Raw genomic sequence first — 57,671 nt, 5'->3', positions numbered from 1 at the left:
GTACGACATCGGCGATTTTCGTCGGCTGCATCTTTTGCCCCGTCAATGTCGTACGTACTCGACGATCGGCGGTTTCTTGGATCACTTCTTCCACCATTGAATTCCAGCTGCCGCAATTGGGGCATTTCCCTAAATATTTAGGGGAACTATACCCACAATTTTGACAGACAAATTGACTTTTTGCTTTTTTTGCCATTGATCTCCTCCACTACTTCTATCAAACAGACCCCCAGGCAGGATTTACTGATTCGAGGAGCCAAAGCCGCCGGTTCGGCTGGCAGTGGTTGTATCTTGATCAGCTTTTAAGAACGGCAAGAAAATTCCTTGGCCGATCCGTTCGCCTTTTTTAATGACGACATCTGTGGGGCCGAAATTGGTAAACTGAAACATGATATGCCCTTCATTATCTGGATTGTCATAGTAATCGCTGTCGATGACGCCGACACCATTCGTCAAGACTAAGAAACGTTTCAAAGGATTGCTGGAACGATTTGTCAGCTGCAAATACTCGTCTTCCCCCATATAGGCTTTGATCCCCGTGGGAATCAAGGTTGGCTTCAACTGTTTTGCGGTCTCTTTCGCAAAAAGCGCTTTGACCCCGTCGATCACGCCCGCTTTCCAAATGCTTGGCACCACGATTTCTTCCGCTGCTTCAAAGTCGTAACCAGCCGCATGATGGGTGACACGTTGAGGCAAGGTGATGCTTTTTTCTTTATATGCTGTAATAATTTCAAATCCTCGTAATTTCATGGGTTCCTCCAATAATAAAACATATAGCTATTTTAGCATAGGAAGAACTATTTTCTTCATGGAAAACACAATTATCGAAAAGTCTTTACAATTTCTTCGTTTAAAAATAGACCAAAAAGAAAAAAGGACATGACGAAACGCCCGTTTGCGAGTACAATAGAAAAAATATCAAAAAATAGGCGGTGGCATATGCGCGCAGATCTTTCAAACAAAAACCGAATCGTTGTAAAAATCGGCACCAGCTCGTTGATTTATCCCAATGGTGCCATCAATCTAGCTGGCATCGATGAATTAGCCTTTGTCTTAGCAGCTTTGCAAAACCAAGGCAAAGAAATCATCTTAGTTTCTTCTGGTGCGATCGGTGTTGGCATGAACAAGTTGAATTTGAAAGAACGACCCGTGGAGATCCCGCAGCAGCAAGCCGTGGCCGCCGTTGGCCAATCGGAACTGATGACGATCTACAACCAGCGTTTTCAAAGCTATAGCCAGCAGACTGCACAGATCCTGCTGACCAGAGACATCATCGAATTTCCCCAAAGCCGTCAAAACGTTAGCAACACCTTAGAGCAATTACTTACGATGGGGATCATCCCGATCATTAATGAAAACGACACGGTAGCAGTGGATGAATTGGATCATCTCACCAAATTCGGCGACAATGACCAGCTGTCAGCGATCGTCGCTCAGTTGACGAAAGCCGAGCTTTTGATCATGCTTTCTGATATCGACGGCTTTTATTCCGCCAATCCGCTGAATGATCCTGAGGCCGTCTTGTATTCCGAGATCAATGAAATCACCCCAGAACTTTTAGAACAAGCTACGGGAAAAGGCAGTCCTTATGGAACCGGCGGTATGACCAGTAAACTAAAAGCCGCCCAACGTATCTTAGACTTGAACAGTCACATGCTGCTGGCTAACGGCAAGCAGCCGAAAATTATTTTTGACTTGCTCGCAGGGGAACCTGTCGGCACCCACTTTTATCAACGAACGGAGGATGAGCAATGAGCAACTTGCAAACGATCGGTCAACAAGCTCAAGCAAGCGCCCAGACATTAAGCTTACTGAGTGCCAGTGAAAAAAACCACCTACTGGCAGCGATGGCCGATGCTTTAGAAAAAGCTACCGAGACGATTTTAGCTGCTAATCAACAAGATCTAACCGCCGCAAAAGCCAAAGGAACCAGCCAAACGATGCTAGATCGTCTGTTGCTGACAGAACAACGGATCACCGAGATGGCTAACGGCATCCGAGAAGTCGCCCAATTGCCCGACCCAATCGGTGCCGTGGATAAAATGTGGCGCAATGCTGACGATCTTTTGATTGGTCAACAACGAGTGCCTTTAGGGGTCATCGGCATCATCTACGAAGCCCGCCCTAATGTCACCACTGACGCAGCTAGTCTGTGTTTCAAATCAGGAAATGCCGTGATTTTGCGTGGTGGAAAGGAAGCCTTCCACTCCAATCAAGTCCTCGTGACTATTTTACAAGAGGCTTTAGCTGCCAATGGACACTCCCGCCATGCGATCCAGTTTATCGAAGACACGAGCCACGAAACAGCGGCTGAGCTGATGCGGCTGACAGATTACTTGGATGTTTTGATCCCTCGGGGAGGCGCCGGCTTGATTCGTCGTGTCAAAGAGACCGCCACGGTGCCAGTGATCGAAACCGGCACCGGCAACAATCATATCTACATCGACCAAGCAGCCCAGCTGCCGATGGCACTGGCGATCGTCACGAATGCAAAGACGCAACGCCCTTCTGTCTGCAATGCCATCGAAACGATCCTCGTCCATGAAGCAGTGGCAGCGGAGTTTTTGCCTATGGTAGAAAAGCAGTTTGCCGAGCAAGTCGAATTGCGAGGGGATCAAAAAGCGTTGGCGTTTTTGAACAATGCACAGCTTGCCACTGAAGAGGACTGGGCAACCGAGTTTTTAGACTATATCTTAGCGATCAAAGTGGTGGCTTCGCTAGAAGAAGCCATTGCTCACATCAATCGCTACAATACGAAGCACTCCGAAGCGATCATCACCGATGATTATTTCGCTTCCCAACGCTTCTTGAAAGAAGTTGATGCGGCGGCGGTTTACGTCAATGCCTCGACCCGTTTCACGGATGGCTTTATGTTTGGCTTTGGTGCCGAGATCGGCATCTCGACGCAAAAACTCCATGCCCGTGGGCCAATGGGGTTAGAAGCACTGACTTCTACCAAATACATTATTTATGGCGAAGGCCAGATCCGTAAGTAACGATACGAAAAAACAGCCACTTGCTGTCATGACTTCCAATAGTTAGACTAAAAAGCTAACTTTAAAAGGTCGGTACATGCGCAAGCGGCTTTTTTTCGTCCTCTTATGCTTGTGCAGCCCGCAGAACGAAGGAAATCGGTTCGATGCCAAACAATTCTGTCAGCACTCGATTGGTTGTGGCAAAGACGTCAGCTTCGCAACTCTTTTTCGGACAAGAAATCGTCTGTCCTTTGCTGGAAAACGTATCCTGACGGCTGCCCTCTACGAAAATTACTTCTTGCGTTCCTTTTTGATAGATCAATCCTTCGTCTTCTTCTAATAATAAGCGCGTCTGCCACTGATTGATCTGGGCAATTGGCATCACCAATGCAGCAGCATCCAAGTTTTCTAACGAAAAACTACGACCATCCGGCAGCTGCAGCGTGAAAGTATTGAGTTCATAAGGCAAACAGGCATTGCACCCTCCTTCTGTGATGACTTGGCTCGTGAGAATTTCTGCATTCATTCTTTTTGACTCCTTTCATGATTCATTCATGTTTAGTTTATCACAAACCTATGGCGCACGGCGGAGCAATTATTCCGTCTTAAGTTGGATGTGTTTCTTTTTCTTTCTTGTTATGCTTGGGATAAGAAAAAAAGTCTAGGAGGAGTCACAATGAATACAGAAAGTTTATTAGGAAGAATCGTTACTGTCGTGGCAGTTTTAATCGCAGCATCCCTTGTTTTATCCGTTGTATTAGGCATTGTTGGTGGGTTGATCGGATTGGTCTTCCGTTTCGGGATTCCTTTGCTGCTAGCCGTTTTGATCGTTCGCTGGTTAACATCGATTCGCCAAAAGCCAAGAAAATATTATCGTTAATTACAAGTAAATCAAAAACACCTGACTTTTGGAAAGTCAGGTGTTTTTTTATCGATCAGCCTAATGCTACATCTAAAACCATCATTAAGATAAAGCCTAGCATGACGCCAAAGACCGCAAAATGGCGGCGACTAGACAAGGTTTGCTGCGCTTCTGGAATCAATTCTTCCACCACTACATAGATCATAGCACCCGCTGCAAAAGCCAACGCATACGGCAAGACAGCGGACATACTCGTTACTAGCAAAGCTCCGATCACACCGGCGATCGGTTCTACGATCCCTGACGCTTGCCCGTACATAAAGGCTTTGGTTCGGCTTAACCCTTCTTGGCGCAAGGGGATCGAAACGGCTGCGCCTTCTGGAAAATTTTGGATCCCGATCCCGATCGCTACCGAAAGCGCCGCTAAGATCGCTGCTCGCGGATCATCGGCACTAGCCGCCGCCCCAAACGCTACCCCTACCGCCAAGCCTTCTGGGATATTATGCAGCGTGATGGAAAAGACCAGCAAGATCGTTCGCTTCAAATGACTGGGCAAACCTTCTGTTTCATGATTCGGCCCAAAATGCATATGCGGGAGCGTCTTATCTGCTGCATATAGAAACAAACCACCCAAACCAAACCCGATGCTGACCACAAGCCACGGAATGTCGCCATTTTCTTCGGCTCGTGCGATCGCAGGATCTAATAACGACCAAAAACTAGCAGCGATCATCACGCCAGAGGCAAACCCCAACATTGTATTCAGGACATTTTTATTGATTTCTTTGAAGAAAAAGACTAGCGCTGCCCCAAGCGCCGTCATACCATACGTAAAGATTGTCCCCGCCAACGCTTGCTGCCATGGCGACAATCCAACCAACCAATCCACCATTCGTCTGCTCCTTTGTCTAACTATTCTACCAATACTCTAGCATAGGAAGCCGTCAGGTTCTACTAGGAAGGCAGCAGCAGCCAAAATTTTTCTTTCACCAGCCCTAAGCCTTTCCTGATGAAATCCTCGGCTTTACTTGAAAGTTTCAACATTCATCGCTATAATGCTAGGAGACTCCATGTCAATTTATATAAAGTGAGGAAAAGAATTGATTACAGTAAGTGATGTAAGTTTGCATTTTTCAGACCGCAAACTGTTTGATGATGTTAATATTAAGTTTACGCCTGGTAATTGTTATGGTTTGATTGGTGCAAATGGTGCTGGTAAATCAACTTTTTTAAAAATTTTATCTGGTGAGATCCAACCTTCAACCGGGAATGTGTCTTTAGGTCCTGATGAACGGATGGCTGTCTTGAAGCAGAACCACTATGATTACGAAGAGTTTCCAGTGATCGAAACGGTCATCATGGGCCATAAACGTCTCTACGAAGTGATGAAAGAAAAAGACGCGATCTACATGAAGGAAGACTTTTCTGATGAAGATGGGATTCGTGCCGCCGAACTAGAAGGCGAATTTGCGGAACTTGATGGCTGGGAAGCAGAGCCCGAAGCAGCTGTTCTTTTGCAAGGCTTGAACATTCCCGATGAATTGCATCATGTCTTGATGAAAGATCTAACTGCTGGTCAACGGGTGAAAGTCTTACTCGCACAAGCCCTTTTCGGTAAGCCAGACGTCTTGCTCCTAGATGAGCCTACCAACGGATTGGATATCCAATCTATCAACTGGTTAGAAGAGTTTCTGATCAACTTTGACAACACCGTCATTGTTGTTTCCCATGACCGCCACTTCTTAAATAAAGTTTGTACCCATATGGCCGATCTAGACTTCGGCAAAATCAAATTGTTTGTCGGCAACTATGATTTCTGGTTGGAATCAAGCCAATTAGCTGCGAAATTACAATCCCAATCAAATGCCAAAAAAGAAGAGCAGATCAAAGAACTGCAAGACTTTATCGCACGCTTTAGTGCCAATGCATCAAAATCCAAACAAGCAACATCTCGGAAAAAAATGTTGGATAAAATCACTCTTGATGATATTCAACCTTCGTCTCGCCGCTACCCGTTTGTCGGTTTTAAACCAGAACGTGAAATCGGGAATGACTTGCTGCAAGTCGACAATGTCAGTGTGACGATCGACGGCAAAAAGATTTTAGACAATATCTCTTTCACCTTGAACAAAGACGACAAAGTCGCTTTTGTTGCCAATAGCGATATCACCACCACAACGCTATTCAAAGTCATCATGGGGGAAATCACTCCTGATACAGGTAGTGTTCGTTGGGGCGTGACCACGCAGCATGCCTACTTGCCAAAAGATACGACCAGCGAATTTGATACGGATACCCCGATCGTTGATTGGTTGCGTCAATACGCAAGCAAAGAAGAAGACGACAATACCTTCTTGCGCAGCTTCCTAGGTCGCATGTTGTTCTCTGGGGATGAAGTATTAAAACCCGTCAATGTTCTTTCCGGGGGCGAAAAAGTTCGCTGCATGTTGTCGAAAATGATGCTTTCAAAAGCCAACGTACTGGTATTGGATGATCCAACCAATCACTTGGACTTAGAATCGATCACCGCATTAAACGATGGCTTGATGGCCTTCACCGGCTCATTGTTGTTTGCTTCTCATGACCACCAATTTATTCAAACCCTTGCGAACCGTATCATTGCGGTCTCTAGCAAAGGCGTGGTGGATCGTGCCGAAACGACCTACGATGAATTCTTAGAAAACAAAGATGTCCAAAAACGCGTAGCAGAAATGAATCAATAAGCTGCTTTTGAAAAAAAGAACGCTCCAGTTGCCCGCCACCAAGGCTGCAACTGGAGCGTTTCTTTTATTTTTCCTAGGTGCTTCGGGTATTTTTGGCAGGTTACGCTTGTTCTAAACGGGCTTTGCCGAATGAAAACAGCGCCAAGCAGCCGTAGCCGGTATGACTGGAGATCGTTGGACCTAATGGATAATGATGAATAATAATGTCAGGAATTTTTTCGGTCAAACGTTTGATGACTTTCTCCGCCGCTTCGGCATCGCCAGCATTGGCAAAATAAACCGTATTGGTTTTTGATTCGTGAAGATTGGCGATGGTTTGATCTACGATTTTTTGGATCGCTTTGTTGCGTCCCCGCACTCGATCAACGCTGCGTAATTTTCCCGCAGTATCGACGGTAATAATTGGTTTCACGTTCAGCAATCCGCCGATCGCTGCCGCCGTTTTAGAGATTCTGCCGCCGCGTTCCAATTGTTTTAAATCGTCGACGGTGACCCATGAATCTAAACGCAGTTTGTTTTCTTCTACCCATTGGCTGACTTCTAGCAACGAACGTCCTTGGGCTTTTTGTTGGGCTGCTTCAGCCACTAAGAAGCCTTCGCCTAAACTCGCAGAGCGCGTATCGATCAAGGTGATCGCAACTTCTTTGTATTCTTCTTTTAGTAAGGCTACGGCTTGGACGGCACTTTGGAATGAGCCGCTCATTCCTGAAGAAAAACCTAAATAAAGGACCGGTGTGCCCGCTTCGACATACGGCCGAAAATACTCCATATAACGTCCGACATTGATTTGAGAAGTTGTCGGCTGCGCATGTTCTTTTAGTTTTCCTAAAAACCATTCCGTATCAAATTCTTTGCCCATATCATCGATATATTCTTTGCCGTCTAATTCGATCAGCATCGGAATATACGCAACATCTAGCTCCGCTAATCTTGCTGCTGGTAAATCACAGCAGGAATCTGTCATGATTTGAAACATGGTTTCACCCCTCTCGTTACCCCCTATTATAGCAAAAAAAGAACAAGACAGAAGAAATTCTCATCAAAAGCAGCCAAACTTATCGTTGACTGCTTTTGACACAGGAGTTCTTCGTCTTGTTCTGAAGCTTTTGCGTCAGATTAGATTTGCGCCCAAACACTTTCTAAAATGTTGGTTTGGCTGCGGTCTGGTCCTACCGAGAAGGTCGAAATGCGGACACCGACTAATTCAGAGATGCGGTGAACGTAATTGCGTGCATTTTCTGGCAGATCTGCTAATGTTTTGCAGCCAGTAATGTCTTCAGACCAGCCAGGAAGTTCTTCGTAGACTGGTTTGCAGCGGTTCAACTCTTTCAAGCTTGCTGGGTAATGATAGATCAATTCGCCGTCTAGTTCATAAGCCGTACAGATCTTCACGGTTTCTAAGCCGCTCAAGACATCGATCGAGTTAAGGGATAGGTTCGTGATCCCTGAAACACGTTTTGAATGGCGCATCACGACGGTATCAAACCAGCCCACACGGCGAGGACGTCCTGTCGTTGTTCCGTATTCACGACCGATCTTACGAATTTGTTCACCTGTTTCATCAAACAGTTCCGTTGGGAAAGGACCATCTCCTACCCGAGAGGTGTAAGCTTTGCAGACACCAACGACTTTGTTGATTTTTGAAGGACCCACACCACTACCAATAGTGACTCCCCCAGCAACGGGGTTGGATGATGTCACGAAAGGATAGGTTCCTTGGTCGATATCCAGCATCACGCCTTGTGCCCCTTCAAATAAAACCCGTTTGCCTTCATCTAAGGCATCGTTAAGGATCACCGAAGTATCCGTCACATATTTTTTGATTTGTTGGCCATATTCGTAATACTCTTCAAAAATGTCTTCAAAGGCGATTGGCTTTGCGTCAAACATTTTCACGAATTGACGATTTTTTTCTTCTAAGTTGATACGCAGACGTTCTTCAAAAATTTCTTTGTCTAAAAGATCAGCGATCCGAATGCCGACTCTGGCAGCTTTATCCATATAGGCTGGTCCGATCCCTTTGATCGTGGTACCGATCTTGTTGTCACCTTTAGCATCTTCTTGCAGCTGATCCAATTGGATATGGTAAGGTAAAATAACATGTGCACGATCAGAAATCTTTAAGTTTTCTGTTATTATATTGTTTTCTTTCAAGTATGCTAATTCTTTAACTAATGATTTCGGGTTCACAACGACCCCGTTTCCAATGACACTGATTTTATCTGCATAAAAGATCCCAGAAGGAATCAAATGCAGTTTATAGGTCACACCGTCAAATTTAATCGTATGGCCGGCATTGTCTCCACCTTGATAACGTGCAATGACTTCCGCGTTTTCACTCAAAAAGTCCGTAATCTTTCCTTTACCTTCATCGCCCCATTGTGTACCTACTACTACTACAGATGACATATAATGACCTCTTTCTTTAATTAGTGCATTCCCTAAGTATTGTAACAAGATTCGCAAGCTCTTTCAATCTAAAATCGAATAATCGTTTTAAATTCTCATTTTTCAGGGGTAAAAAACGAACTATTTTCTTCTCAATAATTATTTATACACGTAAAAACGAATAAAGTCGGCACATAAAAAAAGCCCTGCTGCCATCAGCGCAATGCAGACGGCAGCAGGAGCCTTGGTTTCTCACATCGTTGGTGTCTTACCCGAACTCTTCTCGCGGCGAGACCGAGGAGAACTTATTGTATTCTTTGATAAATAGAAGTTCGACGGTCCCTCGGGCACCACTCCGGTTTTTCTCGATAATGACTTCGATCACATTGTTGTTTTGTTGTTCTTCTGGTTCATCGTCATCGTCGCCTTCGCTGCGGTAGTAGTCATCTCGGTACAAGAAAGCAACGATATCGGCATCCTGCTCGATCGATCCTGATTCCCGAATATCACTTAAAACAGGACGCTTGTCTTGTCGTTGTTCCACACCCCGAGAAAGCTGAGACAGTGCGATCACTGGCACTTTTAATTCCTTCGCCAGTTTCTTTAATTGGCGAGAGATCTCAGAGACTTCTTGTTGGCGGTTTTCGCGACCCGTTCCTTCAATCAGCTGCAAATAGTCGATCAAAATCAAGCCGAGATTGCCTTTTTCTTGCGCCAGTTTCCGACAACGCGCCCGAATCTCAGAGATCTTGATCCCAGGGGTATCATCGATATAGATATTGGCGTTAGAAAGACTGCCCATGGCAACGATCAAATTGCGCCACTCTTCTTCTGAGAGCTGCCCCGTCCGCAAGTGACTGGCCTCAATCGAGCCTTCCGCACAAAGCATCCGGTTGACCAATGATTCAGCCCCCATTTCCAGACTAAAGATCGCCACGGAACGATCGGTTTTCGTTCCGACATTTTGTGCGATATTCAAGGCAAACGCGGTTTTCCCTACCGCGGGGCGGGCAGCAAGAATAATCAGCTCTTCTTTTTGCAGCCCCGCCGTCATTTTGTCTAAAGCCGCATAACCCGTAGGTAATCCGGTGATTTCTTCGTTGTTTTGCGCCAACTGATCGATCGTTTCGATCGTCCGATTCAAGACTTCCGCTATCGATTGGAAGCCATTGCTATTGCGCTTTTCGGATACTTCTAAAATACTTTTTTCTGCTTGATCAATGATCGACTGCACATCTTCATCTTGTTCAAAGCCTTTGGTTACGATGCGGCTCGCTGTTTGGATCAGATTGCGTAACGTGGCTTTGTCGTCAACGATCTTCGCATAATAAGCAATACTTGCTGCTGATGGTGAAGCTTGACTCAGTTCAGTCAGATACGTCAGGCCGCCAACATCTTCAAGACTGTTGCTTTTTTCAATTTCTGCTTTCAACGTAATCAAGTCGATCGATTCACTACGGTCGTTCAACTGGATCATTGCTTGAAAAATTATTTGATGGCTGCGGCGATAAAAATCTTCTGGGGCGATTACTTCCATTGCATCGATGATCGCATCGGCATCTAAAAAGACTGCCCCTAGGACCGCTTGTTCCGCTTCAATATCTTGTGGGGGAACTTGATTTTGCCAAACTTCATTCATGCCATTCGCTCCTTCGTCCATTCATTCTACAAGATTCCCATCCAAAGTACAAGATTGCTTGGACGTTTGCCGAAAAAAACCCCAACATGTGACTGTTGGGAGTAATGCTTATTCTTGGATGGTATGAACATTGATCGTTGCTGTTACTTGTGGGTGCAATTTTACAGGTACTTGCGTAAAGCCTAATGCACGGATCGGCTGATCCAATTCGATTTTGCGTTTGTCGATTTTGATTTTGTATTGCTTGTTCAAGGCATCTGCGATTTGTTTTGATGGGATCGAACCGAACAAGCGGCCATCTTCCCCTGCTTTGGCATTGATCTTCACAACGGTTTCTTCTTTTTCAAGAAGTGCTTTTAACTCTTTCGCTTCTGCTAAGACTTCTGCGTCTTGTTTTTCTTTGGCTTTTTGTTTGCCTTTTAATTCTGCCATGCTTTCATTGTTGGCAGGTTTGGCTAAGTTGTTTTTGATCAGAAAGTTTTGTGCGTAGCCATTAGGGACTTCCTTGATATCGCCTTTTTTGCCTTTGCCTTTGACATCTTGTAAGAAAATAACTTTCATCTTGGTCACTCCTTGTTATTGTTCATTTTTCGTTAATTCCGCTCGCAGCTGGTTTTCTACATCACCAATGCTGCTGTTCTTTATTTGCGTGGCTGCGTTGGTAAAATGTCCGCCGCCGCCTAATGCCTCCATCAAGGTTTGTACATTGACTTTACCAGTGCTTCTAGCACTGATACCGATCAAATCTCCTGGTTGTTTCGTAATGACAAATGCGGCATGGATCCCGTTGATCGATAGCAGAGTATCGGCCGCTTTCGCAACGGTGACACTATCGTACACCCGATCTTCATCCGCTGCAGCAATCACGATATCTTCTCGGAAATGCTGGCTGCGAGAAACCAGTTCACTGATCATCAAATAGGAATCGAGATCCGTACTCAACATGTATTGAACCAATGACGTATCTGCGCCTTGGTTTTTCAAATAACCAGCAATATCAAAGGTCCGACCAGTGGTTCGCACCGTGAAGTTCTTCGTATCCACGTAGATGCCCGCTAATAAAGAAGTCGTAATAAATTTCGGGACTTGCGATCTGCGAGAAGCACGATACTGGATTAATTCTGCTACCAGTTCCGATGCCGAAGACGCGGAAGATTCAATATACGTCAAGAGTGGCTTATCGGGAAACTCATCCCCGCGACGATGGTGATCGATCACTGCGATTTTGTCAAATTCATCATAGACCGCTTGCGAGATCGACATCGACGGCTTATGGTAATCTACCATCACTAGCACACTTTCTTCATTTGATAAATTAACTGCTTCTTCCCCAGTGATCACAAATCGTTCCAGCTCGGGGTATTTTTTCAATTCTTCCAATGCCCGTTGAATGTCTGCGGTGATCTCTTTTGGATTTAAAATGATGTAGCATTCTTTATCGCTCATCATCGCCATGTAAGCCACCCCAAAAGCCGAACCTAAGGCATCCATGTCTGGGTAACGATGACCCATGATAAAGATCCGCTGGTTTTCAGCAAAAATCTTTCTCAACGCCGTACTCATGGCACGAGAACGAACACGCGTTCTCTTGGGTGTGCCGTCTGTATTGCCACCAAAGAATTGCGGTTTTGCTTCTTCTTTGGCTTCTTTTAAAACGACTTGATCACCGCCGCGAACTAACGCAATGTCGAGATTGTTTTGTGCCACTTCCCCGATCTCTTCAAAAGACTCTTCCCCATAGGAGATCCCCATACTAATCGTTAATGGCAGATCATTTTTTTCCGCAACTTGCCGTACTCTAGTCAAAAATTGGAATTTTTCTTCCTTCATCCGCTCAATATCTGAATACTTCGCGACGAAAAGAAACCGCTCGGAATTGATTCGTTTGTAAAAAACATGATTCTCACTTGCCCAATCAGAAATCAATGTCGTGATCAGCGAGTTCAAATAAGAAACTTGTTTGTCGTCTTTTTTCTCAATCAAATCATCGTAATTATCAATTGAAATCAACCCAATTGCTGCCATCTTTTTTACCCCTCAATGTATCATCCCATTTTTTTGAAGCTTTGTTCCTTATTTTACCACAAAACAATCAAATAGGCGATTGATGCAAAAAAGTTCCACGTGAAACTTTTTTGGTGAACCAACTAGGAAAAAATTTCTATCATTCGTTATTCTATCTATATATAAAATAACAAGTTACTCTTCGATGGATAAAAAAATTGACAAGCTTCAAAAGAAACTTGTCAATGAAAATCATTTGATTTATTCTTCGCCTACGAATGGAAGTAATCCCATGATACGCGCACGTTTGATTGCAATGGTAAGTTTGCGTTGGTTTTTCGCACCAGTACCAGTTACACGACGTGGTAAGATTTTACCGCGTTCTGAAATGAAACGTTTTAGTAATTCAATATCTTTATAATCGATATGTTCAATATGGTTTGCAGCAATGTAGTCTACTTTACGACGTTTGCGTCCGCCTCTTCTTTGTTGTGCCATCCTATTTCCCTCCTATCAATTTCTTAGAATGGTAAATCATCGTCTGAAATGTCGATTGATGAGTTTCCGAATGGATCGGAGTTGTCTCGATCAAAATTAGGCATTCCTGATGGTTGAGAGGATTGAGTTTGATTTGAGTTATTGTTACCAAATCCAGAAGAACTGTTTGAGTTATACGTATTGTTACTGCCAGATCCGCTATCAGTTGTGCGTCTTTGCTCGGAAGCATTCCGCGACTCTAATAATTGGAAGTTGTCAGCAACGACTTCTGTTACATAAACACGTTGGCCTTGTTGGTTGTCGTATGAACGGGTTTGAATACGTCCAGTAACCCCTAATAAAGTTCCTTTGCGTGCATAGTTTGCTAATGTTTCCGCTGGTTTTCTCCAAATAACACAGTTGATGAAATCAGCTTCGCGCTCTCCACTTTGGTTGGTAAAATTGCGGTTTACCGCCAAGGTAAAGGTTGCGACACCAGTGCCATTAGAAGTGTAACGTAAATCAGGATCTTTGGTTAGTCTTCCTACTAGTACAACATTATTAATCAAAGTTCATCATCTCCTCATCGCTTTTGTTTCATGTGAAACAATATTATGCTTCTTCTTTGACAATCATGTGACGGATAATGTCATCATTGATTTTCGCAAGACGGTCAAACTCGTTGATTGCACTTGCAGTTGTTGAAGAAGAAACTTTAACGATGTGATAGATACCCTCACGGAATCCATCCATTTCATACGCTAGACGGCGTTTTTGCCAATCTTTTGATTCGATAACTTCAGCGCCGTTATCAGTTAAGATTGAGTCAAAACGAGCGATCAATGCGGCTTTTGCTTCTTCATCAATGTTTGGACGAATGATATATAAAATCTCATATTTCGTGTTTTCCATTGATTTTTCACCTCCCTGTGGACTTTGGCCCCTAGTTTTCTAGGAGCAGAGAGAGTGGTCTAATTAGACTACTCACAAATAATTATTATACACTTTTTTCGTCCTTACTGCAAGCTGTTTTTTTGCGTCCCTGCATCTACCCATCACCGCAAACAATCGCTTACACTGATAAATACGTCAGCTGCTGCCGATTTTTTGAAAAAGAATAGGAAGACAGCAAGCTGCAGGTTCGCAGGTTGCTGTCTTCCTAGAAAACGTATTGCTTATTCTTGTGTATCCGTGGTGTCTTCCGTTGTTTCTTCCACATCTGGTACGTCTTGTACCGCTGTTTCTTCAGCAGTCGCTAGTTCTTCTTCGACTTCTGGTTCAACCGTTGCCATCGTCACTACTTTGGCATTGTTTTCCATCTTCATCAAACGAACCCCTAAGGTTGCCCGACCAGTTTGGGAAACAGTCGCTACATTGAAACGAATCAAGACGCCTTTATCGGTGATCACCATGATGTCTTCCTCACCGCTGACCGTCGTCAAGCCGGCTAATGGACCATTTTTCGCCGTAATGTTGGCTGTTTTGATCCCTTTTCCGCCCCGACCTTTGATTGGGTATTCAGAGCCTTTGGTACGCTTGCCATAGCCGTTCTCAGTGATGACCAAGACTTCACTGTCTTCTGTGATCACTGCAGCGCCTACCACGTAGTCTCCGTCTCTTAGACGAATGCCTCGCACACCAGCAGCTGTTCGGCCCATATCCCGAACAAGGGCTTCTTTGAAGGTCACAGAGTAGCCATCGTGGGTTCCGATGATCACGACATCTTCGCCGTGGGTTTCGATCACGTTGACCAACTCATCATTTTCCCGAAGACCGATCGCAATCAGACCATTGGCACGGATATTTGAAAAGGCCGTCACTGAGGTCCGTTTGACCACACCTAGACGCGTCGTGAAGAACAAGTAGCGTCCTTCTTGAGGCCCACCAGAAGCCGAAATGATCGCTTCGATCCGTTCGCTAGAATCGATCCCTAGGAGATTGATCACAGGGATCCCTTTGGCTGCTCGACCATACTCAGGAATTTCATAACCTTTGGCTTTGTAAACTTTCCCTTTATTGGTGAAGAACAGTAATGTGTCATGAGTCGAACAAGAAACCAATGTCTTCACGAAATCTTCATCGTGGATCCCCATTCCTTGAACGCCACGTCCGCCGCGGCGTTGTGCACGGAATTCAGACTTAGCTACTCGTTTGATGTACCCATTGTTCGTCAAGGTAATGACGATTTCTTCTTCTTCGATCAAATCTTCATCTTCAAGACTCAAGACTTCTCCAACCAATAATTCAGTTCGCCGATCATCGCCAAAGCGTTGGCCTAATTCTTGCAACTCCGTTTGGATGATTTCTAGGACCCGTTGTGGATTTGCTAAAATGTCTGTCAAATCAGCGATAAATTCTAACAAGCCTTGGTACTCGTTTTCGATCTTGTCGCGTTCCAAACCAGTCAAGCGACGCAAACGCATATCTAAAATCGCTTGCGCTTGGCGATCGGACAATTTGAAGCGCTCCATCATGCTATTTTTCGCTTCATCATCAGAATTTGATGCTCGGATCAAAGCAATGATCTCATCGATATGATCCAATGCGATCCGTAATCCTTCCAAGATGTGGGCACGAGCTTCTGCTTTGTTTTTATCAAACTGTGTCCGACGAGTCACCACTTCTTGTTGGTGCTCGATGTAGTTTTCTAAAATTCGTTTCAAGCTCAAAATCTTCGGCACGCCTTTTTCAATGGCTAACATATTAAAGCCAAAAGAAGATTGCAGTGCAGTCATTTTGTAGAGATTGTTTAAGATCACCGACGCACTGACGTCGCGACGAACGTCGATCACGATCCGCATGCCTTCACGAGACGATTCATCCCGCAGATCGGTGATTCCTTCGATCCGTTTGTCACGGTGCAGCTCAGAGATCCGTTCGATCAACTTCGCTTTATTGACCATATATGGCAATTCAGTCACTAAGATCCGTTCTTTGCCGTTGGGCATTTCAGTCACTTCGACTTTTCCGCGAACAGTGATCGAACCTTTCCCTGTTTCATAGGCACGGCGAATACCGGATTTTCCCATCACGATCCCGCCAGTTGGGAAGTCTGGTCCTGGTAGGACTTCCATCAATTCACTCGTTGTGACTTCTGGATTTTCCATCAATAGATCGATGGCGGCAATGACTTCATTCAAGTTATGAGGCGGGATATTGGTCGCCATCCCAACAGCGATCCCAGTCGTCCCGTTGACCAAAAGGTTCGGGAAGCGGGCAGGTAATACCGCTGGTTCTCGTTCTGTATCATCATAGTTGCTTTGGAAATCAACGGTATCTTTGTTGATGTCCCGCAGCATCTCCATCGCTAGTTTACTCATGCGGGCTTCGGTATACCGCATCGCAGCGGCACCGTCACCATCGACTGAACCAAAGTTTCCGTGGCCATCGACTAGCATGTAGCGATAGCTAAAGGGCTGTGCCATCCGCACCATTGATTCATAGATCGCACTGTCCCCATGGGGATGGTATTTCCCCATGACATCGCCGACGATCCGGGCTGATTTTTTATGGGGCTTGTCTGGTGTGACCCCTAATTCATTCATTCCATATAAAATTCGGCGGTGAACCGGCTTTAAGCCATCCCGCACATCTGGTAAAGCCCTAGCAACAATTACACTCATTGCATAATCGATAAAGGACTCGCGCATTTCACTGGTCAGATTGACGTCATGAATATTTTGTTTTGCTTCTTCACTCAAGCTGTTTCCTCCTCTACGATTGGCTAGATGTCAAGATTTTTCACGTAGTGCGCGTTTTCTTCGATAAAGGCCCGTCTTGGTTCGACGCGATCCCCCATCAGCATTTCAAAAATTTGATCGGCTTCTATGGCATCATCTACGCTGACCCGCAGCATCATCCGGTTTTCAGGGTCCATCGTGGTTTCCCATAACTGGTGGTCATCCATTTCCCCTAGACCTTTGTAGCGTTGAACCGTTGGTTTTGGTGTCGCAGGCAGTGATTCAATCGTATTTTTCAAATCTTGTTCGGCATTCTTGCCGGGTTGGATATAGTGGATATTTTTCCCTTGTTTGACACCGTACAATGGCGGTTGTGCGATATAGACATAACCAGCTTCAACGATTGGACGCATATAACGATAGAACAGCGTCAAAAGTAGGGTCCGGATATGGGCACCATCGACATCGGCATCGGTCATGATAACTAGCTTGTGGTAACGGGCTTTTGCTACATCAAAATCAGCACCAAACCCAGTTCCCATTGCCGTAAACAGCGAACGGATCTCTTCGTTTGCTAAGATTTTGTCCATGCTGGCTTTTTCGACATTTAAAATTTTCCCACGGATCGGTAAGATCGCTTGGAATTCGCGACTGCGGCCTTGTTTTGCTGAACCGCCGGCAGAATCTCCTTCGACGATAAACAATTCGCATTTTTCTGGATCATTACTGGAACAGTCGGCTAATTTCCCAGGTAAGTTACTGATTTCTAACGCACCTTTTCGGCGAGTCATTTCCCGCGCACGTTTGGCTGCTTGACGGGCTTTTGATGCCAAAAGTCCTTTTTCCACGACTTGACGACCCACATTCGGGTTTTCCATCAAGAATTTCGTGAAATGTTCGGAAAAAAGACGATCAGTGACTGTCCGCACTTCGGAATTTCCTAATTTGGTTTTCGTTTGTCCCTCAAACTGAGGATCTGGATGCTTGATAGAGATAACTGCCGTCAATCCTTCCCGAACATCTTCTCCGGTCAGGTTTTCGTCGTTTTCTTTCATCAATTTTGACTTGCGGGCGTAATCGTTGATCACCCGTGTCAAGGCAGTCTTAAAGCCGAATTCATGGGTTCCGCCTTCATAGGTATGGATGTTGTTGGCAAAACTCAACAGGTTGCTGTGGTAGCTATCGGTATATTGCATGGAAACTTCAACCGTGATTCCTTGTTGTTCTCCTTCTAAGTAGATCGGATCTGGGAAAATCACTGTCTTACTTGCATTCAAATGCTCCACATAGCTCTTGATCCCGCCATCGTAATGATATTCTTTCAAGACGGGTTTTTCTTCCCGTTTGTCTTCGATCGAGATTTTTAAGCCACGGTTCAAGAAGGCTAATTCCCGAACCCGTGTCGCTAATTTATCAAAATTGAATACGGTTGTTTCCGTAAAGATCTCTGGATCTGGAACAAAGTGGACGGTCGTTCCGTGGCGGTCGGTTTCATCGATCACTTTCAAGTCATCAACGACTGCCCCACGATGGTATTCTTGATAATACACTTTGCCTTCTTTATAGACTTTTACGTCTAAAGTCGTGGATAACGCATTAACGACGGAGGACCCTACCCCGTGCAGTCCACCAGATACTTTGTAGCCGCCACCGCCGAATTTCCCGCCGGCATGCAGGATCGTAAAGACGGTTTCTACCGCTGGACGGCCTGTTTTGGCTTGGATATCAACGGGGATCCCCCGACCGTCATCGACGACCGTAATACTATTATCTGGTTCAATGATCACTTGAATACTTGAGGCAAAGCCTGCTAGTGCTTCATCGATCGAGTTATCGACGATTTCCCATACTAAGTGGTGCAAACCTTCTGAACTGGTAGAACCAATGTACATCCCAGGTCGTTTGCGGACGGCTTCTAGTCCTTCCAACACTTGGATCTGACTGGCATCATAGGCTTTCGCACGTTCAACTAAGCTTTTTTCTTCTTCTGTCATTCAGTCTATTCTCCTTTAATATGTCCTTGCTCTACATAAAAAATCTCTGCTTCCACAGACATTTTGTCTTTCACATGTTCTAATGTCGTCGTTGTCAGAAAGGTCTGAACTTTTCCTTCAATGGTCTCCAATAAATGCAGTTGTCGGGAATCATCCAGCTCACTCATGACGTCATCTAATAAAAGGACGGGATATTCCCCCGTTTCTTCTTTCATCAAATCGATTTCTGCCAATTTAACACTCAAGGCGGTCGTTCGCTGCTGTCCTTGCGAACCAAAGGTCTGAACATTTTTCTCATTGATCAAAAAATCCAGATCGTCTCGATGGGGACCTGCCAACGTGACTTGCCGAAATCGTTCACGGTCTTTGACTTGTGCCAAGGCTTTGACAAATTGCTGTTGGATCTCCTCCAGCGTACTCGCCTCACCAGGCACATTCGATAAGTAGTCGATCTGCAAGGTTTCTTTTCCTTGGCTGATCTTTTGGTGCAGCTGATTTGCCCAATACGCCAAGCGCTGAACAAATCGTTGTCTGGCTAAAATGATTTTACTGCCGAAAGCCACCAGCTGTTCCGTTAAAACATCTAAATAGATCTCATCGGTCTGTTTTTTTTCATTCAGCTGTTTTAAGTATTGATTGCGCTGTTTCAAAACGGATTGGTATTGAACGAGATCATAAAGATAGATTGGATCGATCTGCCCAATTTCCATATCGAGAAATTTACGGCGGACTTGGGGACTTCCTTTTACAAGGGAGAGGTCTTCTGGAGCAAATAAAATGACATTCAACTGCCCTATGTAACTACTGAGCTTTTTTTGCTCAATGTGGTTTACTTTCGTTTTTCGTCCTTTTTTTGACAAAAACAGTTCTAACGGGATCGTTGAGCGTCCCCGACTGACACTGCCAGAGATCCGCGCCCCTTCTGTGTCCCAGCGGATAAGCTCTTGCTCGCTGGAGGTGCGGTGGCTTTTGGTCATCGCCAATACATAGATACTTTCTAAAATATTGGTTTTTCCTTGCGCGTTTTCGCCTAAAAAAATGACCAGACCTTTCTCAAAAGTCAGTGTCAGCGAATCATAGTTCCGATAATTGCTTAAATGCAACTCATTCAGCCGCATCGGCGTCTTCCTTCTTCACCATAAAAAAAGTACCTTCATCAGGTAGCTCAACACGCATTCCCGCATACAATTTGCGCCCTCGTCGATTTTCTGGCTCGCCGTCGACAAAAACGGTGTGCTCTGCAAGGTACCATTTCGCTTGGCCGCCGCTGCTGATCACACTGACTTCTTTGAGCATTTGTCCAAGTGTCATGTATTCCGTTTCTAACGGTATTTGCATTTTCATAATTCCCCTCAATTCTATCAAAGAGCGTTTAGCTCTATTATACTCTTTTTTTGCCAAGAAAACAAATTCATCGGCATATTTTTCATTCTCAGAAGACTTACTGCTTTTAGACAAAAAAGAAGCCAAAATAGAAAAAAGGGCTTAAAAACGATTTTAAGCCCTTTTAACTCATTTATTCATTTTCAGATGATTGTTTCAACTTTTTTCAAAAGACATGAAAAACTAGTTGGTCCGCACCGGTGTGATCAGCTGGATAAAGCTGCCTTTGCTCTCTGTTGGCTCCAATGTAAAGGGACGGATCGCTGAGATAAAGCGGATCACGATGCTGGTGTCACCAAATGCTCGGAGTGCTGCTTTCATATAGTCAGGATTGAAAGAGATCTCTAATGGGTCGCCGGTCACTTTTTCAAAAGAAAGATCTTCTTCCACTTTCCCGATTTCTGGTGAGTTTCCATATAAGACAACGGCTTCTTCGGAGATCGCCAAACGAACGATGTTGTTACGGCCTTCATGAGAAAGCAATGACGCCCGTTCGATGGCTTGTAACAATTCTGGGACAGAAAATTCAATCTCAGTATTGAAGCTTGAAGGAATCAGACGGTTGGTATCTGGGTAAGTTCCTTCCAATAAACGAGAATAGAATTTCATGGTTTTCGTTTGGAACAACACTTGGTTATCCATAATGCTGATTTGGATCGCTTCTTCTTCATCTGTTAAGGAACGAGAAAGTTCCGTTAAGCTTTTGCCAGGAATCACGATGTTGAAGGCTGTTTCTCCGCTTTCCAATGGAATCACCCGTTGGCTCAAACGGTGTGAGTCCGTCGCAACAGCTAATAATTTTTGATTTTCTAAGACAAAGTGGACCCCAGTCAAGATCGGACGGCTTTCGTGTTGCGAAACCGCAAAGACTGTTTCACTAACGACCTTATTCAATACGTGCGCTGGAATCTCGATCGAATCTTGACTTTCGACAACTGGTAAATGTGGATAACTATCGGCATCCAAGCCGTTGACGGTAAAGTTGGCTTTTCCAGAAGTGATCGCTACTTGATTATTGTCTAAAACTTCTAACGTTAAGGTACTTTCAGGTAAACGACGAACAATTTCGCTGAAGAAACGTGCTTGTAAAACGATCGCTCCTGTTTTTTCGATTTGCATTTGCGCTTTTTCGTTTTCCACACTTAAAAAAGTTTCAATGGAAATATCGGCGTTGCTCCCAGTCATGGTCAATCCTTTTTCGGAAAGGGATAATTTTACTCCAGTTAAGATCGGGATGGTGGTTTTGGTTGAAATCGCCCGTTGGACAGTTTGTAATTCTTGCATGAACTCTGTTCGGTTTAAAGTTAGCTTCATAGCGATACTCCTTTAATTTATAGTTATTAAATAAAAGTAATAGTAGTAATAGGCTTGTTAGTAATGTGGATAACTCGAGAAAAGAGTGATTAGACTAACGAAAATGCCTGTGAATAACTTGTGGACAACTTTTTTGGTTCTTCTTTTCTTATCCACAGATCAGCTGAAGAGGATTTGTTTGATTTCAGCGATCTCATTTTTGATCGTGGGATCTGTTTCGACTAAATGCTGAATTTTTTCATGGGCATGAATGACCGTTGTATGGTCTTTGCCGCCAAATTCGCCGCCGATTTTTGGTAAAGAACTATCGGTCAGTTCTCGAGAGAGATACATCGCGATCTGCCGTGGGACCACGATGCCTTTGACCCGTTTTTTCCCTTTTAGATCATTGACATGAATGTGATAGTATTTTGCGACTTCTTCTTGGATTTGCAAAATCGAAACTTGGGTCGAGCCATGGCTTGATTTCAAGGCTTTGATGGCTTCAGCTGCCAAGCTCGTTGTAATGTCTGAGTTTTGCATCGTAGCAAAAGCTTGCACCCGCACGAGTGCTCCTTCAAGTTCTCGGATATTTGAATCGATCTGCCCAGCGATATAACTTAATGTATCGTCGGGGATCTCCAAGCGTTCGGCTTCGGCTTTTTTCCGTAAAATCGCAGTCCGCGTCTCTAGATCCGGCGGGGTGATATCAACGGATAAGCCCCAAGCAAAACGGGAAACCAAACGTTCCGGCAAAGTCGGGATCTCATTTGGCAAACGATCACTTGTCAAGACGATCTGTTTATTATTGCGATACAGTTCTTCGAAGGTATTAAAGAATTCTTCTTGGGTTCCTTCTTTATTGACTAAGAATTGAATATCATCCACCAGCAAAAGATCAACATTGCGGTATTCGTTTCGAAAATCTTCCATTTTGTTCTTTTGAATAGAAGTAATGAAATCATTGGTGAAATTTTCACTACTAACGTACTTGATTTTGGCATTTGGACGTTTCAGCAACATTTGATGACCGATCGCGTGCATCAAGTGGGTTTTCCCTAAACCAACGCCACCATAGAAGAACAGCGGATTATAAATAGACCCAGGATCTTCTGCAACAACTAAAGCAGCAGCGTGGGCCATCTGATTGCCTTTCCCGATGACAAAGGTATCAAATGTGTATTTTTCATTTAAGATCGATTTCGGCGGCCGCTCGTTTTCTTCTGCAGCTGTTTGAATAGTAGAAGGGGCTGTTTTTAAAGCTTCTGCTTCTTCGACAGTCACAAAACTAGGAATCAATTCTTCACCAGTTTTCATAAATCCCATTTCAACAATTTTGGCAGCTAGATTTTTTTCCCAATAAGATTTATGAAGATCGCTGGGTACTTCGATCAGCAGCTGATTTTTTTCAAACGACAAGACATTGGCAGTCTCGATCCAAGCACTATAACTGGCCGGATTCAGCTCTTCTTTAAAGGAACGTTGAAGATCTTGCCAAATAGAATCAGCAGATGGCATAAATTGTCCTCCTATAACTAAGAATAGATATAACTAAAATAGCACGGATTGAAAAAGTTTTCCACAGATTACGATAAAAAAGGTTAGAAAAAAATACTTTTCCACAAAACGGGATAAAAGAAAAATGGAAATGCACATGTTCGAAATCCGACTATCCACAGGTAGAAAAAGAATGTGAATAACTGTAAAATAATCTCCTTTATCCACAGATCACTGTGAAGATCATGCCTTGATAACACTAGGTTTTAGGGTAGTTATCAACAGTTAAAAAAGTGATTGTGGAAAACTTTTCTACAGGCTGTTTGTTTGTGGAAAAAGCCAAAATAACTCTGGGGAAAAAGTTATCCACAAAAATTGGCTATAAACAGCAAACCCACACAAATCAAAGGGATTGTGGATAAAGAATGCCTGATTTTGAGCAAACTTCTTATTGACAAACTAGTACTTGACTCGTTATACTATCAAAGTATGTCTGTGCGCATAAGCATTATCCTGATGGAGGTGGAAATAAATGAAAAGAACGTATCAACCAAATAAACGTAAACGTCAAAAAGTTCACGGATTCCGTAAACGTATGAGTACAAAAAATGGACGTCGTGTTTTAGCTAGCCGTCGTCGTAAAGGCAGAAAGGTTATTTCTGCGTAAGCCACTGAATGCCAGTGGTTTTTTTTTATGCCGTTTTTGCGGAATATAGTGTCTGACTTTTGGCAAATATGGTATTATTGACAGGTGAGTGGTTACGGATTCAATCCGTTTCGCGAAGCTTAATTGAAAGAAGTGAAGGAACCGAAGATGAGAAAATCCTATCGAGTAAAAACAGAGCAAGATTTTCAAAAAGTTTTTCAGGCAGGAAATTCTTTTGCAAATCGGAAGTTCGTGGTGTATGTCTTACCTAAAGAGCAATCACATTTTCGAGTTGGTTTATCTGTAGGGAAAAAAGTCGGTAATGCAGTGAAGCGAAATGAGATCAAGCGCAAGATCCGTGCAAGTTTAACGGAAATGAAGCCGCGAATCGAACCAGCGGTCGATTTCATCGTGATCGCCCGTCCAAGTATCGCCACTTGTTCCTCAAAGGAAATCTACTCGAATTTAGAGCATGTCTTAAAACTTGCCAAAATTATTCATTAATGGAAAGGAATTAGTTACGTGAAAAAAGGGAAACGCGTCTTACTATTTTTGGGAGTTCTCTCATTAGTAGTTGTCTTATCTGCCTGCGGTGCAACAGGTGAAGTAAATGCACAAAGTACTGGTCTATGGGACCGTTACATCGTTTATTATTTTGCAGAGGCGATCAAAGCCCTCTCCTTCGGCAATGCCGGGATCGGGATCATCCTCTTTACATTGATCATTCGGGTCATTTTGATGCCGTTGATGCACTTCCAAACCAAAAGCATGCGCAAAACGCAAGAATTACAACCGAAGTTAAAAGCGCTGCAGCAGCAATATGCGTCAAAAGATACAGAAACACAAAGCAAGTTAAAAGAAGAAACACAACGTTTGTATGCGGAAAACAATGTCAATCCTTATGCCGGCTGTCTGCCATTATTGGTACAAATGCCGATTTTGATGGCCTTGTGGCAATCGATCTCACGGGTTCCTGCTCTGCAAGAAGGAAAATTCTTATGGCTGCAGCTGGGTGATCGTGACCCATACTTCATCTTGCCGATTTTAGCGGCGCTCTTTACTTTTGCAAGTACTTACTTATCAAGTATGAGCCAAGTGGAATCAAATGCGAGTCTGAAAATCATGAATTTCGCTATGCCGATGATGATCTTACTGATGGGGATCAACATTGCCAGCGGTCTTTCCTTGTACTGGGTCGTTTCCAATGCATTCCAAGTTGTGCAAACAATGATCTTAAATAACCCATTCAAGATTCGCCAAGAAAGAGAAGAAGCTGCCCGCAAAGAACGCGAGCGTGAACGTGCGCTGAAAAAAGCAATGAGTCCTAAAAAGAAACGGAAAAAATAAGAGGAGGTTGCACTGCAATGCCGATTTATGAAAATCTGACAGTAGATGAAGCAATTCAAGAGGGATTGCAAGTCCTTGGTATCACCAAAGATCAAGCAGTAATCGAAGTCCTGGATGAAGGAAAAAAAGGCTTCTTGGGTCTAGGAAAAAAACAAGCACGGGTCTCCATTGAAAAACGAATCGTTGAAGAACCGGCACCCGTTGAAGAAGTACCAGCAAAACCGCTGGTAGAACCAGATCCTGTGACGACAGAGGATGCAAGCAGTGTGATGGAAGCAGCAGCGAGCGAACCTGTTTTGCTGACGGATCTTTCAGATGAGGAAGCGCTGGCTCAGCTGGGACTCTATCTGACAAATATTTCAAAAGCATTGAATGCACCCGCCTTAGTAAAAACCGCTCGTCAAGACGGCGTGATCGTCTTTCATTTAGAAACGCAAAAACAAGGCATTTTGATTGGGAAGCACGGCAAAACCTTGAATGCACTGCAATATTTGGCGCAAGTGTATATTCACCGCATCGCGAAAAACAAATTGTCGATTGTAGTGAATGTCGGAGATTACCGTGAAAAACGTCAAGCGATCTTAGAACGTTTGGCTAGCCGTACTGCTGAAAAAGTCAAACGAACAGGCCGCCCAGTCTTTTTAGAACCGATGCCGGCGTTTGAAAGAAAGCAGATCCATTCAGTTTTGAGTAAAGATGCGTATGTTCAAACTCATTCTGAAGGGGATGAACCGTATCGCTACTTAGTAGTGGAACCTGCGGACAAACGAATTTAATGAAAAAGGGAAAGGCGGTCTGACAAGCCTTTCCCTTTTTTGATGGGAAAAAGCGATTGACAACAAATTTAAAACCAAGTATCCTTGACTAGAAATCATTCTTATCAAAGTCAACATACGTTACGTAGGTCAGCCTTTGGTATCAAAAAAGAGTCCGTATGCCGCGGACTCTTTTTTGTATTTTTTTGATGATAGAGGCAATTAGCCGCCGATGGTTGATTGAGTAAATTGAACCACTGTACCATAGGCAAAGATCTCAAGGTAGGTTTTGTCGCCTTCGACGATGCGGTCATGTTCGAAATGACAGTTGATCACTGCATTCGCTCCGTAGCTGTGGGCGGTTTCTTTTAAGCGATAGGTCACATCTGCCAACAGGTCGTTCAAATTCACAGATGTATCAAATAGATCTACTTCGATTTTGTCTGCCGCAAAGACGATATCCCGCACGACGTAAGGCCGATTCACGTTTCCTGTCGATAAAATGATTTCTTTAATGCGAGCAGCGCTGTTTGATGATTTGATGGTTTCCATAATAGATCCCTCTTTTCTTATTCTTTGCTTTTATTTTAAAGGTTTTTGCGGACAGATGCAAAATTTAAAAGTTTTTGAAGGAAGCTTGCGACTCACGCAAAAATGTGCTAATCTATTTCCAGAATTTAATTGACAAGCAGTCAAAGTGCTAAGTCTACTCGTTTTTATTGATTTTCAATCAATTTGACGGGTGGAGTGGGCACTTTTTTTATGTGAAAAAATAGGAGGAGCAAGCAACATGGCGAATATAACGCAAGAATTTGATACGATTGCCGCGATTTCCACCCCGCCAGGCGAAGGGGCCATCAGTATTGTGCGATTAAGCGGGGAAGAAGCGATCGCAATTGCGGATCGGATTTTTCAAGCAGGCACTAAAACCCTCGCCCAAGTCCCTAGTCATACGATCCATTATGGTCATATCATAGACCCAGAAGAAAACCGTTTGATGGATGAAGTGATGCTATCAGTGATGAAAAAGCCGCGGACCTTTACCCGAGAAGATGTTGTCGAGATCAACTGCCACGGCGGGATCGTTGTCGTCAATCAACTCTTGCAGCTGGTTTTACGACAAGGCGCACGGTTGGCTGAGCCGGGGGAATTCACGAAGCGGGCCTTTTTAAACGGACGGGTTGACCTTTCTCAAGCCGAGGCGGTGATGGACCTGATTCGTGCCAAGACCGATAAGGCGATGAATCTCGCAGTCAATCAGCTGGATGGCAATCTTTCCCACTTGATTCGGACCTTACGCCAAGAGATCTTAGAGACGCTGGCGCAAGTTGAAGTGAATATCGATTACCCTGAATACGATGATGTGGAAGAATTGACGACCCGCTTATTGCTAGAAAAAGCCACGATGGTCAAAGGGCAGATCCAAGCCTTATTAGCGACTGCCCAACAAGGAAAAATTTTGCGAGAAGGTTTGAGTACTGCGATCATCGGTCGGCCGAATGTCGGTAAATCCAGCTTATTGAACCATTTATTAAGGGAAGAAAAAGCCATCGTGACAGACATTGCTGGTACGACTCGAGATGTCATTGAAGAGTATGTCAATGTTCGCGGGGTACCGTTGAAACTGATCGATACGGCTGGTATCCGCGAAACAGAAGATGTCGTTGAGAAAATCGGGGTCGAACGCAGCCGCAAAGCACTGGCAGAAGCGGAGTTGATTTTGCTGGTTCTCAACCAAAGCGAAGGATTGACCCAGGAAGACAAACAATTGCTGGAGCTGACTGCTGGCAGCCGTCGGATCATCTTATTGAATAAGACCGACCTTGAGCCAAAATTAGCACCCGCTGAGCTAGCACAGTACGCAGCAGATGAACCGATTTTTTCTGTCTCTGTGTTGACGAGTGAAGGCTTGGATCAACTGGAACAAGCCATTGCCGATCTATTCTTTGGGGGCAAAACCACCGATAAGGATGCTTCCTATCTTTCTAACACTCGCCACATTGCCTTATTAGAAAATGCCGTTCAGTCGTTGTCTGAGGTCATCCAAGGGATCGAAGCAGGAATGCCTGTCGACTTGGTTCAAATCGATATGACACGCTGCTGGGACTATCTAGGAGAAGTTGTCGGCGACAGTGTCCAAGATGAGTTGATCACCCAATTGTTCAGTCAGTTTTGTTTAGGAAAATAAAGAATGCGCCACTGGCGTAAAAAGGAGAACACCATGCAAGAATATCAAGCAGAAAGTTATGACGTGATCGTTGTTGGTGCCGGCCATGCCGGATCAGAAGCTGCCTTAGCAGCCAGCCGAATGGGGGCAAAAACCCTTTTACTGACCATCAACTTAGACATGGTCGCATTCATGCCTTGTAATCCCTCCGTCGGCGGACCAGCAAAAGGCGTCGTGGTGCGCGAAATCGATGCTTTAGGCGGAGAAATGGGCAAAAATATCGATAAAACCTACATCCAAATGCGGATGCTCAATACAGGAAAAGGTCCCGCAGTGCGGGCTTTGCGGGCGCAAGCCGATAAACATGCCTATGCGGCTGAAATGAAACGAACGATCGAAAAAGAAGCCAATTTAACACTGCGCCAAGGGATCGTTGAAAAGCTGATCGTTGAAGAAGGCGAATGCCGTGGCGTCGTGACCTCTACAGGCGCTCGTTACCAAGCCCAAGCTGTAGTGATCACTGCAGGAACAGCGTTGCGAGGGGAGATCATCATTGGAGAGTTGAAGTATTCTTCTGGTCCAAACAACTCCCAGCCATCGATTGGATTAGCCGATCATTTGAAAGAGCTTGGTCTAGAGATCGCTCGTTTTAAAACCGGTACACCACCGCGAGTCAAATCCAGCACCATCAACTATGAGGTAACGGAGATCCAGCCTGGCGATGAACAACCGAATCACTTTAGTTACAGCACACCCGATGAAGCCTACAATCAAAACCAAGAACCTTGCTGGTTGACCTATACGAACGAAGGGACGCACCAAATCATCAACCAGAATTTACACCGGGCGCCGATGTTTACTGGGATCGTCGAAGGAGTAGGTGCCCGTTATTGCCCATCTATCGAAGACAAAATCGTGCGTTTTGCAGACAAATCTCGTCACCAACTGTTCTTGGAACCAGAAGGGTTGAACACCGAAGAAGTGTATGTTCAAGGGCTTTCTACTTCTATGCCAGAAGACGTCCAAGTCCAAATGCTGCATTCCATCGCAGGTTTAGAAAAAGCGGAAATGATGCGGACGGGCTACGCCATTGAATATGATGTCGTGGTGCCTCATCAATTGCGTCCAACATTAGAAACCAAAGTCATCGAAAACCTCTTTACGGCAGGACAAACCAACGGAACCAGCGGCTATGAAGAAGCGGCCGGTCAAGGCTTGATCGCAGGCATCAATGCCGCTTTGAAAATTCAAGGCAAAGAACCCTTCATTATGAAACGCAGCGACGGTTATATCGGTGTGATGATCGATGATTTGGTGACCAAAGGAACCAATGAACCTTACCGTTTATTGACCTCTCGTGCTGAATACCGCTTATTGCTGCGTCATGATAATGCCGATCTGCGTTTGACCGAAGTGGGACATCAAATCGGGCTCGTCCCAGAAGCACAATACGAAGCGTATGTAGCGAAAAAAGAAGCTGTTGAAGCAGAAATTAAACGTTTATCTAAGATCCGCATCAAACCAACGCCAGAAGTACAAGCGTATTTGACTGCTAAAGGGACGGCTACCTTGAAAGATGGCGTTTTAGCAAATGAATTCTTGCGTCGGCCTGAAGTGACGTATGCCGAAATGCTACAATTTATCGAAGCCAATGAAGCATTGAAGCCAAAAGAGATCGAACAAGTCGAGATCCAAATCAAATACGAAGGCTATATCAAAAAAGCCCTCGAAAAAGTGGAGAAACTCAAACGGATGGAAGCCAAACGCATTCCTGAAAACATCGACTATGCCGCTATCAATGGCTTGGCAACAGAAGCCAAACAAAAACTGCAAAAAATCCAACCCGAAACCATCGCCCAAGCGAGCCGTATCAGCGGAGTAAACCCAGCTGATATCAGTATTTTGATGGTGTATATCGAACAAGGGAAGATTGCAAAGGTACATGCTTAATCAATTTTTAGCAAAGGATCTATGGCAGAAATTTCCTACTTATACTATTAGTTGACCTTGATTTTGATTCCGTCGGCTATGCTTCTGTTGAAAAAAGGGCTAACGTAAGTATTTTAGTAAGATCGAAGGAATTATGACGATGTCTGGTAAAGATGGTTAGATGATCAGTCACAAAGTTAAGTAAGTTCTGGAGAAGGTAAGGAAGTTGTATTCGGACAAACTATAGATGAAGGATTGATTCATTTATTGAAACTCATGCGGTTGCAGATGAATAGAGAGTACCTAAGACCCTTTCCAATCTTACAGGTAGAAATAATATTTTAGCAAAGCAATTCGTAGTCCATATGCTGGTACATCTTTTGAACTCATTAAAAAACAACCTACTGAGACACATTGATAGCTGGATGAGTAATTCGGTGTAATGAGACATGTGGAAGTGTGATGATGGTTGCTAGGCAGTACTCGGTTAATTAGGTTGAAGAGAAGTAGAGTTTTCTACTTCTCTTTTTTGCGTCTAAAGGGCGCATTTACAAGTTTAAAATTTATCGCATTTTTTATTTTTAAAGTAAAATATTTGTTTTAAAAAGTTGATAGACTGTAAAAGCTAATGAGAAGCGTTTGAACACGTGTTATCATTTTTATATGTTAAATAGGCTTCTGATTAAGTAAACCATCTTAAAAACGATTTTAGAGATGCTTTTCGGTTCTAAGTTTGTAGAATGAAAGTTCATATGTTATAATATCCTGAGAAAATAAAAAAAACAATGAATCTGCAAATTCATTGTTAGGGTATCAGTTCTATACGGGCAAGCATAGGACTTAATAATTAATATCATATGTTGATTATACTACCATATCGATTAAAAAAACAAAAGAGAGAACTTAGGTTCGTAAATTATTTATCTATATGTATGTAGTTCCTGATACCTGCTTATTTTCTTAATAATTGGATTAAATCCATATTGAAGAAAAGAGGAGCTAAATGGCAAAATTTATAGAAACTCGGAGTTTTAATTCACTCCAAGACTCGGGGAGTAAAGCCACAAGAGCACAAGTTTTAAATTTACTTGGAACGGATGAAATATCTAGTTCAGTTAAATTTGAAATCGATTTCATCGAGAGAGTGTGTAATGTAGAGGGCTCAAACGAAGTAATACAACTTTTTAAACAAATAAAACATAAAAAGTATGATAAAGATATCTCAACTAGAAATGTTAGATTAATAGGATTTAATGATAAACAACAATTAATTCTTGGATTTACAGATATAGACAATGCAGAAGAGATTGCTTATACAGCAACGGGAATATACTCTTTTAGTAGCGCATTCTTAGATGATTTGTTTTGTTTGGATAGATTTTCAGGATACTGTTTCCGAACTGACCAAAAAGATTTATTAATTGATAATATAAGATATCTTCTTGAAAATTCAGAGGAAATCAAAAAGCAGTATAGGTTTATTGAAGGTAAGGAAGATGGAGAAGTATACTTGCGAGCTCTTACATCTTCAAAATATAGAAATTATGATAACAATATAGTGCTATATTTATCTTTAAATGCTATGCATCAATATTCAAAGAGAATGAAAAACCCTGTATATATCGATAGGGCTTTTATTACGGATTCAAGCTTGGTTATGAGCGTTAAACTAAAAAATACGATACCGTTAGGAAAAAAATACCAAGTAGAGATTGGTATAAATGTTTCAAATAGTGAAATTCGTGAAGGTGTAGTTCTATTTGAACTAGTTTATACTATTATAGACAGAAAAGGAATTAGGTCTACAGCAATAGGAGACAGTGTACTTAAAGTAAAGCATAATTTAAATGCAGATACTGTCAAAAATCGTATGAAGGTTTTTAATAATTTAGAAAAATTATCAAAAGACTTAATAAGTGGAATTGATGAAGCTAGACTTGCTAAGAAATTAGACTCAGACCAGTTGAGTGTTATTTTTGATAAATTATCCGGAGCCAGAACTAAGGGATTAGGTATAAATACTAAACAAGAACTGAATAAGATCTCTAAAGAAGTCTCCGAGAATACCTATTCTCTATTAGAATTATTTAATAAGCTAGAGAAAATCGATGCCACGGTTGATGATATGACTTATATTCAAAGAAAGTTTTCAGAATTTATAACCAAAGGTTTTAGATAAATTCATGTGACTAAATATTCTAATTGCCCGAAGAATATTTAGTCAGATAATATCACAGAAGTATTGGTATGTATTATATTGCCGATACTTCTTTATTTAATTTGAAGGAGTGGTTATATATTGAAGAAATTTGTTTACAAAATAAAAAAAAAGCTTTCTGATGGAAGTATAGATTCAGAACATTACATTGCTTTATTTTACTGCGTTATTATAATGTTACCTATGTTAATTACTCTAATTGAAGTGTTAATACTAGAAAAATCTTCAAGCACTTTTTCTAAACTGTTAAAAATGTTATGCTTCATCGTAGTTAACGGTCTGTTCTTCAGATATTACATAAAAAAAATGATTTCGTATTTTAAATACAAACGTTTTATGCTAGGTTTTTTATCTTCATCACTTGTGGTCTCGTTCCTATTACTTATATTGTCATGGCTTTCGATTTTCTTTGGTAATATAAGTAATTTGATTAATAAACATTTGTTATTGGTAAATCAGCCTATGTTATTGAATTTGGGAGAGAGTATTATTAGTTCAATTGAATCTATACAAATAATTAGTCAAATTATGCTATTTTTCAGCCAAGTAATTGGTATCTCCATGTTGCTAAATGTAATAATGCCAAAATCGTTGCAAAAAGTTGATGTTCCTCTTATGAAAAAGTTTTTAAGACTCATGTTTAAAATTGCTATTTTATTAGTTTTTGGAGTAGCAATATTTACTTTTTTGAACACCAATAAGGATAATTTTATTGTGGTAAGCATAGCATATGCTGGAATAATTTGGGTGAGTGATCCCAAAAATTTCATTACTATATTTTTTAATGCAAAAATCTTTGAGAATAAAACTATTTCAGATGAAGCAACTAGAGCATATAAGATATTTAGATACTTTGTAATAGGTTTATATGCAATATGGGCGGCTTCGGTATATATATTTCCAGAGAATAAAGCAAATGCATTTTCTGCAATGGTTTTTATTTTTATTTTTGCGTCTGTTATTATCAAAACTGTTTTACAATTTAAAGGGGAAGATATATTTTCAAAATTGCTAAAGGATAAGGAAAGTGAAACAAAGGTTGAAAGAGATTTTGAATAAACTACGTTTTATTATATCGCTAGTAGAAAAAGGGAGCTAAAAATATTGACAGATAATCTTTTTATATTCTCAGAAGATAGATTTGGGTATATCAAGTTTTGTTTTACTTACGATAAATATATGGACTAGACCTTTATTAATTTCTATTACTATATGATTTTCTTTGAAAAACCAATTTATAAATGGTAAATAGAGTGTCAAAAGCCCGCTGCGAAAACAATTCGCAGCGGGCTTTTTGTCTTAATAATAAAGTTATTCCACTTTTTCAATCGTAGTGGTTCCCCAATTCATGATGTTGCTGAGATGGACATAGCCATCGTACAAATTCAAGAAAATCGAGAAGGCACAGACGATATAGATCAATACATAAAAATTATTGGCTTTTTTGTTACGCCATAAAACAAAGCCATCTAAGATCAGTCCTAAAGGAAAAAGAAAGGAGCCGATTCCAGCTAACAGTAGCAAGAGCAGACTTTCATCTTTATCTGCTGCCATCGTTCTTTGGAGTAACGACAATTTTTCTTTCTTGTCGTTGATTTCTTGATTGTTGGTTTCGATCCGCTCTTTTAAGGCTTCGTTCTCACGTAAAAGCTCATCGATCGAGACTTGGTAGAGATCGCTCAACAAAATCAAATTCTCAATATCTGGATAGCCGCGCCCATTTTCCCATTTTGAAATCGACTGGCGTGAAATCTGTAATTTTTCTGCGACTGCTGTTTGCGACAATCCTGAAGACTCGCGACAGCTTTTTAATTGTTCTGCTAAAGCCAATGTATGCTCCTATCTGCTATTTAACAACTAGCTTCCCATTTGAGATCGTGGTTACGACACTCCCATTGGTAGTGATTATACCTGCTTTTTGCTTAAACGTACAGGTGGCTTTGGTGGACGTGTGAGTTAATGAACTAGAAGTGATACTTCCTCTGTGAGCAACTAAACTTAAATTCGAGGTGCCTGTAAATTGATTGCGGCTATTGACCGTTACATTATAACTAGCGGTCCAATTACCTGCGGATGTTTTTGACACACGATACGTTCCCGCTGCCAGATTTGCTCGGAATGACGGCAATTTTTCAATGGTCAAAATCACCTCGTTGCCTTCTTCATCTACCGTGACCAGCTGCTCATAGGGACTGTCTGATGCTAAGTCATAAACGAGTTCCGGTTCTTCCACTGTCTGGGCGGCAGCTGGGAGAGCAAAGAGGAAACAAATAAAAATAAACGGCACAAAAAATAATTTTTTCACAAACACCACTCCTTGTACTTTTAATAATTCAAGTATACAAGGTTTATTTAGTTAAAGAAAGCACAAGCTAGTTTACAGAGGTAACGGATGGTTCATTCAAGAGGTCTTCGTTTTTTAGGTTTATTACAACGAACCTTAGCTTTTTAAAAGAAACGTCAAAGAAGCGGTTGCTTTAGTTTTAATCAAACCTAGCTGTGAAAGGAAACAAAAAAGCGAAAGAGTAGGCAACGTTTCGCGCCGATAAAACGACAAACGTAAGTCCTCCTTCTGCTTTTTTGCAGCCAATTTTATTCTCTCAAATCAATATCCTTTTGATGGTCGCCGTCTTTCTTATAAACGTTCACCACGGATTCTTTGTTTTCGGCGATTTCTTTGGCACGGGCGATGGCCTCTGCTTTCTTGTCGAAATGATCACTGGCACGTTTCGCCCCTTTGGAACGGACTTGCCATTGGTCGTCTTCATACACAACTTCTACATCCGCATCCATTAATTTTTCCGCATTCTTATTGGTTTGATGGGCATCGTCTTTTTGCGGATTTTTTTCTTTCTGAAAAGCTTTCTTCTCCTCTTCATCTGCATTGTCATACCATTTTTCTGCTTGACTCGTGGCGATCGGGATCGCCCGATCATCGGAATAGCCATCGGCTAGCAGGGCATTGGCGATATCGATCGCTTTTTTACGAACTAAGGGGTCTAGATTCTTCATTGACGCAGGATAATCACGGACATTCCAAGGCATTGTTTGTTTCCTCCTTTTTCTTGATCCAAGGTCATTTTCTTAGGGGTTCCCTTTTACAGGTACTACCAGTTACTACTTATTAGTTTACCCCCTTCTATAAAAAAGGGAAATTATTTGATTTCTGGTCAAAAATGAGGGCACTTTCTTTTTTCATTTTCTAATAAACGAAGATTTATTTTTGTTAACAAAGCGTTATATTTCCCAAAAAAAAATGAATGGTTTAGAATTTTATTATAGAGAAAAGGAGGACGTAAGAATGAGTGAACCTATTTTGACTGATCCACGGGAACTTTATCACACGGGTAAATACAGCAAACAGGAACAAGATACGCCTGCTTTACAAGAAGAAATGCGACCAAAACCTGATTGTGGTGAAGAATCTTATGAGGGAAGTCAGCAGTTAGAAAACCGGCGTGTACTGATCACCGGTGGGGATTCTGGGATCGGACGAGCAGCAGCGATTGCCTTCGCCCGTGAAGGAGCAGACATTGCCCTACACTTTTTCCCAGGAGAAGAAGAAGATGCCGAAGAAGTTGCAGGGTACATCAAAGAAGCTGGGCGCAAAGTGATCTTGCTACCCTATGACCTGCGAGACGAAGCGGCACCACAAGAGATCGTTGACAAAGCGGTGGCAGCATTAGGTGGGTTAGATACATTAGTATTGAACGCAGCACAGCAAATCACGCGGCCATCGATTGCAGAATTACCGATTGAACAAGTAAAAGATACCTTTATGGTAAACATTATCTCAATGTTTGCATTAGTCAAAGCTGCTGAGCCGCACTTACCGGCTGGGGGAGCGATCGTGACAACGACTTCTGTCCAAGCCTTTAGTCCAAGTGCCCATTTAATGGATTATGCGGCAACCAAATCGGCGATCGCTAGTTTTACAGTCAGCTTGGCGAAACAATTTGCTGAAAAAGGAATTCGCGTCAATGGGGTAGCCCCAGGACCGATCTGGACACCATTACAGTTAGATCATGGCCAACCGCAAGACCAGCTGCCTGAATTTGGTCAGCAAGCGTTACTTGAGCGGGCAGGACAACCAGCTGAGCTGGCACCTGTCTATGTCTTTTTAGCTTCCAATAAAGCTAGCTATGTGACAGCACAGATTTATGGTGTTACCGGCGGAGAAGCCATCAACTTGTAAGCTTATCAAAAATTGGAGAAAAAGGAGGAGGTGTCCTATGAGTAAAGGTTGGAAAATCGTATCAATCATCGTTTCGTTGATCTTTATCACTGTTTTATTACCAATCGTATTAATGAGTAATCCTTATATGCAGCTGCCATTTGGTTTGGACAGCAGAGGCAATGTCGTCACGTATTTCTTTGACAACTTGTTTATGCGTCAATATATGTTTTGGGTAGCTGTTGTCTTGATCGCCTTATTCTTGATCGTGATCTTAGTCGTGCTTTTTTATCCAAAAACCAAAACGACCTTTGTTTTGAAAGAGGATAAGGGCGCATTGACGATCGATAAGAAAGCAATCGAAGGACTTGTACGTACGAAAGTAAATGAAAAAGAATTTGTTGAAGGACCAAAAGTTCATGTCAAGGCGACCAAAAATCGAATTTTGATTAAAATCAAAGGACGCTTGAAACGGACGTCTGCCTTAGTCGGCAAAACCGAAAACTTAATGGCGGAAATCCAACAAGATGTCCAACGAGTGCTTGGTTCAAGTGAGAAAGTCAAAGTCGAAGTCAACTACGCGAATTTTGAACAAAATGAGACTCCGGAAAACCCGCGAGTAGAATAGGAGGGCTATGATGAACGAACTACAACAATACAAAATCCCATTGATTTTTGGAGCAATCGGCCTTGTTCTGGCTGTGTTGTTTGTAACGATCGGTTTTTTCAAAACATTGCTGATTCTACTCCTAACAGGTTTGGGTTTTGCGTTAGGATTGTATCTCCAACGTACCGGTATCATCGACGAATTTTTTAACCAACAATAACGCATTTTAATAGGAGGAATTTTTAATGAATAACGATAAAAACGAATTAAACAATGATAAAAAAGTTAGTGCACATCCAGATCCAGTGGTTCCTAACACCAATCATCAAGCAAATGAAAATGCGATTCCCATGACTGAAGCACCAGATCCAGTCGTGCCAAATGCTGAAAAAGCAGTAGCAGGACAACAAAACGGACCAAAACCAGGGGATCATCCAGCACCAGGAAATCCAAATCCAGCAGGTCATCATCCAGCACCGCCAAAACCTGGCCACAACGATTTTGAAGGACCAACTGGCGACGCACCTGTTCATGGTTCATTGACCTATGATGACAAAGTGATCCAAAAAATCATCGGGATCGCATTAGAACACGTGGATGGTCTGTTGACGGTCGATGGTGGTTTCTTCTCTAACATTGCGGAAAAATTAGTCAATACAGACAATGTGACTGCGGGTATCAATACCGAAGTAGGGAAAAAACAAGTAGCCGTTGATTTAGATATCGTGGTTGAATATGACCGCAACATCCCAGAAATCGCTGACCAAGTCAAAGAAGTCATCCAAAAAGAAGTAACGACAATGACCCAATTAGAAGTGATCGAAGTCAACATCAATGTTGTAGATGTAAAAACGATCGCTGAATACGAAGAGGAACAAGAAACGGTTCAAGACAAAGTATCGTCAGCTGCATCTAAAACCGGCGACTTTGCTTCACGTCAAACCAACAAAGCCAAACATGCGGCTTCCCGCGCGTCTGATCGTATCGAAGAATACAACGAGCCTCGGGTGAAATAAAAAAGTTTCATATGAAACAAAAACAAGCATTGATCCTGTGATCAATGCTTGTTTTTTTGAGAAAAAAGCTGACCAGGAGGGTTGGCAGCCTCGCTGGTCAAGGAAAAATGAAAAAAGTTTTTTGGATTGAAATGAGTATAATTCCTCTGCCTTAAACCAACCTTAAAGCCCCAGTTAAAAAATGGTAAATTCTCCTAGAAAGCAATGTCTGGCTATTGCATCACATTGCTTTTTGCGTTAAAGTAGGAACTAGTCTGTGAAACATTTTTCTGTTTCACAAAATAGAAAGGATTCGTTATGCTACCTGAAGAATTTCATGAAGAATTACGCAAAAACGGGATCGTTTTAACCGAAGAACAAATGGAAAAATTCGCTGTCTATTTCGAGCGTTTAGTCGAATGGAATCAGAAGATGAATCTAACCGCAATCACGGAAAAATCAGAAGTGTATTTGAAGCATTTCTACGATTCTGTTTCCTTAGCTTTTGAAACCGCCTTTGACCCGCAAAGTCATTTGTGTGATGTCGGTTCAGGTGCTGGCTTTCCAAGTATTCCACTAAAAATCGTGTTTCCTGAATTAGAAGTGACGATCGTCGACTCTTTAAATAAGCGCATCACCTTTTTACAAACCCTTGTGACGGATCTACAATTGGAAAATGTCCACTTGTACCATGACCGTGCAGAAACATTTGGTCAAAACCCGCAATTTCGTGGGCAATTCGATTATGTGACCGCTCGTGCGGTTGCCCGTTTGAATGTGTTAACGGAACTCTGTGTGCCATTGGTGAAAAAAGCAGGCTATTTTTATGCGCTCAAAGCTGCCAAAAGCGAGGAAGAACTGGTTGAAGCCAAACCAGCCATCTCACTCTTAGGCGGCAAATTTATTGAAGAAAAAAGCTTTACCTTACCGGTCAGCGGCGATGAACGCCATCTTTTGATCATTCAAAAGAAAAAAGAAACGCCAAAGAAATACCCCCGCAAACCGGGAATGCCAGCGAAACAACCAATCAAATAGGAGGAAAATCAATGGCCCGTATTATTTCTGTTGCAAACCAAAAAGGCGGCGTAGGCAAAACCACCACAACGGTGAACCTAGGTGCGTCCTTAGCATTTGTCGGCAAAAAAGTGTTACTCGTAGATATTGATGCCCAAGGCAACGCCACAAGCGGTGTCGGCATTCGCAAACCAGATGTGGAACAAGACATCTATGATGTATTAGTCAATGAAACACCGATCGTTGAAGCGATTTTACCTAGCAGTCGGGAAAACTTGGATATCGTTCCAGCGACGATCCAATTAGCTGGTGCGGAAATTGAATTGACCTCCATGATGGCACGGGAATCTCGATTGAAATCGGCTTTGAATGAGATCAAAGAACAATACGATTATATCTTTATCGATTGCCCGCCATCTTTAGGTCATTTGACGATCAATGCCTTTACCGCCAGTGATTCGATTTTGATCCCAGTCCAATGTGAGTACTATGCATTAGAAGGGCTGAGCCAACTATTGAATACCGTGCGTTTAGTACAAAAACATTTTAACCCTGAGTTAGAGATCGAAGGGGTCTTACTGACGATGTATGATGCCCGTACGAACTTAGGCGCGGAAGTCGTGGAAGAAGTCCGCCGCTATTTCCAAGAAAAAGTATATGAAACCATTATTCCGCGGAATATCCGGTTGTCTGAAGCACCTAGTCATGGATTGTCGATCATTGATTATGATCCACGCTCAAAAGGAGCCGAAGTCTATCAGACGTTAGCAAAGGAAGTGTTAGCCCGTGAAGAATAAAGGGAAAGGATTAGGGCGTGGGATCGATGCGTTGTTTCAAGACCTGCAAGGGTTAGAAGAAGTCGATATCAAGACAGAAAAAGTCGTTGAACTGCCTTTAAACGAATTAAGACCCAACCCTTATCAACCGCGAAAAACCTTTGATGAGCTTTCATTACAAGAACTGGCCAATTCGATCCAGCATTCAGGGGTCTTTCAACCGATCATCGTGCGGCAATCATCCGTCAAAGGCTATGAGATCATTGCGGGTGAACGCCGGTTTCGAGCATCCAAACTAGCTGGCAAGGAAACGATCCCAGCCATCATCCGCAATTTTGATGAAGAAGAGATGATGCAAGTCGCCGTTTTAGAAAACTTGCAGCGGGAAGATTTGAATCCTTTAGAAGAAGCAGAAGCCTATGACATGCTGATGAAGAACTTGAAATTGACCCAAGCACAAGTTGCTGAACGCTTAGGGAAGAGCCGCCCGTATATCGCCAATTATTTGCGGTTACTGTCCTTGCCGAAACTCGTCAAAGAAATGGTTCAAGATGACCGTTTGTCTATGGGGCAAGCCCGGACGTTATTAGGGTTGAAAAACAAAGAACAGATCTTAAAATTAGCCAATCGGTGTGTCAAAGAAAATCTGACAGTCCGCCAATTAGAACAAATGGTCGCTGAGATGAACGACACGAAGAACGAAAAGAAAAAAGTTCCGCGTCTGATTCGGGAAAAACCGTACTATTTACGAGAAAGCGAAGAACGGTTGATGGATAAATTTGGCACGAATGTCGAGATCCGCGAAAAAGAAGGCAAAGGCAAAATCGAGATCGAATACCTGTCACAAAAAGATTTAACCCGTATTTTAGATTTATTGAACATTCAATTTGATGAAGCTTGAGGTGATAAAGATGTATGATCTTGGGGATATTGTCGAAATGAAAAAACCGCATGCCTGCAAAGCCAATCGTTGGGAAATCATCCGCATGGGGGCAGACATCAAAATAAAGTGTACGAATTGCGGCCACATCGTCATGATGACGCGCCGAGAATTTGATAAAAAGATGAAGAAAATCCTAGAAAAAAAAGAGAAAGAGTGAAGTGAAGCATGGCGTTAACTGCCGGAATCGTTGGATTGCCAAATGTGGGCAAATCTACTTTATTTAATGCAATAACCAAAGCAGGAGCAGAAGCCGCAAACTACCCGTTTGCGACGATCGATCCGAATGTAGGAATGGTGGAAGTGCCAGATTGGCGCTTACAGCGTTTAACAGAATTAGTCCGTCCGAAAAAGACGGTCCCAACCACCTTTGAATTTACGGATATTGCCGGAATCGTCCGCGGTGCCAGCAAAGGGGAAGGATTAGGAAACCAATTTTTGAGCCATATCCGCCAAGTGGATGCGATCTGTCATGTCGTTCGTTGTTTCGACGATGACAACATCACCCACGTAGAAGGCCGCGTGGACCCATTAGCTGATATCGACACCATCAATTTGGAGTTGGTTTTAGCAGATTTAGAATCCGTCAACAAGCGCTATACTCGGGTCGCAAAAATTGCCAAAACCAAAGACAAAGATGCAGTTGCGGAACTGGCCGTTCTTGATAAGATCAAACCGGTCTTAGAAGAAGGGATCTCTGCTCGTTCGATCGAATTTACAGATGAAGAACAGCGCATCGTCAAAAGTTTGTTTTTACTAACGACCAAACCAGTCTTATACGTTGCCAACGTAGCAGAAGAAGACGTGGCAGACTATGAAACCAATGTCTATGTCAACAAAGTGAAAGAATTTGCAGCAAGCGAAAATGCGGAAGTGATCGTCATCAGTGCTCGTGCTGAAGAAGAGATCGCTGAGCTGGAAGAAGAAGACAAAGCAGAGTTTTTAGAAGCATTAGGAATTGAAGAATCGGGGTTGGATCAATTGATTCGTGCCGCCTATGATTTGCTGGGTCTAGCAACGTACTTTACCGCTGGTGAACAAGAAGTGCGTGCGTGGACGTTCCGTAAAGGCATCAAAGCACCGCAAGCAGCGGGGATCATCCATACGGACTTTGAGCGCGGCTTTATTCGTGCGGAAACTGTTTCCTTTGAGGATCTGAACCAATACGGCACGATGCAAGCGGCCAAAGAAGCCGGTCGGGTACGTTTGGAAGGAAAAGATTATGTCGTGCAAGATGGCGACGTGATGTTGTTCCGTTTTAACGTATAAAGGGCTTTCTTCCCAGTGAATTTGTGGTAAAATGTCCATTGTGAAGAAAACGCAGAAGGGAGAATCAATTCATGGAACCAGAAACTCTGCGAAATTATGTTTCCGAAAATCGTGAATTAGAACAACAATTAACAAAACGAAACCAACAATATATATTTGATTTAAAAAAATCGCTAGAGGCAGCCAACCTTTCTGAAGAAGAAAAAACGATTGCCTTGCATGAGATGCTGCCGGTCTTAGTCAAAGAACAAAAAGGCGGCAAAACGGCCCGCCAATTATTTGGTACAGTGTCTGAACGTACCGAAGCCATCATCAACAAACCCGTTGAGCAAAAAGAATCCGGCCCCTTCTTGATGTGGTTGGATAACACCTTGCTGATTTTAGGGATTTTTGGGTTGATGTTAGGGGTTATGGGAATCTTTACTAGAGGACAAGCACAACCTTATGGCTTATTGACCCTCTTCTTGATGGCGATGCTTGCTGGTTGGGTCTTCTACTTGATGTACAAATACATGTATCAATATGAACGCCCAGGTGCCGATAAGAGCAAACGGCCGAAGATGTGGAAGATCATTTTGATTTTAGTCGCAGCCTTCATGCTATGGATCGTTGTGATCTCGCTTTCTGCGATGATCCAACCACCATTGAATCCACAAGTGGATCCTGTGATCGAAGCCTTGATCGGGGCAGTGGCATTAGCAGCGAAGTACTACTTGAAACGCAAATACAATATCATCAGCAGTCTGTCTGTTCCTAGAGGCTGATGGCTACACGTTGATCGTGCGCCTTCTTTTGTTAAAAAAGACCGCACGATCAGCGTGTTTTTTTAGAAAAAATGGCGAATTATGAGATTTGACCAAAGGTTTGAAGAGGATTATTAAGAAAGCTTTCCGAATGGTTGACTTATGAAAAAATCTTTGCTATTTTTTTAAAAATACCTAAAAACTTTAAGGAGTGGTTACAAAAATGTCCAACTGGGAAACCAAATTTGTAAAAAAAGGGTTAACGTTTGATGATGTCTTATTGATTCCGGCAGAAAGTCACGTCTTGCCAAATGACGTGGATATGAAAGTGCAGCTTGCCCCGAATATTACACTAAATATTCCAATCATAAGTGCCAGTATGGATACCGTAACTGATAGTAAAATGGCGATCTCAATGGCGCGTCAAGGCGGACTTGGCGTAATTCACAAAAACATGAGTATCGCAGCGCAAGCAGATGAAGTGCGCAAAGTAAAACGTTCTGAAAGCGGCGTGATCATCGATCCGTTTTTCTTAACACCAACCCACTTAGTTGCTGATGCAGAACATTTGATGAGCAAGTACCGCATCAGTGGGGTACCGATCGTAGAAACGATGGAAAACCGCAAATTAGTCGGTATCATCACGAACCGCGACATGCGTTTTGTCACGGATTATACGATGCCGATCAATGATGTGATGACCAAAGACCAATTGATCACAGCACCTGTCGGTACTTCGTTGAAAGACGCGGAAAAAATCTTACAACAACACAAGATCGAAAAATTACCGATCGTTGATGAAGCAGGGATCTTAAGCGGGTTGATCACTATCAAAGATATTGAAAAAGTGATCGAATTCCCGAATGCAGCCAAAGACACGCATGGACGTCTATTAGTGGCAGCGGCAGTCGGTGTTACCAGCGATACCTTTGAACGAGCACAAGCATTATTGGATGCAGGCGTGGACGCGATCGTCATTGATACTGCCCACGGACACAGTGCCGGTGTTTTACGCAAAATCTCTGAAATTCGCGCGCATTTCCCAGAAGCGACATTGATTGCTGGAAATGTTGCTACTGCCGAAGGCACGAAAGCATTGTATGATGCTGGTGTCGATGTCGTAAAAGTCGGGATCGGTCCAGGCTCGATCTGTACCACTCGGGTGGTAGCCGGTGTCGGAGTTCCTCAATTGACCGCGATCTATGATGCAGCCTCTGTGGCACGTCAATATGGCAAAGCAATCATTGCCGATGGTGGGATCAAGTACTCTGGGGATATCGTCAAAGCTTTAGCAGCTGGCGGACATGCCGTAATGCTCGGCAGCATGTTGGCAGGAACCGATGAATCACCAGGTGAATTCGAAATCTATCAAGGCCGTCGCTTCAAAACGTACCGCGGAATGGGTTCATTGGGGGCAATGGAAAAAGGCTCCAGCGACCGTTACTTCCAAGGGGGCGTAAACGAAGCCAACAAATTGGTTCCAGAAGGCATTGAAGGGCGTGTCGCTTATAAAGGCAGCGTTTCTGATATCATCTTCCAAATGATCGGCGGGTTGAAATCAGGGATGGGTTATGTCGGTGCTGGCAATCTACAGCAATTACGTGATGAAGCACAATTCATCCAAATGAGCGGCAACGGACTAAAAGAATCACATCCCCACGATGTTCAAATCACGAAAGAAGCACCGAACTACTCTGTAAAATCATAAAATGTTTCACGTGAAAACAAACGATCCCCTCTGTTCAAAAGCGGACAGAGGGGATTATTTGTTCAAAAAAGGACGTCACTCTCAGCTATCTAGGCAAGAGTGGCGTCCTTTTCTTTAAACTCACTGCTGGATGATCAGCAAATCGCTTTAGCTGCAGCTTATTCGTTTGATTTCAATGCATCGATCATGTTGACATGAGTCAGTTTCACATGGGTGACGTACATCACGATGATCGTAAAGAGAATCGTCATGCCGCCGGCTAAAGCATAGGCCGGCCAATTGATCACTAATGGAAAGACCATGTTTTCCATCGAAGCTTGGATCAAAATAAAGTCAGTCAAGAAGTAACCTACCACGTAGCCTGCGAGAATCCCAAATAACGTAAAGACGATATTTTCCCGTACGATGTACATGGTGACTTCCTTATTGTAAAACCCTAATACTTTAATGGTAGAAAGTTCGCGAATCCGCTCGGAAACATTGATGTTGGTCAAGTTATACAAGACGACAAAGGCTAATGCCCCTGATAATACAACTAAGATCAAGACAATGGAGTTCAAGTTGCCCATCGAATCATCCTGCATTTTGATCTGAGTGGAAAGGAACGTCGTGTTTTTGACTTTGTCGGTATCTAACAAGGCTGTTGATAAAGCTTCCTCTTGCTTTTTCGTCATCGTCTTGCTTTTGACTAAGAACGCATTCGGTTCAAAGGTACTATTGGTGATTTCTTCGTAAACGGTTGGTGACAGATAAAGAGAATTGCCTAAATAATTTTCTGCGATGCCACTAATAGGTACTTCAAAGGCTTCTTGATCGCTAGTATAGAAGGTCAATGTATCGCCAACCTGCAGATCATACAATTCTGCGTATTTCATAGTCAGCACGGCGCCTTCTGTTAATGGCAGCTTCTGACCTGCCGTTGTTTTCAAATGGACATAGTCGGTAAAAGCTTCTTGATCTGCAGGGACCATCAAGGTCAAACTTTGTTTTCCTTGGTTAGCTGGTCGAATCTCGATCGTTTCATTGTAGACTAGCATCGAATGGGTCACAAGAGGATCGTCTGTTAAAACAGTTTCAGTGGCAGCAACGGTTTCTTCCTTCGCATCATTTAAGGTCACGACGGCTTGATAATCCGTAATGGGCCCAAATTGTTTCGCAGTCACAGCACTTAAGGAATCTTTCAACCCAACGCCTGCCACCATCAGTCCCGTACAGCCGGCGATGCCAATGATTGCCATGATCATTCGCGATTTGTAGCGGAAGATGTTACGGAAGCTGACTTTTTGATTGAAGCTTAAGCGTGACCATAAGGGTGTAATGGCCTCTAATAAAATCCGTTTCCCAGGTTTTGGCGCCCGAACTTGCAGTAGCTGGGCAGGTTTTTCCCGCAATTCTTTGATCAAAACAAAGAGGCAAGCACCGAGCGTCGCCAGTAAAAAGGCGATCGCGGCCAAAATAATTGGCGACCAGACATAATAGACGCGAATCCCGTCTAAAAGATACCGTTCGCTGGATAGAAAATAAATCAAACGCGGCAACAGTTCCGTCCCTAATACGGCACCACTGATAATGCCAATGGCCGAAGACAGGAGGGCATAAATCAAATATTTAAGGGAGATCTCGACTTTGCCATAGCCCATCGCTTTTAAGGTACCGATCTCTTTGCGGTTTTCTTCTACCATCCGCGTCAGTGTCGTAAAGGTGATCAACGCAGCGATAAAGAAGAAAAAGACAGGAAACACATTGGCGATCGCTGCGATGCGATCAGACAGCCCGCCATACTCTTGGAAACCGGGGTTGTCTTTGCGTTGGTTGTAAAGATACGTAGGTTCTGCCAAGTCTTCGATCTCTGTACGTTTTTCTGCCAGTGTTTGTTGGGCATCGGTTAGTTCTTGTTGCTGTTCATCTAATTGGGTTTGCTGCTGAGCCAATTCTTCTTCCCCAGCGGTCAATTGGCCTTCGAGGGCTGCTTGTTGTACGGGCGGCAGCTGTGCCAGGGCGGCTTGCTGTTGTTCTAGTTCCGCTTTGGCCTGATCCAGTTGGGCTTGTCCATCAGCTAACTGTTTTTGTCCATCGCGGACTTCTTTTTCTGCAGGCGCTAATTCATCAAAAGCATCTTGCTGAATTTCTGCTAAGCGTTCTTTAGGGCGATCCGCAAACAGTTCCTCAATCGTTTCTTGATGGGCTGCCATCTTGTCGGTGTACGCATCGGAGTATGTTTCAAGGCCTGCGACATCATCAAAGGCGAGATAAAGGATCGATTTGACCTCCATCTTGAACTGTTCTTCCGGTACATAAGCAAAATACGTCACGACACCGCTGCCGACATTCGCATAGCCACGTTCGGCAGCACTGATATAAATGGGAGAGGTGGCGAACCCAACGATCGTATAGTCTTTGTCCGACAGATTATCGGCATCATCGATCGTAAAAGTATCTCCTATTTGCCAGCCATAATTTTTTGCTTCGGTGTCCAGCACGATTTCATCGGCTTTTTCTGGCAGTCGGCCGTCCTTCACCAGTAGCTGGTTGAGTTCCTGCGAGGGATCATAAGAGGTCACTTGCACGACTTCATCTGAATTGGCAGCGTAATAAAATTGATAGGCGGCTTCTGTGTGCGCACCGCTTTTTTCCGCCGCATCAATGTCGTCCTCCGTCAATCCCAGCGTGGAAGTGACCTGCAGATCTGCTAAATGCTGACCGTTGACATATTCACTCGCGGAATGGTTCAGGATCGGTCCCGTCGCTTTGACACCGACAAAGAGAAACGTTCCTAAAAAAATGATCAAGGTGATTGCGATAAAGCGGCCTTTTGATTGGCGAATCTCCCGCAAACTTGCTTTAAGATAGGTTTTATTTTTCATCAGATCCTCCTACCAAACGATTTCATCGATCGAGATTGGATGAGGATTCTCTTCAATGGAACGGACAGTGGCATCGTTGATATGGATCACCCGATCGGCGATCGGGGCAATGGCGCTGTTATGGGTAATGATCAACACCGTATTGCCGTTTTTCCGACTGGCATTTTGCAAAAGCTTCAACACTTGTTTGCCTGTTTCAAAATCCAGCGCACCGGTTGGTTCATCGCATAATAGCAATTTCGGGTTTTTGGCTAACGCCCGAGCGATCGATACCCGCTGCTGTTCCCCACCAGAGAGCTGCGAAGGAAAGTTGTTTTTACGGTTTTCTAACCCTACTTGTGCTAAGACTTCATCAGGATCGAGTGCATTCGGTGAGACTTCTGTTGCCAATTCAATGTTTTCTTTCGCTGTCAGGTTCGGCACCAAATTATAAAACTGGAAGACGAACCCGACGTCTTTGCGGCGGTATTCCGTCAGCTGTTTATCGTTAAACTTCGCGATATCGACATTGTCGATAATGATTTGTCCTTCATCTGGCGAATCCATCCCACCTAAAATATTCAAAACGGTCGATTTTCCTGCACCACTGGGGCCAAGGATCACCACTAATTCGCCTTCTTCAATGGCAAAGGAAAGATCGTTGTTGGCAGTGATGGTGGTTTCGCCCATCTGATAGCGTTTATATTCATTCTTTACTTCAACATAACTCATTAATAAAGCCTCCATTTTTTAAACACGTGTTGATTTAATCACATGGTGTTAGTATACTAAGAAAGAAAAGTAAGAGCAATCCTCAATGCTTACGTATTTGTCATTAAATAGACAAGTATTGATCAAATGTACAGAGAAAAGGGGAAACGATATGGTGGGGACTGTGGGGAATCGTCGAACGATCTACTCGAAAAAAGTGATCCGACGCGCCTTTCAGGAGTTATTGTTGGAAAAAGAGTACCGCAAAATCACGATCAAAGAGATTGCGGAACGAGCCGATATCAACCGAGGAACATTTTATAAATATTATAAGGATACGGCCGCGTTGTTGGAGGAAATCGAAGGGGAGCTTGTTGAGCAGATCGCATCGAACTTGCAGCAGGAAAATTTGTCATTGGATCTTTGGTTGGAAAAGCTGTTGACGATTTTGTATGAGAATCCTAGTACGACCCATTTGATTTTGTTGAACAACAGCCATTTGCTGAATCTTTTATTGTCAGAGATCAAACCGGAGACCTTGAAACGGTTTGCCCAATACTTTCAAGATGCTTCCGAGGAAGAATTGGAACTGTGTCTTAGCTTTTTTGTCTGCGGGTCTATCGGGTTGATCGAACGCTGGCTCAAAGATTTCTCAATGATGCCGCCAAAAGCTGTCGCTGAACTGTTGATCCAAATTTTTGTGACCAATGTATATGAGGATAAGAAGGGCTAAAAAAAGAGGGAACGATCCAATAACCAAAAAGGAACGCAGCAAGAGACAATTTGCTGCGTTCCTTTTTTTATTTAGTCAATGAGGCGCTCGTCGTTCATCCCAAAGTATTGATGCAATGGTTTTTGCCGTGCTTCTAATAATTGATCGACAGTCACGAATTCGTAGCCTTCGTTTTTGAGCATTTTAATGACTCCCGGTACGGCTTTCACAGATTTCGGGTGAATATCATGGATCAAGATCATGGCACCATTAAAGACATTTTGTTGCACCAAGGCATTGATCTTCTTCGGATCCTTCAATTTCCAGTCTTGAGAATCGATGTCCCATTGAATGATCGGCATGCCAATGGTTTCTGCGCTTTGTTTGTCGATAGCGCCATAAGGGGGCCGTAAATTTCTAGGTAGTAAACCCGTCGCATTATAAATGGCTTTGTTGGTTTTTGTGACTTCTGCCTGCAAATCTTTCGCTGAAAGAGTATTCAGCTGCGGATGAGAGTAAGAATGACTGGCGATCTCGTGTCCAGCTTCTTGGACTTTTTTAGCAGCTTGCGGATATTGCTCTACCATTTGTCCCAGCATAAAGAAGGTCGCTTTAACGTCATTTTCTTGTAAGATGTTCAACAGATCCATGGTGGAGGTACTGTTAGGTCCATCATCAAAGGTCAATGCCACGTATTTTTTATTGGGGTCTAAACTTGGCAAGGCATTGTTGAGTTGGTCAGCAGCCACGAGATCAGGATCAATGAATGGGGCGATCTCGTTGTAAGGCAGGGTGATTTCCGTCGCTCCCGTCTGATTTTTTGGCAATTCGATGGTCAGCTTCTCTGGATCGTAAGTAAATTTCGAATCGAAGGTGATCCGCTCCATGGCCAAGACGGCGTCGATGATTTTGGCGGGTTCTTTGGCTTGATCCAGCAGTTTCTGCTGAATGACTTGTTGAATACCTAATAAGCTGCCTTCATCAGGAACCAGTTCTTTCAAAGACAATTCGGTTTGCGTCTTCTCTGATACGAAGATCGGTGCATCCGTTAGACTGTCCGCATCTTCAAAACGTCCGGTTTCTCGATTCCACACATAGCTGTCGGCTTTCAATGAATAAGTAGACACCTTTGACGCCGCTGCTTGTGCTTGGATGCGGGCAACGGTGACGACTTCTTTTTTCGTTTGTTTTTTACGCAAGTGATCAGCGGCTTGTGTCAACCGTTCTTTGATATCTTTGATGGGAAACGTATCAAGGTCTTGCGGGCGGTAGATCAATTCTTTGGTTGCGCCTTTGGAGAGCACTTCAGGCGTTGTTTTTAACCCATTTTGACTTTGTTCTGCTTGGATTGATGCCAGTAATTTCTCCGCAGCCGCCTCATATTTTTCTTGGGCTGCGACTTCTTGCTGGTGTAACGTGTAAAGGACTGAGCCAGCCGTCGCGATCAAAACGATCAATAATAAGGCGAATAAGGAAAAAATTGCTTTTCGATACGGCTTCTTTCTCGAGGGTGGTCCTTTCGGTCTTTCTTCAGCTGACGCTGTTCGTTTTTGATTATTGTTTGGTTTCTTGTGCAAGTCACTCCGACGGGCATAGGTCTTTCGTTCGGGCATTGGTGAAGCTCCCTTCATTCCATCCTAAATTATGCCCACGTTACCATAAGTCACAGGTACTTTCAACGATCATGCCCGGTTTCTGATAGAGACTTAAAAAGATGAAGGGATTTTTCTAATTATTCATTTAAAAATTACAGCCTAGTTGCGTTGTTTCTCTTGCAAGAAATGATCAAGGGCGTTAGGGGGTCTTTTGCAACCACTATCTATTAGGTGAACTAGAAAACCCCTTCGTAACAGATCACGTGGAGTGACTGTTACGAAGGGGGTGCAATTAAGGGTACTAAGGCTTAGGCTTCTTCGATTTTTGTCAGTCCGCCCATGTAAGGAACCAGAACTTCTGGTACCGTTACACTGCCGTCTTCGTTTTGATAATTTTCAAGCACTGCGGCTACCGTCCGACCGACAGCCAGACCAGAGCCATTTAGTGTATGCATGTAGTGAATCTTGCCCTCTTGATCGCGGTAACGGATCATGGCACGGCGTGCTTGGAAATCTTCACAGTTTGAGCAAGAGCTGATCTCACGGTACATTTCCTGAGCAGGGATCCATACCTCTAAATCATAGGTCTTCGCCGCAGAAAAGCCCATATCTCCTGTACACAAGCTAAGCACTCGGTAAGGCAAGTTGAGTTTTTGCAAAATATCTTCGGCATTAGCCGTCATCTTTTCTAATTCTTCATAAGAATGGTCAGCATCACTGAATTTCACCATTTCAACTTTATTGAATTGGTGCAGGCGAATCAAGCCGCGGGTATCACGACCAGCGCTGCCAGCTTCTGAACGAAATGATGGGCTCAAGGCAGTGAAGTAGGCAGGGAGCTGTTCTTGTTCTAAGATCTCCCCTTGATAGTAATTGGTCAAAGGTACTTCAGCAGTTGGAATCAAAGTCAAATCCGTGTCTGCCAATTGGAAAACATCTTCTTTGAACTTTGGAAATTGCCCCGTGCCAAACATTGCTTGGCTATTGACGATATAAGGGGTGATCATCTCGGTATAGCCATGCTCATAGACATGCTGATCCAGCATGAAGTTGTATAAGGCACGTTCCAAACGAGCACCTAAGCCTTTGTAGTAAACAAAGCGGCTGCCAGAAACTTTGGCGCCCCGCTCAAAGTCGAGGATCCCCAACTCTTCAGCGATCTCCCAATGCGGTTTTGGTTCAAAGGCAAAGGCTTTTGGTTCTGCCCAGCGGCGGATTTCTACATTGTCGTCTTCATCCTTGCCCACTGGAACAGAATCATTTGGCAAATTCGGCAATGTCGTGGCGATCTCTTTGATGTCTTCATCAATTTGAGCAATCTCTTCATCCAATTGCTTGATTTGGCTGCCGACTTCTTTCATTTGGGCAATTTTATCTGCCGCGTCTTCTTTTGCCCGTTTCAAGGCAGCGATCTCACCAGAAACATCGTTGCGCAATTTCTTGCGTTCTTCCGTTTGGACTAAGAGTTCTCTGCGACGTTCGTCAAGCGTTAAAAAGCGGTCCAATACTTCTTTTTGCACGCCTCGTGTTGCGAGTTTGCTTTGTACTTCAGCAAAATTTTGGCGAATCATTTTTACATCTAACATAGTGATACATCCTCCTTTGATTTTTCCATAGAAAAAAGGCCATTCCGATCCCGTGTTGCTTGGGACGAAATGACCATTCGCGGTGCCACCCAAGTTCAGCTTGCGCTGCCCTTGCTGCTCGTATCGTGAGTCAACGATTTTTCTTTCGAAAAATACACGTTAAAGAACTGGATTCTATTTTTTCCAACACTGATTTTCACCAACCATCAGCTCTCTTTACTAGATGAAAAAAATATACTAGGTTCTGTGCCTTGATTATTTTCTTTAGCATACCCAAAAAATGTTGGGGCGTCAACCATAGGTTTGTGTGTTGGACAAATTGTTGCGCTTCAACGGGAGATGAATAATAAAGGACGTCCATTCTGGCGTTGATTTGGCATAGATATAGCCGCCATGTAAGGCGACGATGCTTTGAGCGATCGCTAGACCTAAGCCAGTTCCTCCTGTTTCTTGAGAGCGGGATTCTTCCACTCGGTAGAAACGGTCGAATAGAGAATCAAGGGCTTGCTTAGGAATCATTTGTCCATTGTTTTTGACGGTTAAGATCGCTTCGGTCCCGACTTTCTCGACCTCCATGCGGATCTTATCGGCGCCTTTGCCGTATTTCAAGGCATTTGACAGCAGGTTGTTGAAAACTCGCACCAGTTTTTCGGTATCGCCATCCATTTCGATATGCTCTGGACGGGTGTAGGTTTCGATCTTGATGCCTTTTCGACTAGCTTCTAATTCAAAGTCCGCCGCCAATTGTTCCACTAGCTGAGCCATATCAAATTCCATCACATTAATGGGCACGCTAGGCTGACGCACTTTCGTGTATTCAAACAAATCATCGACGAGGGATTTCATTTGTTTGGCTTTGACATACGCCGTATGAGTATATTTCAGCAATTCTTCTTCCGAATGGTATTGTCGATCTTCGATTAGACCTAAGTAGCCGATGATCGAAGTCAATGGTGTCCGAATGTCATGACTGACATTGGTGATCAGCTCATCTTTGGATTGCTCGATCCGCCGTTCATCTTCGATCGCCGCCACCGTACTGTCGACTAAGCCATTGATATTAGAAACGATCCGACTTAAATCGCCCCGTAACTCGAAGGGGATGCGATGATCGTAGTTGCCTTCTGCGATAAAGTGCAGCTCGCTGATAATGTGACGTAGCTGCATTTGATGGTAACGTCGAATCAAACGCCAATATAAGACGATCACATCTAATAGGAAGAACATCGGTAGAATGAAGTTGCGACCACTGCGAAAAATATCTGTATTAAAGGCAGCCGTGAACGCATTCTTTGATTCATAGATCGCTTCGACTAAAACCGGTGAGTTTTCTCGTATTGAGGTCAAGATGACCAAAATAGCGACATTCAATAGAAGTAAAAGAACAATCGTTACAATTCCTTCCGCAAATAACTCACTGATTTCCTTTGAGGTCAACGTGATCCGTTTCTTTTTTTCGATTGGTGTGTTGCGCTTTTTTTCAGTTGGTTTACTTCGCATCTATTTTGTAGCCGACCCCCCATACTGTTTGGATGACTTTTTCACCATCCGTGGCTTCTTCGATCTTATCTCGCAAGTGACTGACATGGACCATCACTGTTTTGGCAGAAACGACACTTTCTTGTTTCCAAACTCGTTCAAAAATCTCATCGGCGCTAAAGACACGGTTCGGATGCGATGCCAATAAATAGAGGATGCCAAATTCTAATGCGGTCAATTGGATCTCATTGCCATCCACCGTTTTTACTTCATGGGAATCGCGGTTGATGATAAGGGAGCTTACTTCCAGAATCTCTGGTTGATTTGAAGCAGCCTGCATCTTAGTTCTTCTCAATAACGATTTTACCCGTGCCATGACTTCTAATGGATTGAAAGGTTTGGTGACATAATCATCAGCACCGGCGACCAATCCACGAATCTTATCCATATCGGTTGTTTTAGCGGTCAACATAATAATGGGGATTTGGGATTCTTTTCTCAATTCTTTGACGACTTGCATGCCGTCCATTTCAGGCATCATGATATCTAAGATCAATAGCTCGATATCAGAAGTGGTGCGAATCTTGGTCAGTGCTTCTTTTCCATCGTATGCTTTGACCGATTCATAGCCTTCATTGTGTAAGTAAATGCTTAATAGTTCTACGATCTCTTTGTCATCATCTGCTACAAGTATTTTCATACTGGGTCCTCCTAGGAACAATATTCTTTTCTCCATTTTAGCAAATATTCCACAAAATAGATAAAATCATACTTAAATTTATAAGAATGATAGGAATTAAGAAAACACAAAAAGGAAAAAGACGAACGATAGGCTAATAATAACGGAAAAAGTCCTTAAAAAAGGCGGAAATCACGGACTAAAAATCACGAATCATCTTTGGAAACGGAGTAACTAGAAACGTTGGTCTATCAATCATTTTATGGTTGACGAATAGCACAAGTCTTGGTATATTATTACATGTGCCAAATGACTAAATGAATTCCTAAAAAGAATTGAAAAAAGTAGTTGACGCACAGCTCGACAGATGATATTATAACGAAGTCGCAATTTTAAAACAGTTAATTGATGTTGATACATCAACAAAATTAATTGAAAAAAGTTGTTGACAAATAACAAATCATTTGTTATTCTAATTAAGTCGCTGAGGCAGCCGCTACGAAGTTGAAAAACAACGAGCGAAAAAAACTTTTAAAAAAAGAGTTGACAATCAAATGTCGCTCTGATATGATATAAAAGTTGCTAACACAGCACGGTAGACCTTTGAAAACTGAACAAAGCAAGCAAACGAACCAATGTGTAGGACGTTTCAATTTATTGAAACAAATACATGCAAGCAATAGCTAGCAAAGTTAATTTTTATGAGCTTAATGACCGTATGGTCATTCAAACAAATCATTATGAGAGTTTGATCCTGGCTCAGGACGAACGCTGGCGGCGTGCCTAATACATGCAAGTCGAACGCTTTTTCTTTCACCGGAGCTTGCTCCACCGAAAGAAAAAGAGTGGCGAACGGGTGAGTAACACGTGGGTAACCTGCCCATCAGAAGGGGATAACACTTGGAAACAGGTGCTAATACCGTATAACACTATTTTCCGCATGGAAGAAAGTTGAAAGGCGCTTTTGCGTCACTGATGGATGGACCCGCGGTGCATTAGCTAGTTGGTGAGGTAACGGCTCACCAAGGCAACGATGCATAGCCGACCTGAGAGGGTGATCGGCCACACTGGGACTGAGACACGGCCCAGACTCCTACGGGAGGCAGCAGTAGGGAATCTTCGGCAATGGACGAAAGTCTGACCGAGCAACGCCGCGTGAGTGAAGAAGGTTTTCGGATCGTAAAACTCTGTTGTTAGAGAAGAACAAGGATGAGAGTAAAATGTTCATCCCTTGACGGTATCTAACCAGAAAGCCACGGCTAACTACGTGCCAGCAGCCGCGGTAATACGTAGGTGGCAAGCGTTGTCCGGATTTATTGGGCGTAAAGCGAGCGCAGGCGGTTTCTTAAGTCTGATGTGAAAGCCCCCGGCTCAACCGGGGAGGGTCATTGGAAACTGGGAGACTTGAGTGCAGAAGAGGAGAGTGGAATTCCATGTGTAGCGGTGAAATGCGTAGATATATGGAGGAACACCAGTGGCGAAGGCGGCTCTCTGGTCTGTAACTGACGCTGAGGCTCGAAAGCGTGGGGAGCGAACAGGATTAGATACCCTGGTAGTCCACGCCGTAAACGATGAGTGCTAAGTGTTGGAGGGTTTCCGCCCTTCAGTGCTGCAGCAAACGCATTAAGCACTCCGCCTGGGGAGTACGACCGCAAGGTTGAAACTCAAAGGAATTGACGGGGGCCCGCACAAGCGGTGGAGCATGTGGTTTAATTCGAAGCAACGCGAAGAACCTTACCAGGTCTTGACATCCTTTGACCACTCTAGAGATAGAGCTTCCCCTTCGGGGGCAAAGTGACAGGTGGTGCATGGTTGTCGTCAGCTCGTGTCGTGAGATGTTGGGTTAAGTCCCGCAACGAGCGCAACCCTTATTGTTAGTTGCCATCATTTAGTTGGGCACTCTAGCGAGACTGCCGGTGACAAACCGGAGGAAGGTGGGGATGACGTCAAATCATCATGCCCCTTATGACCTGGGCTACACACGTGCTACAATGGGAAGTACAACGAGTTGCGAAGTCGCGAGGCTAAGCTAATCTCTTAAAGCTTCTCTCAGTTCGGATTGTAGGCTGCAACTCGCCTACATGAAGCCGGAATCGCTAGTAATCGCGGATCAGCACGCCGCGGTGAATACGTTCCCGGGCCTTGTACACACCGCCCGTCACACCACGAGAGTTTGTAACACCCGAAGTCGGTGAGGTAACCTTTTGGAGCCAGCCGCCTAAGGTGGGATAGATGATTGGGGTGAAGTCGTAACAAGGTAGCCGTATCGGAAGGTGCGGCTGGATCACCTCCTTTCTAAGGAATATTTCGGAAGACTACACATCGTTTGCCTTTGTTCAGTTTTGAGAGGTTTACTCTCAAACAAAATTTGTTCATTGAAAACTGGATATCGAAGAAATAATCAAAACAAGTAACACACACCGAGTTGAAATGTTAAAAGAGTTTTTTAATAAGTTCAACGCTTATTTTCTTGAGCAACCTTCTATCGCTAGAAGAAGTACTCAAAACCGACCGTAAGGTCAAAGGTTAAGTGAATAAGGGCGCACGGTGGATGCCTTGGCACTAGGAGCCGATGAAGGACGGGACTAACACCGATATGCTTTGGGGAGCTGTAAGTAAGCTATGATCCAGAGATTTCCGAATGGGGGAACCCAGCATCTTTTATAGGATGTTACGTCTGCGTGAATACATAGCGCAGTCGAGGTAGACGCAGAGAACTGAAACATCTAAGTACCTGCAGGAAGAGAAAGAAAATTCGATTCCCTGAGTAGCGGCGAGCGAAACGGGAAAAGCCCAAACCAACAAGCTTGCTTGTTGGGGTTGTAGGACTCCGATATGGTAGTCTATTCAGATAGTCGAAATACTTGGAAAAGTATGTCAAAGAGGGTAAAAACCCCGTAGACGAAATTTGGATAACACCTAGGAGGATCCTGAGTACGGCGGAACACGAGGAATTCCGTCGGAATCCGGGAGGACCATCTCCCAAGGCTAAATACTCCCTAGTGACCGATAGTGAACCAGTACCGTGAGGGAAAGGTGAAAAGCACCCCGGAAGGGGAGTGAAATAGATCCTGAAACCGTGTGCCTACAACAAGTTAGAGCCCGTTAATGGGTGATAGCGTGCCTTTTGTAGAATGAACCGGCGAGTTACGATAGCATGCGAGGTTAAGTTGAAGAGACGGAGCCGCAGCGAAAGCGAGTCTGAATAGGGCGAATGAGTATGTTGTCGTAGACCCGAAACCATGTGATCTACCCATGTCCAGGTTGAAGGTGCGGTAAAACGCACTGGAGGACCGAACCCACGTACGTTGAAAAGTGCGGGGATGAGGTGTGGGTAGCGGAGAAATTCCAAACGAACTTGGAGATAGCTGGTTCTCTCCGAAATAGCTTTAGGGCTAGCCTCGGAATTGAGAATGATGGAGGTAGAGCACTGTTTGGACTAGGGGCCCATCTCGGGTTACCGAATTCAGATAAACTCCGAATGCCATTCATTCATATCCGGGAGTCAGACTGTGAGTGATAAGATCCATAGTCGAAAGGGAAACAGCCCAGACCACCAGCTAAGGTCCCCAAATAACTATTAAGTGGAAAAGGATGTGGGGTTGCACAGACAACTAGGATGTTGGCTTAGAAGCAGCCACCATTTAAAGAGTGCGTAATAGCTCACTAGTCGAGTGACCCTGCGCCGAAAATGTACCGGGGCTAAATAGTTTACCGAAGCTGTGGAGTGCACCATAAGGTGCATTGGTAGGAGAGCGTTCTAAGGGCGTTGAAGGCAGATCGTGAGGACTGCTGGAGCGCTTAGAAGTGAGAATGCCGGTATGAGTAGCGAAAGACAGGTGAGAATCCTGTCCACCGAATGA

General features: G+C 43.5%; 52 protein-coding genes, 2 rRNA genes and 1 other annotated feature (1 of these 55 running past the window's edge). Of the genes, 26 read left to right on the top strand and 28 right to left on the bottom strand.

Annotated features, from left to right (window positions below; genetic code table 11):
* Together radA and A5878_RS00270 are read right to left on the bottom strand one after the other, a co-directional pair.
* A protein-coding gene (radA, locus tag A5878_RS00275; RefSeq protein ID WP_005226394.1) for a DNA repair protein RadA crosses the window boundary here: on the bottom strand, window positions 1-196 show its 5' portion. It extends 1,175 nt beyond the left edge of the window; only the first 196 of its 1,371 coding nucleotides appear in the window; it begins with the start codon at window positions 194-196; its stop codon lies off the left edge, out of view.
* Between the two features lie 44 nt (window positions 197-240).
* Window positions 241-750 carry a dUTP diphosphatase gene (locus A5878_RS00270; protein WP_086294307.1) on the bottom strand — a complete coding sequence of 170 codons (510 nt, stop codon included), beginning with the start codon at window positions 748-750 and terminating at the stop codon, window positions 241-243.
* Window positions 751-939: 189 nt separating this feature from the next.
* Here A5878_RS00270 and proB point away from each other — a divergent pair, with 189 nt between their 5' ends.
* Both proB and A5878_RS00260 read left to right on the top strand, forming a co-directional pair.
* A complete protein-coding gene (proB, locus tag A5878_RS00265; protein WP_005226390.1) occupies window positions 940-1,755 on the top strand; it encodes a glutamate 5-kinase in 816 nt (271 codons plus the stop codon).
* Window positions 1,752-2,996 carry a glutamate-5-semialdehyde dehydrogenase gene (locus A5878_RS00260; protein WP_086294306.1) on the top strand — a complete coding sequence of 415 codons (1,245 nt, stop codon included), beginning with the start codon at window positions 1,752-1,754 and terminating at the stop codon, window positions 2,994-2,996. Before proB ends, A5878_RS00260 begins: the two co-directional genes overlap by 4 nt.
* A gap of 103 nt (window positions 2,997-3,099) precedes the next feature.
* On the opposite strand, the gene A5878_RS00255 is transcribed toward A5878_RS00260, so the two are convergent.
* Window positions 3,100-3,501 (bottom strand): DUF4809 family protein, encoded by a 402-nt coding sequence (locus tag A5878_RS00255; protein WP_010748477.1) that lies wholly within the window; start codon window positions 3,499-3,501, stop codon window positions 3,100-3,102.
* 150 nt (window positions 3,502-3,651) lie between these two features.
* On the opposite strand from A5878_RS00255, the gene A5878_RS00250 reads away from it, so the two are divergent.
* Window positions 3,652-3,855, top strand: a complete 204-nt coding sequence (locus A5878_RS00250; RefSeq protein ID WP_086294305.1) for a hypothetical protein — start codon at window positions 3,652-3,654, stop codon at window positions 3,853-3,855.
* A gap of 55 nt (window positions 3,856-3,910) precedes the next feature.
* Here A5878_RS00250 and A5878_RS00245 read toward each other — a convergent pair whose 3' ends face one another.
* Window positions 3,911-4,729, bottom strand: a complete 819-nt coding sequence (locus A5878_RS00245; RefSeq protein ID WP_016608938.1) for a ZIP family metal transporter — start codon at window positions 4,727-4,729, stop codon at window positions 3,911-3,913.
* Window positions 4,730-4,937: 208 nt separating this feature from the next.
* On the opposite strand from A5878_RS00245, the gene A5878_RS00240 reads away from it, so the two are divergent.
* Window positions 4,938-6,560 carry an ABC-F family ATP-binding cassette domain-containing protein gene (locus tag A5878_RS00240; protein ID WP_005226380.1) on the top strand — a complete coding sequence of 541 codons (1,623 nt, stop codon included), beginning with the start codon at window positions 4,938-4,940 and terminating at the stop codon, window positions 6,558-6,560.
* A gap of 100 nt (window positions 6,561-6,660) precedes the next feature.
* Here the strand turns inward: A5878_RS00240 and A5878_RS00235 are convergent, their stop codons facing one another.
* From A5878_RS00235 to dnaA, 14 genes are all read right to left on the bottom strand, one after another.
* Window positions 6,661-7,536 carry a DegV family protein gene (locus A5878_RS00235; protein WP_005226378.1) on the bottom strand — a complete coding sequence of 292 codons (876 nt, stop codon included), beginning with the start codon at window positions 7,534-7,536 and terminating at the stop codon, window positions 6,661-6,663.
* Between the two features lie 140 nt (window positions 7,537-7,676).
* Window positions 7,677-8,969 carry an adenylosuccinate synthase gene (locus A5878_RS00230; protein WP_086294304.1) on the bottom strand — a complete coding sequence of 431 codons (1,293 nt, stop codon included), beginning with the start codon at window positions 8,967-8,969 and terminating at the stop codon, window positions 7,677-7,679.
* 247 nt (window positions 8,970-9,216) lie between these two features.
* Window positions 9,217-10,587: a replicative DNA helicase gene (gene dnaB, locus A5878_RS00225; protein WP_005226374.1), complete on the bottom strand. Its 1,371-nt coding sequence runs from the start codon at window positions 10,585-10,587 to the stop codon at window positions 9,217-9,219.
* A gap of 108 nt (window positions 10,588-10,695) precedes the next feature.
* Window positions 10,696-11,148, bottom strand: a complete 453-nt coding sequence (rplI, locus tag A5878_RS00220; RefSeq protein WP_005226371.1) for a 50S ribosomal protein L9 — start codon at window positions 11,146-11,148, stop codon at window positions 10,696-10,698.
* Between the two features lie 15 nt (window positions 11,149-11,163).
* Entirely contained in the window at window positions 11,164-12,612 is a 1,449-nt protein-coding gene (locus A5878_RS00215) for a DHH family phosphoesterase (protein WP_015508681.1), read from the bottom strand.
* Between the two features lie 240 nt (window positions 12,613-12,852).
* Window positions 12,853-13,089 (bottom strand): 30S ribosomal protein S18, encoded by a 237-nt coding sequence (gene rpsR / locus A5878_RS00210; protein WP_005226367.1) that lies wholly within the window; start codon window positions 13,087-13,089, stop codon window positions 12,853-12,855.
* Between the two features lie 23 nt (window positions 13,090-13,112).
* Window positions 13,113-13,637, bottom strand: coding sequence for a single-stranded DNA-binding protein (gene ssb, locus A5878_RS00205; protein WP_005226365.1), 525 nt, complete (start codon window positions 13,635-13,637; stop codon window positions 13,113-13,115).
* A gap of 43 nt (window positions 13,638-13,680) precedes the next feature.
* On the bottom strand, window positions 13,681-13,980 hold the full coding sequence (rpsF, locus tag A5878_RS00200) for a 30S ribosomal protein S6 (RefSeq protein WP_005226363.1): 300 nt from the start codon (window positions 13,978-13,980) through the stop codon (window positions 13,681-13,683).
* A gap of 263 nt (window positions 13,981-14,243) precedes the next feature.
* The gene (gyrA, locus tag A5878_RS00195; RefSeq protein ID WP_016608933.1) at window positions 14,244-16,769 is read right to left on the bottom strand and encodes a DNA gyrase subunit A; all 2,526 of its coding nucleotides are present in this window, start codon (window positions 16,767-16,769) and stop codon (window positions 14,244-14,246) included.
* A 23-nt stretch (window positions 16,770-16,792) separates the two neighbouring features.
* The gene (gene gyrB, locus A5878_RS00190; RefSeq protein WP_005226359.1) at window positions 16,793-18,742 is read right to left on the bottom strand and encodes a DNA topoisomerase (ATP-hydrolyzing) subunit B; all 1,950 of its coding nucleotides are present in this window, start codon (window positions 18,740-18,742) and stop codon (window positions 16,793-16,795) included.
* 5 nt (window positions 18,743-18,747) lie between these two features.
* Window positions 18,748-19,860, bottom strand: coding sequence for a DNA replication/repair protein RecF (gene recF / locus A5878_RS00185; protein ID WP_005226357.1), 1,113 nt, complete (start codon window positions 19,858-19,860; stop codon window positions 18,748-18,750).
* Complete coding sequence (yaaA, locus tag A5878_RS00180; protein WP_008376781.1) at window positions 19,847-20,086, bottom strand: S4 domain-containing protein YaaA; 240 nt, start codon at window positions 20,084-20,086, stop codon at window positions 19,847-19,849. The genes recF and yaaA overlap by 14 nt, the downstream gene beginning before the upstream one ends.
* A gap of 222 nt (window positions 20,087-20,308) precedes the next feature.
* A complete protein-coding gene (gene dnaN, locus A5878_RS00175; RefSeq protein WP_005226354.1) occupies window positions 20,309-21,439 on the bottom strand; it encodes a DNA polymerase III subunit beta in 1,131 nt (376 codons plus the stop codon).
* A 159-nt stretch (window positions 21,440-21,598) separates the two neighbouring features.
* A complete protein-coding gene (gene dnaA / locus A5878_RS00170; RefSeq protein ID WP_015508676.1) occupies window positions 21,599-22,936 on the bottom strand; it encodes a chromosomal replication initiator protein DnaA in 1,338 nt (445 codons plus the stop codon).
* 511 nt (window positions 22,937-23,447) lie between these two features.
* Here dnaA and rpmH point away from each other — a divergent pair.
* The 4 genes from rpmH to jag all read left to right on the top strand — a co-directional run bounded on the left by rpmH (window position 23,448) and on the right by jag (window position 25,684).
* On the top strand, window positions 23,448-23,582 hold the full coding sequence (gene rpmH, locus A5878_RS00160; protein WP_002356012.1) for a 50S ribosomal protein L34: 135 nt from the start codon (window positions 23,448-23,450) through the stop codon (window positions 23,580-23,582).
* Between the two features lie 147 nt (window positions 23,583-23,729).
* The gene (rnpA, locus tag A5878_RS00155) at window positions 23,730-24,065 is read left to right on the top strand and encodes a ribonuclease P protein component (RefSeq protein WP_015510644.1); all 336 of its coding nucleotides are present in this window, start codon (window positions 23,730-23,732) and stop codon (window positions 24,063-24,065) included.
* A gap of 18 nt (window positions 24,066-24,083) precedes the next feature.
* Window positions 24,084-24,908 carry a YidC/Oxa1 family membrane protein insertase gene (locus A5878_RS00150; RefSeq protein WP_010748469.1) on the top strand — a complete coding sequence of 275 codons (825 nt, stop codon included), beginning with the start codon at window positions 24,084-24,086 and terminating at the stop codon, window positions 24,906-24,908.
* Between the two features lie 17 nt (window positions 24,909-24,925).
* Window positions 24,926-25,684: an RNA-binding cell elongation regulator Jag/EloR gene (jag, locus tag A5878_RS00145; protein ID WP_081116711.1), complete on the top strand. Its 759-nt coding sequence runs from the start codon at window positions 24,926-24,928 to the stop codon at window positions 25,682-25,684.
* Between the two features lie 201 nt (window positions 25,685-25,885).
* Here jag and A5878_RS00140 read toward each other — a convergent pair whose 3' ends face one another.
* Entirely contained in the window at window positions 25,886-26,215 is a 330-nt protein-coding gene (locus A5878_RS00140; protein WP_005226284.1) for a heavy metal-binding domain-containing protein, read from the bottom strand.
* A 238-nt stretch (window positions 26,216-26,453) separates the two neighbouring features.
* On the opposite strand from A5878_RS00140, the gene mnmE reads away from it, so the two are divergent.
* From mnmE to A5878_RS00120, 4 genes are all read left to right on the top strand, one after another.
* Window positions 26,454-27,851 (top strand): tRNA uridine-5-carboxymethylaminomethyl(34) synthesis GTPase MnmE, encoded by a 1,398-nt coding sequence (mnmE, locus tag A5878_RS00135; protein WP_086294303.1) that lies wholly within the window; start codon window positions 26,454-26,456, stop codon window positions 27,849-27,851.
* A gap of 33 nt (window positions 27,852-27,884) precedes the next feature.
* Window positions 27,885-29,780: a tRNA uridine-5-carboxymethylaminomethyl(34) synthesis enzyme MnmG gene (gene mnmG / locus A5878_RS00130; RefSeq protein WP_086294302.1), complete on the top strand. Its 1,896-nt coding sequence runs from the start codon at window positions 27,885-27,887 to the stop codon at window positions 29,778-29,780.
* A 982-nt stretch (window positions 29,781-30,762) separates the two neighbouring features.
* Window positions 30,763-31,938 (top strand): hypothetical protein, encoded by a 1,176-nt coding sequence (locus A5878_RS00125; protein WP_074535551.1) that lies wholly within the window; start codon window positions 30,763-30,765, stop codon window positions 31,936-31,938.
* Window positions 31,939-32,058: 120 nt separating this feature from the next.
* Window positions 32,059-33,036 carry a hypothetical protein gene (locus tag A5878_RS00120; RefSeq protein WP_074535550.1) on the top strand — a complete coding sequence of 326 codons (978 nt, stop codon included), beginning with the start codon at window positions 32,059-32,061 and terminating at the stop codon, window positions 33,034-33,036.
* Window positions 33,037-33,288: 252 nt separating this feature from the next.
* On the opposite strand, the gene A5878_RS00115 is transcribed toward A5878_RS00120, so the two are convergent.
* The 3 genes from A5878_RS00115 to A5878_RS00105 form a co-directional block, all read right to left on the bottom strand.
* Entirely contained in the window at window positions 33,289-33,807 is a 519-nt protein-coding gene (locus A5878_RS00115; protein ID WP_005226263.1) for a helix-turn-helix domain-containing protein, read from the bottom strand.
* Window positions 33,808-33,823: 16 nt separating this feature from the next.
* A complete protein-coding gene (locus tag A5878_RS00110) occupies window positions 33,824-34,291 on the bottom strand; it encodes a DUF5626 family protein (protein WP_074535549.1) in 468 nt (155 codons plus the stop codon).
* 278 nt (window positions 34,292-34,569) lie between these two features.
* Entirely contained in the window at window positions 34,570-35,022 is a 453-nt protein-coding gene (locus A5878_RS00105; RefSeq protein WP_074535548.1) for a DUF2188 domain-containing protein, read from the bottom strand.
* Between the two features lie 256 nt (window positions 35,023-35,278).
* Between A5878_RS00105 and A5878_RS00100 the strand changes: the two genes are divergently transcribed.
* From A5878_RS00100 to guaB, 11 genes are all read left to right on the top strand, one after another.
* Window positions 35,279-36,172, top strand: a complete 894-nt coding sequence (locus tag A5878_RS00100) for an SDR family oxidoreductase (RefSeq protein ID WP_005226260.1) — start codon at window positions 35,279-35,281, stop codon at window positions 36,170-36,172.
* Between the two features lie 37 nt (window positions 36,173-36,209).
* Window positions 36,210-36,779 carry an alkaline shock response membrane anchor protein AmaP gene (gene amaP, locus A5878_RS00095; RefSeq protein ID WP_005226259.1) on the top strand — a complete coding sequence of 190 codons (570 nt, stop codon included), beginning with the start codon at window positions 36,210-36,212 and terminating at the stop codon, window positions 36,777-36,779.
* A gap of 7 nt (window positions 36,780-36,786) precedes the next feature.
* Window positions 36,787-36,978, top strand: coding sequence for a DUF2273 domain-containing protein (locus tag A5878_RS00090; protein ID WP_005226258.1), 192 nt, complete (start codon window positions 36,787-36,789; stop codon window positions 36,976-36,978).
* Window positions 36,979-37,003: 25 nt separating this feature from the next.
* Window positions 37,004-37,774, top strand: coding sequence for an Asp23/Gls24 family envelope stress response protein (locus tag A5878_RS00085; protein WP_010748461.1), 771 nt, complete (start codon window positions 37,004-37,006; stop codon window positions 37,772-37,774).
* Window positions 37,775-38,071: 297 nt separating this feature from the next.
* A complete protein-coding gene (gene rsmG, locus A5878_RS00080; protein WP_005226256.1) occupies window positions 38,072-38,788 on the top strand; it encodes a 16S rRNA (guanine(527)-N(7))-methyltransferase RsmG in 717 nt (238 codons plus the stop codon).
* A gap of 11 nt (window positions 38,789-38,799) precedes the next feature.
* Window positions 38,800-39,564, top strand: a complete 765-nt coding sequence (locus A5878_RS00075) for a ParA family protein (protein WP_005226255.1) — start codon at window positions 38,800-38,802, stop codon at window positions 39,562-39,564.
* Window positions 39,554-40,444 (top strand): ParB/RepB/Spo0J family partition protein, encoded by an 891-nt coding sequence (locus A5878_RS00070; RefSeq protein WP_074535547.1) that lies wholly within the window; start codon window positions 39,554-39,556, stop codon window positions 40,442-40,444. The genes A5878_RS00075 and A5878_RS00070 overlap by 11 nt, the downstream gene beginning before the upstream one ends.
* Window positions 40,445-40,454: 10 nt before the next feature.
* On the top strand, window positions 40,455-40,643 hold the full coding sequence (locus A5878_RS00065) for a DUF951 domain-containing protein (RefSeq protein WP_005226253.1): 189 nt from the start codon (window positions 40,455-40,457) through the stop codon (window positions 40,641-40,643).
* 8 nt (window positions 40,644-40,651) lie between these two features.
* A complete protein-coding gene (gene ychF, locus A5878_RS00060) occupies window positions 40,652-41,752 on the top strand; it encodes a redox-regulated ATPase YchF (protein WP_074535546.1) in 1,101 nt (366 codons plus the stop codon).
* A 71-nt stretch (window positions 41,753-41,823) separates the two neighbouring features.
* Window positions 41,824-42,516 carry a DUF1129 domain-containing protein gene (locus A5878_RS00055; RefSeq protein WP_005226251.1) on the top strand — a complete coding sequence of 231 codons (693 nt, stop codon included), beginning with the start codon at window positions 41,824-41,826 and terminating at the stop codon, window positions 42,514-42,516.
* A gap of 202 nt (window positions 42,517-42,718) precedes the next feature.
* On the top strand, window positions 42,719-44,203 hold the full coding sequence (guaB, locus tag A5878_RS00050; RefSeq protein WP_074535545.1) for an IMP dehydrogenase: 1,485 nt from the start codon (window positions 42,719-42,721) through the stop codon (window positions 44,201-44,203).
* 158 nt (window positions 44,204-44,361) lie between these two features.
* On the opposite strand, the gene A5878_RS00045 is transcribed toward guaB, so the two are convergent.
* A complete protein-coding gene (locus A5878_RS00045) occupies window positions 44,362-47,067 on the bottom strand; it encodes an ABC transporter permease (RefSeq protein WP_086294301.1) in 2,706 nt (901 codons plus the stop codon).
* Window positions 47,068-47,076: 9 nt separating this feature from the next.
* Window positions 47,077-47,778 (bottom strand): ABC transporter ATP-binding protein, encoded by a 702-nt coding sequence (locus A5878_RS00040; RefSeq protein ID WP_010748457.1) that lies wholly within the window; start codon window positions 47,776-47,778, stop codon window positions 47,077-47,079.
* Between the two features lie 85 nt (window positions 47,779-47,863).
* Here A5878_RS00040 and A5878_RS00035 point away from each other — a divergent pair, with 85 nt between their 5' ends.
* Window positions 47,864-48,490 (top strand): TetR/AcrR family transcriptional regulator, encoded by a 627-nt coding sequence (locus A5878_RS00035; RefSeq protein ID WP_086294300.1) that lies wholly within the window; start codon window positions 47,864-47,866, stop codon window positions 48,488-48,490.
* Window positions 48,491-48,561: 71 nt separating this feature from the next.
* Here A5878_RS00035 and A5878_RS00030 read toward each other — a convergent pair whose 3' ends face one another.
* The 4 genes from A5878_RS00030 to A5878_RS00015 form a co-directional block, all read right to left on the bottom strand.
* Window positions 48,562-50,082 carry a polysaccharide deacetylase family protein gene (locus tag A5878_RS00030; RefSeq protein ID WP_086294299.1) on the bottom strand — a complete coding sequence of 507 codons (1,521 nt, stop codon included), beginning with the start codon at window positions 50,080-50,082 and terminating at the stop codon, window positions 48,562-48,564.
* A gap of 290 nt (window positions 50,083-50,372) precedes the next feature.
* Window positions 50,373-51,650 (bottom strand): serine--tRNA ligase, encoded by a 1,278-nt coding sequence (gene serS, locus A5878_RS00025; RefSeq protein ID WP_086294298.1) that lies wholly within the window; start codon window positions 51,648-51,650, stop codon window positions 50,373-50,375.
* A gap of 57 nt (window positions 51,651-51,707) precedes the next feature.
* Window positions 51,708-51,911 (bottom strand) — a binding site (T-box leader).
* Between the two features lie 30 nt (window positions 51,912-51,941).
* Entirely contained in the window at window positions 51,942-53,150 is a 1,209-nt protein-coding gene (locus A5878_RS00020) for a cell wall metabolism sensor histidine kinase WalK (RefSeq protein ID WP_005226244.1), read from the bottom strand.
* A complete protein-coding gene (locus A5878_RS00015; protein ID WP_008376963.1) occupies window positions 53,140-53,829 on the bottom strand; it encodes a response regulator transcription factor in 690 nt (229 codons plus the stop codon). The genes A5878_RS00020 and A5878_RS00015 overlap by 11 nt, the downstream gene beginning before the upstream one ends.
* 715 nt (window positions 53,830-54,544) lie before the next feature.
* Here A5878_RS00015 and A5878_RS00010 point away from each other — a divergent pair.
* Together A5878_RS00010 and A5878_RS00005 are read left to right on the top strand one after the other, a co-directional pair.
* Window positions 54,545-56,103 (top strand): 16S ribosomal RNA (locus tag A5878_RS00010).
* Window positions 56,104-56,332: 229 nt separating this feature from the next.
* Window positions 56,333-57,671 (top strand): 23S ribosomal RNA (locus A5878_RS00005); the annotation flags it as partial.

This window comes from Enterococcus sp. 3G6_DIV0642 (assembly GCF_002140635.1).
Lineage (GTDB): Bacteria > Bacillota > Bacilli > Lactobacillales > Enterococcaceae > Enterococcus_D > Enterococcus_D casseliflavus.
The sequence above is the reverse complement of the archived record's forward strand: the minus strand, read 5'-3'. Positions and strand labels throughout refer to the sequence as shown.

Coding starts and splice junctions, on each gene's coding strand:
- rpmH (WP_002356012.1), top strand. CDS start 23,448: ATGAAAAGAACGTATCAACCAAATAAACGTAAACGTCAAAAAGTTCAC.
- gyrB (WP_005226359.1), bottom strand. CDS start 18,742: ATGACAGAAGAAGAAAAAAGCTTAGTTGAACGTGCGAAAGCCTATGAT.
- A5878_RS00260 (WP_086294306.1), top strand. CDS start 1,752: ATGAGCAACTTGCAAACGATCGGTCAACAAGCTCAAGCAAGCGCCCAG.
- A5878_RS00035 (WP_086294300.1), top strand. CDS start 47,864: ATGCTTACGTATTTGTCATTAAATAGACAAGTATTGATCAAATGTACA.
- A5878_RS00045 (WP_086294301.1), bottom strand. CDS start 47,067: ATGAAAAATAAAACCTATCTTAAAGCAAGTTTGCGGGAGATTCGCCAA.
- A5878_RS00140 (WP_005226284.1), bottom strand. CDS start 26,215: ATGGAAACCATCAAATCATCAAACAGCGCTGCTCGCATTAAAGAAATC.
- A5878_RS00215 (WP_015508681.1), bottom strand. CDS start 12,612: ATGGCAGCAATTGGGTTGATTTCAATTGATAATTACGATGATTTGATT.
- A5878_RS00020 (WP_005226244.1), bottom strand. CDS start 53,150: ATGCGAAGTAAACCAACTGAAAAAAAGCGCAACACACCAATCGAAAAA.
- A5878_RS00065 (WP_005226253.1), top strand. CDS start 40,455: ATGTATGATCTTGGGGATATTGTCGAAATGAAAAAACCGCATGCCTGC.
- A5878_RS00235 (WP_005226378.1), bottom strand. CDS start 7,536: ATGTTTCAAATCATGACAGATTCCTGCTGTGATTTACCAGCAGCAAGA.
- A5878_RS00245 (WP_016608938.1), bottom strand. CDS start 4,729: ATGGTGGATTGGTTGGTTGGATTGTCGCCATGGCAGCAAGCGTTGGCG.
- A5878_RS00040 (WP_010748457.1), bottom strand. CDS start 47,778: ATGAGTTATGTTGAAGTAAAGAATGAATATAAACGCTATCAGATGGGC.
- A5878_RS00055 (WP_005226251.1), top strand. CDS start 41,824: ATGGAACCAGAAACTCTGCGAAATTATGTTTCCGAAAATCGTGAATTA.
- jag (WP_081116711.1), top strand. CDS start 24,926: ATGCCGATTTATGAAAATCTGACAGTAGATGAAGCAATTCAAGAGGGA.
- serS (WP_086294298.1), bottom strand. CDS start 51,650: ATGTTAGATGTAAAAATGATTCGCCAAAATTTTGCTGAAGTACAAAGC.
- rsmG (WP_005226256.1), top strand. CDS start 38,072: ATGCTACCTGAAGAATTTCATGAAGAATTACGCAAAAACGGGATCGTT.
- recF (WP_005226357.1), bottom strand. CDS start 19,860: ATGCGGCTGAATGAGTTGCATTTAAGCAATTATCGGAACTATGATTCG.
- dnaB (WP_005226374.1), bottom strand. CDS start 10,587: ATGAATGAAGTTTGGCAAAATCAAGTTCCCCCACAAGATATTGAAGCG.
- A5878_RS00100 (WP_005226260.1), top strand. CDS start 35,279: ATGAGTGAACCTATTTTGACTGATCCACGGGAACTTTATCACACGGGT.
- A5878_RS00085 (WP_010748461.1), top strand. CDS start 37,004: ATGAATAACGATAAAAACGAATTAAACAATGATAAAAAAGTTAGTGCA.
- rplI (WP_005226371.1), bottom strand. CDS start 11,148: ATGAAAGTTATTTTCTTACAAGATGTCAAAGGCAAAGGCAAAAAAGGC.
- A5878_RS00125 (WP_074535551.1), top strand. CDS start 30,763: ATGGCAAAATTTATAGAAACTCGGAGTTTTAATTCACTCCAAGACTCG.
- guaB (WP_074535545.1), top strand. CDS start 42,719: ATGTCCAACTGGGAAACCAAATTTGTAAAAAAAGGGTTAACGTTTGAT.
- A5878_RS00270 (WP_086294307.1), bottom strand. CDS start 750: ATGAAATTACGAGGATTTGAAATTATTACAGCATATAAAGAAAAAAGC.
- A5878_RS00105 (WP_074535548.1), bottom strand. CDS start 35,022: ATGCCTTGGAATGTCCGTGATTATCCTGCGTCAATGAAGAATCTAGAC.
- mnmE (WP_086294303.1), top strand. CDS start 26,454: ATGGCGAATATAACGCAAGAATTTGATACGATTGCCGCGATTTCCACC.
- dnaN (WP_005226354.1), bottom strand. CDS start 21,439: ATGAAGCTAACTTTAAACCGAACAGAGTTCATGCAAGAATTACAAACT.
- A5878_RS00230 (WP_086294304.1), bottom strand. CDS start 8,969: ATGTCATCTGTAGTAGTAGTAGGTACACAATGGGGCGATGAAGGTAAA.
- rnpA (WP_015510644.1), top strand. CDS start 23,730: ATGAGAAAATCCTATCGAGTAAAAACAGAGCAAGATTTTCAAAAAGTT.
- amaP (WP_005226259.1), top strand. CDS start 36,210: ATGAGTAAAGGTTGGAAAATCGTATCAATCATCGTTTCGTTGATCTTT.
- A5878_RS00255 (WP_010748477.1), bottom strand. CDS start 3,501: ATGAATGCAGAAATTCTCACGAGCCAAGTCATCACAGAAGGAGGGTGC.
- A5878_RS00090 (WP_005226258.1), top strand. CDS start 36,787: ATGATGAACGAACTACAACAATACAAAATCCCATTGATTTTTGGAGCA.
- rpsF (WP_005226363.1), bottom strand. CDS start 13,980: ATGGAAAACACGAAATATGAGATTTTATATATCATTCGTCCAAACATT.
- ychF (WP_074535546.1), top strand. CDS start 40,652: ATGGCGTTAACTGCCGGAATCGTTGGATTGCCAAATGTGGGCAAATCT.
- mnmG (WP_086294302.1), top strand. CDS start 27,885: ATGCAAGAATATCAAGCAGAAAGTTATGACGTGATCGTTGTTGGTGCC.
- A5878_RS00030 (WP_086294299.1), bottom strand. CDS start 50,082: ATGCCCGAACGAAAGACCTATGCCCGTCGGAGTGACTTGCACAAGAAA.
- A5878_RS00250 (WP_086294305.1), top strand. CDS start 3,652: ATGAATACAGAAAGTTTATTAGGAAGAATCGTTACTGTCGTGGCAGTT.
- A5878_RS00075 (WP_005226255.1), top strand. CDS start 38,800: ATGGCCCGTATTATTTCTGTTGCAAACCAAAAAGGCGGCGTAGGCAAA.
- A5878_RS00015 (WP_008376963.1), bottom strand. CDS start 53,829: ATGAAAATACTTGTAGCAGATGATGACAAAGAGATCGTAGAACTATTA.
- yaaA (WP_008376781.1), bottom strand. CDS start 20,086: ATGAAAATGCAAATACCGTTAGAAACGGAATACATGACACTTGGACAA.
- rpsR (WP_005226367.1), bottom strand. CDS start 13,089: ATGGCACAACAAAGAAGAGGCGGACGCAAACGTCGTAAAGTAGACTAC.
- dnaA (WP_015508676.1), bottom strand. CDS start 22,936: ATGCCATCTGCTGATTCTATTTGGCAAGATCTTCAACGTTCCTTTAAA.
- proB (WP_005226390.1), top strand. CDS start 940: ATGCGCGCAGATCTTTCAAACAAAAACCGAATCGTTGTAAAAATCGGC.